The sequence below is a fragment of the Krasilnikovia sp. MM14-A1259 genome, from assembly GCF_047159535.1.
Classification (GTDB): domain Bacteria; phylum Actinomycetota; class Actinomycetes; order Mycobacteriales; family Micromonosporaceae; genus Actinoplanes.
Genome location: NZ_BAAGAJ010000002.1, coordinates 3,821,459 through 3,875,726, shown reverse-complemented (window position 1 = coordinate 3,875,726; position 54,268 = coordinate 3,821,459). Strand labels below are relative to the sequence as shown.

At 71.6% G+C, this 54,268-nt stretch carries 60 protein-coding genes (2 of these 60 cut by a window edge); 26 read left to right on the top strand and 34 right to left on the bottom strand.

The genetic code is table 11. The features are described from left to right. On the bottom strand, positions 1-540 hold the start of the coding sequence (locus tag ACMCNK_RS17360) for a DNA recombination protein RmuC (protein ID WP_412737451.1). 609 nt of this gene lie to the left of the window's left edge; the window shows 540 of its 1,149 coding nt (coding positions 1-540); its start codon is at positions 538-540; its stop codon lies off the left edge, out of view. Between the two features lie 54 nt (positions 541-594). On the opposite strand from ACMCNK_RS17360, the gene ACMCNK_RS17355 reads away from it, so the two are divergent. Then, positions 595-1,338, top strand: coding sequence for a hypothetical protein (locus tag ACMCNK_RS17355; protein ID WP_412737450.1), 744 nt, complete (start codon positions 595-597; stop codon positions 1,336-1,338). Between the two features lie 54 nt (positions 1,339-1,392). Here the strand turns inward: ACMCNK_RS17355 and ACMCNK_RS17350 are convergent, their stop codons facing one another. The 4 genes from ACMCNK_RS17350 to ACMCNK_RS17335 form a co-directional block, all read right to left on the bottom strand. Next, on the bottom strand, positions 1,393-1,938 hold the full coding sequence (locus tag ACMCNK_RS17350; RefSeq protein ID WP_412737449.1) for a hypothetical protein: 546 nt from the start codon (positions 1,936-1,938) through the stop codon (positions 1,393-1,395). Between the two features lie 79 nt (positions 1,939-2,017). Further along, a complete protein-coding gene (gene valS, locus ACMCNK_RS17345; RefSeq protein ID WP_412737448.1) occupies positions 2,018-4,561 on the bottom strand; it encodes a valine--tRNA ligase in 2,544 nt (847 codons plus the stop codon). Between the two features lie 39 nt (positions 4,562-4,600). Further along, positions 4,601-5,095: a methylated-DNA--[protein]-cysteine S-methyltransferase gene (locus ACMCNK_RS17340; protein ID WP_412737447.1), complete on the bottom strand. Its 495-nt coding sequence runs from the start codon at positions 5,093-5,095 to the stop codon at positions 4,601-4,603. Next, complete coding sequence (locus ACMCNK_RS17335) at positions 5,092-6,633, bottom strand: DNA-3-methyladenine glycosylase 2 family protein (RefSeq protein ID WP_412737446.1); 1,542 nt, start codon at positions 6,631-6,633, stop codon at positions 5,092-5,094. The genes ACMCNK_RS17340 and ACMCNK_RS17335 overlap by 4 nt, the downstream gene beginning before the upstream one ends. Positions 6,634-6,913: 280 nt before the next feature. Here ACMCNK_RS17335 and ychF point away from each other — a divergent pair, with 280 nt between their 5' ends. Continuing rightward, entirely contained in the window at positions 6,914-7,999 is a 1,086-nt protein-coding gene (gene ychF, locus ACMCNK_RS17330) for a redox-regulated ATPase YchF (RefSeq protein WP_412737445.1), read from the top strand. A gap of 36 nt (positions 8,000-8,035) precedes the next feature. Continuing rightward, positions 8,036-8,203: an HAD hydrolase-like protein gene (locus ACMCNK_RS17325; protein WP_412737444.1), complete on the top strand. Its 168-nt coding sequence runs from the start codon at positions 8,036-8,038 to the stop codon at positions 8,201-8,203. 5 nt (positions 8,204-8,208) lie between these two features. Here the strand turns inward: ACMCNK_RS17325 and ACMCNK_RS17320 are convergent, their stop codons facing one another. Next, positions 8,209-8,748, bottom strand: a complete 540-nt coding sequence (locus tag ACMCNK_RS17320; RefSeq protein ID WP_412737443.1) for a hypothetical protein — start codon at positions 8,746-8,748, stop codon at positions 8,209-8,211. A gap of 162 nt (positions 8,749-8,910) precedes the next feature. Between ACMCNK_RS17320 and ACMCNK_RS17315 the strand changes: the two genes are divergently transcribed. Beyond that, complete coding sequence (locus ACMCNK_RS17315; RefSeq protein WP_412737442.1) at positions 8,911-9,441, top strand: DUF1697 domain-containing protein; 531 nt, start codon at positions 8,911-8,913, stop codon at positions 9,439-9,441. A gap of 139 nt (positions 9,442-9,580) precedes the next feature. Then, positions 9,581-10,540, top strand: coding sequence for a DUF4240 domain-containing protein (locus tag ACMCNK_RS17310; protein ID WP_412737441.1), 960 nt, complete (start codon positions 9,581-9,583; stop codon positions 10,538-10,540). Positions 10,541-10,656: 116 nt separating this feature from the next. Here the strand turns inward: ACMCNK_RS17310 and ACMCNK_RS17305 are convergent, their stop codons facing one another. Both ACMCNK_RS17305 and ACMCNK_RS17300 read right to left on the bottom strand, forming a co-directional pair. Beyond that, complete coding sequence (locus ACMCNK_RS17305; RefSeq protein ID WP_412737440.1) at positions 10,657-11,151, bottom strand: SRPBCC family protein; 495 nt, start codon at positions 11,149-11,151, stop codon at positions 10,657-10,659. Beyond that, on the bottom strand, positions 11,135-11,539 hold the full coding sequence (locus tag ACMCNK_RS17300) for an ArsR/SmtB family transcription factor (protein ID WP_412737439.1): 405 nt from the start codon (positions 11,537-11,539) through the stop codon (positions 11,135-11,137). Before ACMCNK_RS17300 ends, ACMCNK_RS17305 begins: the two co-directional genes overlap by 17 nt. A gap of 332 nt (positions 11,540-11,871) precedes the next feature. Between ACMCNK_RS17300 and ACMCNK_RS17295 the strand changes: the two genes are divergently transcribed. From ACMCNK_RS17295 to ACMCNK_RS17285, 3 genes are all read left to right on the top strand, one after another. After that, entirely contained in the window at positions 11,872-12,891 is a 1,020-nt protein-coding gene (locus ACMCNK_RS17295; protein WP_412737438.1) for a G5 domain-containing protein, read from the top strand. 73 nt (positions 12,892-12,964) lie between these two features. Continuing rightward, positions 12,965-13,792, top strand: a complete 828-nt coding sequence (locus ACMCNK_RS17290) for a nucleotidyltransferase domain-containing protein (RefSeq protein ID WP_412737437.1) — start codon at positions 12,965-12,967, stop codon at positions 13,790-13,792. Next, entirely contained in the window at positions 13,789-14,535 is a 747-nt protein-coding gene (locus ACMCNK_RS17285) for a Type 1 glutamine amidotransferase-like domain-containing protein (RefSeq protein WP_412737436.1), read from the top strand. The genes ACMCNK_RS17290 and ACMCNK_RS17285 overlap by 4 nt, the downstream gene beginning before the upstream one ends. Here the strand turns inward: ACMCNK_RS17285 and ACMCNK_RS17280 are convergent. Together ACMCNK_RS17280 and ACMCNK_RS17275 are read right to left on the bottom strand one after the other, a co-directional pair. Beyond that, positions 14,520-14,885 carry a PH domain-containing protein gene (locus ACMCNK_RS17280; protein WP_412737435.1) on the bottom strand — a complete coding sequence of 122 codons (366 nt, stop codon included), beginning with the start codon at positions 14,883-14,885 and terminating at the stop codon, positions 14,520-14,522. The two genes, ACMCNK_RS17285 and ACMCNK_RS17280, sit on opposite strands and share 16 nt — an antisense overlap. 38 nt (positions 14,886-14,923) lie before the next feature. After that, positions 14,924-15,235: a pterin dehydratase gene (locus ACMCNK_RS17275; RefSeq protein ID WP_412740891.1), complete on the bottom strand. Its 312-nt coding sequence runs from the start codon at positions 15,233-15,235 to the stop codon at positions 14,924-14,926. A gap of 184 nt (positions 15,236-15,419) precedes the next feature. Here ACMCNK_RS17275 and ACMCNK_RS17270 point away from each other — a divergent pair, with 184 nt between their 5' ends. Beyond that, positions 15,420-15,863, top strand: a complete 444-nt coding sequence (locus tag ACMCNK_RS17270; protein ID WP_412737434.1) for a (deoxy)nucleoside triphosphate pyrophosphohydrolase — start codon at positions 15,420-15,422, stop codon at positions 15,861-15,863. Here ACMCNK_RS17270 and ACMCNK_RS17265 read toward each other — a convergent pair. Together ACMCNK_RS17265 and ACMCNK_RS17260 are read right to left on the bottom strand one after the other, a co-directional pair. Further along, a complete protein-coding gene (locus ACMCNK_RS17265; protein ID WP_412737433.1) occupies positions 15,822-17,372 on the bottom strand; it encodes a long-chain-fatty-acid--CoA ligase in 1,551 nt (516 codons plus the stop codon). The two genes, ACMCNK_RS17270 and ACMCNK_RS17265, sit on opposite strands and share 42 nt — an antisense overlap. A gap of 47 nt (positions 17,373-17,419) precedes the next feature. After that, positions 17,420-18,586, bottom strand: coding sequence for an acyl-CoA dehydrogenase family protein (locus ACMCNK_RS17260; protein WP_412737432.1), 1,167 nt, complete (start codon positions 18,584-18,586; stop codon positions 17,420-17,422). A 68-nt stretch (positions 18,587-18,654) separates the two neighbouring features. On the opposite strand from ACMCNK_RS17260, the gene ACMCNK_RS17255 reads away from it, so the two are divergent. The 4 genes from ACMCNK_RS17255 to ACMCNK_RS17240 all read left to right on the top strand — a co-directional run bounded on the left by ACMCNK_RS17255 (position 18,655) and on the right by ACMCNK_RS17240 (position 22,580). Beyond that, positions 18,655-19,320 carry a TetR/AcrR family transcriptional regulator gene (locus ACMCNK_RS17255; protein WP_412737431.1) on the top strand — a complete coding sequence of 222 codons (666 nt, stop codon included), beginning with the start codon at positions 18,655-18,657 and terminating at the stop codon, positions 19,318-19,320. Then, positions 19,317-20,753 (top strand): aldehyde dehydrogenase family protein, encoded by a 1,437-nt coding sequence (locus ACMCNK_RS17250; RefSeq protein WP_412737430.1) that lies wholly within the window; start codon positions 19,317-19,319, stop codon positions 20,751-20,753. The genes ACMCNK_RS17255 and ACMCNK_RS17250 overlap by 4 nt, the downstream gene beginning before the upstream one ends. Further along, entirely contained in the window at positions 20,750-21,835 is a 1,086-nt protein-coding gene (locus tag ACMCNK_RS17245; protein WP_412737429.1) for an alcohol dehydrogenase catalytic domain-containing protein, read from the top strand. Before ACMCNK_RS17250 ends, ACMCNK_RS17245 begins: the two co-directional genes overlap by 4 nt. A gap of 151 nt (positions 21,836-21,986) precedes the next feature. Continuing rightward, positions 21,987-22,580, top strand: a complete 594-nt coding sequence (locus ACMCNK_RS17240; RefSeq protein WP_412737428.1) for a DoxX family membrane protein — start codon at positions 21,987-21,989, stop codon at positions 22,578-22,580. A 62-nt stretch (positions 22,581-22,642) separates the two neighbouring features. On the opposite strand, the gene ACMCNK_RS17235 is transcribed toward ACMCNK_RS17240, so the two are convergent. The 14 genes from ACMCNK_RS17235 to ACMCNK_RS17170 all read right to left on the bottom strand — a co-directional run bounded on the left by ACMCNK_RS17235 (position 22,643) and on the right by ACMCNK_RS17170 (position 38,497). Continuing rightward, the gene (locus ACMCNK_RS17235) at positions 22,643-23,227 is read right to left on the bottom strand and encodes a TetR/AcrR family transcriptional regulator (RefSeq protein WP_412737427.1); all 585 of its coding nucleotides are present in this window, start codon (positions 23,225-23,227) and stop codon (positions 22,643-22,645) included. Then, a complete protein-coding gene (locus ACMCNK_RS17230; protein ID WP_412737426.1) occupies positions 23,224-24,432 on the bottom strand; it encodes an acyl-CoA dehydrogenase family protein in 1,209 nt (402 codons plus the stop codon). Before ACMCNK_RS17230 ends, ACMCNK_RS17235 begins: the two co-directional genes overlap by 4 nt. After that, entirely contained in the window at positions 24,432-25,436 is a 1,005-nt protein-coding gene (locus tag ACMCNK_RS17225; protein ID WP_412737425.1) for a phosphotransferase family protein, read from the bottom strand. The genes ACMCNK_RS17230 and ACMCNK_RS17225 overlap by 1 nt, the downstream gene beginning before the upstream one ends. A gap of 37 nt (positions 25,437-25,473) precedes the next feature. Continuing rightward, a complete protein-coding gene (locus ACMCNK_RS17220) occupies positions 25,474-26,250 on the bottom strand; it encodes an SDR family oxidoreductase (RefSeq protein WP_412737424.1) in 777 nt (258 codons plus the stop codon). Further along, on the bottom strand, positions 26,247-27,002 hold the full coding sequence (locus tag ACMCNK_RS17215) for an SDR family oxidoreductase (protein ID WP_412737423.1): 756 nt from the start codon (positions 27,000-27,002) through the stop codon (positions 26,247-26,249). Before ACMCNK_RS17215 ends, ACMCNK_RS17220 begins: the two co-directional genes overlap by 4 nt. Before the next feature lie 216 nt (positions 27,003-27,218). Next, the gene (locus tag ACMCNK_RS17210; protein WP_412737422.1) at positions 27,219-27,863 is read right to left on the bottom strand and encodes an alpha-ketoglutarate-dependent dioxygenase AlkB; all 645 of its coding nucleotides are present in this window, start codon (positions 27,861-27,863) and stop codon (positions 27,219-27,221) included. 44 nt (positions 27,864-27,907) lie between these two features. After that, on the bottom strand, positions 27,908-29,134 hold the full coding sequence (locus ACMCNK_RS17205; RefSeq protein WP_412737421.1) for a cytochrome P450: 1,227 nt from the start codon (positions 29,132-29,134) through the stop codon (positions 27,908-27,910). Positions 29,135-29,255: 121 nt separating this feature from the next. Then, positions 29,256-30,266 (bottom strand): succinate dehydrogenase/fumarate reductase iron-sulfur subunit, encoded by a 1,011-nt coding sequence (locus ACMCNK_RS17200; RefSeq protein WP_412737420.1) that lies wholly within the window; start codon positions 30,264-30,266, stop codon positions 29,256-29,258. Next, entirely contained in the window at positions 30,266-32,173 is a 1,908-nt protein-coding gene (locus ACMCNK_RS17195) for a fumarate reductase/succinate dehydrogenase flavoprotein subunit (RefSeq protein ID WP_412737419.1), read from the bottom strand. Before ACMCNK_RS17195 ends, ACMCNK_RS17200 begins: the two co-directional genes overlap by 1 nt. 13 nt (positions 32,174-32,186) lie before the next feature. Continuing rightward, the gene (locus ACMCNK_RS17190; RefSeq protein ID WP_412737418.1) at positions 32,187-32,990 is read right to left on the bottom strand and encodes a hypothetical protein; all 804 of its coding nucleotides are present in this window, start codon (positions 32,988-32,990) and stop codon (positions 32,187-32,189) included. A gap of 260 nt (positions 32,991-33,250) precedes the next feature. Continuing rightward, complete coding sequence (locus ACMCNK_RS17185) at positions 33,251-34,669, bottom strand: TldD/PmbA family protein (RefSeq protein ID WP_412737417.1); 1,419 nt, start codon at positions 34,667-34,669, stop codon at positions 33,251-33,253. Then, entirely contained in the window at positions 34,666-36,102 is a 1,437-nt protein-coding gene (locus tag ACMCNK_RS17180) for a TldD/PmbA family protein (RefSeq protein ID WP_412737416.1), read from the bottom strand. The genes ACMCNK_RS17185 and ACMCNK_RS17180 overlap by 4 nt, the downstream gene beginning before the upstream one ends. Before the next feature lie 71 nt (positions 36,103-36,173). Next, positions 36,174-36,698 carry a Uma2 family endonuclease gene (locus tag ACMCNK_RS17175; protein ID WP_412737415.1) on the bottom strand — a complete coding sequence of 175 codons (525 nt, stop codon included), beginning with the start codon at positions 36,696-36,698 and terminating at the stop codon, positions 36,174-36,176. Beyond that, positions 36,698-38,497: a prolyl oligopeptidase family serine peptidase gene (locus tag ACMCNK_RS17170; protein ID WP_412737414.1), complete on the bottom strand. Its 1,800-nt coding sequence runs from the start codon at positions 38,495-38,497 to the stop codon at positions 36,698-36,700. Before ACMCNK_RS17170 ends, ACMCNK_RS17175 begins: the two co-directional genes overlap by 1 nt. Before the next feature lie 111 nt (positions 38,498-38,608). On the opposite strand from ACMCNK_RS17170, the gene mshB reads away from it, so the two are divergent. The 3 genes from mshB to ACMCNK_RS17155 all read left to right on the top strand — a co-directional run bounded on the left by mshB (position 38,609) and on the right by ACMCNK_RS17155 (position 40,495). Then, on the top strand, positions 38,609-39,496 hold the full coding sequence (gene mshB, locus ACMCNK_RS17165) for an N-acetyl-1-D-myo-inositol-2-amino-2-deoxy-alpha-D-glucopyranoside deacetylase (RefSeq protein WP_412737413.1): 888 nt from the start codon (positions 38,609-38,611) through the stop codon (positions 39,494-39,496). Then, entirely contained in the window at positions 39,493-39,930 is a 438-nt protein-coding gene (locus ACMCNK_RS17160; protein ID WP_412737412.1) for a hypothetical protein, read from the top strand. Before mshB ends, ACMCNK_RS17160 begins: the two co-directional genes overlap by 4 nt. A 97-nt stretch (positions 39,931-40,027) precedes the next feature. Further along, on the top strand, positions 40,028-40,495 hold the full coding sequence (locus ACMCNK_RS17155) for a hypothetical protein (protein ID WP_412737411.1): 468 nt from the start codon (positions 40,028-40,030) through the stop codon (positions 40,493-40,495). Between the two features lie 7 nt (positions 40,496-40,502). Here the strand turns inward: ACMCNK_RS17155 and ACMCNK_RS17150 are convergent, their stop codons facing one another. Beyond that, on the bottom strand, positions 40,503-41,465 hold the full coding sequence (locus ACMCNK_RS17150) for a GNAT family N-acetyltransferase (protein WP_412737410.1): 963 nt from the start codon (positions 41,463-41,465) through the stop codon (positions 40,503-40,505). Between the two features lie 78 nt (positions 41,466-41,543). Between ACMCNK_RS17150 and fdxA the strand changes: the two genes are divergently transcribed. From fdxA to ACMCNK_RS17135, 3 genes are all read left to right on the top strand, one after another. Next, entirely contained in the window at positions 41,544-41,864 is a 321-nt protein-coding gene (fdxA, locus tag ACMCNK_RS17145) for a ferredoxin (protein ID WP_412737409.1), read from the top strand. Further along, positions 41,861-42,955, top strand: a complete 1,095-nt coding sequence (gene dapC, locus ACMCNK_RS17140) for a succinyldiaminopimelate transaminase (RefSeq protein WP_412737408.1) — start codon at positions 41,861-41,863, stop codon at positions 42,953-42,955. The genes fdxA and dapC overlap by 4 nt, the downstream gene beginning before the upstream one ends. A 258-nt stretch (positions 42,956-43,213) precedes the next feature. Further along, positions 43,214-43,672 (top strand): DUF6232 family protein, encoded by a 459-nt coding sequence (locus ACMCNK_RS17135; RefSeq protein WP_412737407.1) that lies wholly within the window; start codon positions 43,214-43,216, stop codon positions 43,670-43,672. Between the two features lie 8 nt (positions 43,673-43,680). On the opposite strand, the gene ACMCNK_RS17130 is transcribed toward ACMCNK_RS17135, so the two are convergent. Next, positions 43,681-44,553: a helix-turn-helix domain-containing protein gene (locus tag ACMCNK_RS17130; RefSeq protein ID WP_412737406.1), complete on the bottom strand. Its 873-nt coding sequence runs from the start codon at positions 44,551-44,553 to the stop codon at positions 43,681-43,683. A gap of 375 nt (positions 44,554-44,928) precedes the next feature. Here ACMCNK_RS17130 and ACMCNK_RS17125 point away from each other — a divergent pair, with 375 nt between their 5' ends. From ACMCNK_RS17125 to ACMCNK_RS17100, 6 genes are all read left to right on the top strand, one after another. Next, complete coding sequence (locus ACMCNK_RS17125; RefSeq protein ID WP_412737405.1) at positions 44,929-45,129, top strand: DUF397 domain-containing protein; 201 nt, start codon at positions 44,929-44,931, stop codon at positions 45,127-45,129. Positions 45,130-45,162: 33 nt separating this feature from the next. Beyond that, positions 45,163-45,810, top strand: coding sequence for an SIMPL domain-containing protein (locus tag ACMCNK_RS17120; RefSeq protein ID WP_412737404.1), 648 nt, complete (start codon positions 45,163-45,165; stop codon positions 45,808-45,810). 371 nt (positions 45,811-46,181) lie between these two features. Next, complete coding sequence (locus ACMCNK_RS17115; protein WP_412737403.1) at positions 46,182-46,511, top strand: hypothetical protein; 330 nt, start codon at positions 46,182-46,184, stop codon at positions 46,509-46,511. Positions 46,512-46,526: 15 nt separating this feature from the next. Continuing rightward, entirely contained in the window at positions 46,527-46,790 is a 264-nt protein-coding gene (locus ACMCNK_RS17110) for a hypothetical protein (RefSeq protein WP_412737402.1), read from the top strand. Positions 46,791-46,914: 124 nt separating this feature from the next. After that, positions 46,915-47,220 (top strand): hypothetical protein, encoded by a 306-nt coding sequence (locus tag ACMCNK_RS17105; protein WP_412737401.1) that lies wholly within the window; start codon positions 46,915-46,917, stop codon positions 47,218-47,220. A gap of 101 nt (positions 47,221-47,321) precedes the next feature. Then, entirely contained in the window at positions 47,322-47,672 is a 351-nt protein-coding gene (locus tag ACMCNK_RS17100; protein ID WP_412737400.1) for a hypothetical protein, read from the top strand. Between the two features lie 171 nt (positions 47,673-47,843). On the opposite strand, the gene ACMCNK_RS17095 is transcribed toward ACMCNK_RS17100, so the two are convergent. The 6 genes from ACMCNK_RS17095 to ACMCNK_RS17070 form a co-directional block, all read right to left on the bottom strand. Continuing rightward, positions 47,844-48,662, bottom strand: a complete 819-nt coding sequence (locus tag ACMCNK_RS17095) for a hypothetical protein (RefSeq protein ID WP_412737399.1) — start codon at positions 48,660-48,662, stop codon at positions 47,844-47,846. Continuing rightward, positions 48,659-49,138 carry a hypothetical protein gene (locus ACMCNK_RS17090; RefSeq protein WP_412737398.1) on the bottom strand — a complete coding sequence of 160 codons (480 nt, stop codon included), beginning with the start codon at positions 49,136-49,138 and terminating at the stop codon, positions 48,659-48,661. The genes ACMCNK_RS17095 and ACMCNK_RS17090 overlap by 4 nt, the downstream gene beginning before the upstream one ends. Before the next feature lie 27 nt (positions 49,139-49,165). Then, entirely contained in the window at positions 49,166-49,666 is a 501-nt protein-coding gene (locus tag ACMCNK_RS17085; protein ID WP_412737397.1) for a hypothetical protein, read from the bottom strand. An 83-nt stretch (positions 49,667-49,749) separates the two neighbouring features. After that, the gene (locus tag ACMCNK_RS17080; protein WP_412737396.1) at positions 49,750-50,250 is read right to left on the bottom strand and encodes a hypothetical protein; all 501 of its coding nucleotides are present in this window, start codon (positions 50,248-50,250) and stop codon (positions 49,750-49,752) included. Positions 50,251-50,783: 533 nt separating this feature from the next. Further along, on the bottom strand, positions 50,784-51,422 hold the full coding sequence (locus ACMCNK_RS17075) for a hypothetical protein (protein WP_412737395.1): 639 nt from the start codon (positions 51,420-51,422) through the stop codon (positions 50,784-50,786). A 71-nt stretch (positions 51,423-51,493) separates the two neighbouring features. Then, the gene (locus tag ACMCNK_RS17070) at positions 51,494-53,425 is read right to left on the bottom strand and encodes a DUF4012 domain-containing protein (RefSeq protein ID WP_412737394.1); all 1,932 of its coding nucleotides are present in this window, start codon (positions 53,423-53,425) and stop codon (positions 51,494-51,496) included. Positions 53,426-53,732: 307 nt separating this feature from the next. Here ACMCNK_RS17070 and ACMCNK_RS17065 point away from each other — a divergent pair, with 307 nt between their 5' ends. Beyond that, a protein-coding gene (locus ACMCNK_RS17065) for a polysaccharide biosynthesis protein (protein WP_412737393.1) crosses the window boundary here: on the top strand, positions 53,733-54,268 show its 5' portion. 511 nt of this gene lie beyond the right edge of the window; 536 of the gene's 1,047 nt are visible here — the first part of the coding sequence; the start codon lies at positions 53,733-53,735; its stop codon lies beyond the right edge, outside the window.

Here is a 54,268-nt window from a genome sequence, read left to right as displayed (position 1 = left end):
GCTGCGCCCGCCGTGCAACCGCACAACCATGTCGGGACGGACGCCCTGCTGGTCGGTGGCGGCCGTGACCTGCTCGGCGAAGTCGCAGTGCTCGAGCAACCCGGCCGCCTCCACGATGCGGCGCAGCTGATGCTCGCCCCACCGGCCGCGCACCTGAGGCGCCCGCAGCGCGGCGACGAGCTGTTTCGTCTCGGTGCGCAGCTCGCCGGAGACCGCACCCATCGCCCGGACCTGCTCACGGAGCTGCGCATACGCATCGACCCGGTCGCGCTCCAGCTCGCCGATGCGCTGCTCGTAGCGCTGCAATGCGTCGTGCAGCGGCGCGACGGCGCGGGCGACCGCCTCCTGCGACTGCGCGGTGGCCTCGTAGGACAGCGCCCGCATGGACTGCTCCAGTCGCTGCTCACCGGCACGACTCGCCTGCACGGTGGCCTCCAGCCGGGCGATGTCGGCGGCGGCGCGCACGCGGGCGGCCAGCCACCCCAGCGCGGCCCCCACCCCCAGGCAGACGACCACCACGGCCACGGTCGAGAAGCTCACGCCTGCGAGCTTGCCAGAGGGGTACGACGCGACACGCGAGGGTAGCGTGGACGCATGAAGGTGTTTCTGCTGGTGATCGTGGCTCTGCTGCTGGTCGCCCTGATAGTTGCGTGGCGGCACGGCTCCGTGGCCCGCGAGCAGCAGCGCCTCGACGACGCCCGGGCCGATGCCCAGCGGTGGTACGAGCGGCTCGGCGGCCAGGTCATGAACCTGCACGGCGACGACCCTGCCGCACGCCAGGCGCTGGCCGACGCGGGGGAGCGGTACAACGCCGCGGGTGGCCAGCTCCAGCAGGCCAAGTCCGTGCGGCAGTTCGAGCTGGCCCGGGAGAGCGCGCTGGAGGGCCTGGCGTACGTGCGGGCCGCGCGCCTCGCCATGGGCCTCGACGCCGGACCCGAATTGCCGCCGCTCGCCGCGGCGGCGGGTGCGGGGCGGCTGACCAGCGAGCGTGAAGTGACCGTGGAGGGTCAGCACTACAAGGCCGGGCCGCAGCCGGCGCCGGACATGCCGTACTACTACCCGGGCGGGCAGGTGCAGGGCCGCCCGGTGCCGGCCGGGTGGTATTCGACCCCGCTGTGGAAGACCGCGCTCGGGGCGGGTGCCGGGGTGCTCGGCGGAATGCTGATCTTCGATGCCCTGTTCGAGCCCGGTTTCGGTGACATGGGCTACCAGGAGGGCTTCGCGGACGGGTTCGCCGCGGGCGACCTCGGCGGCAACGACCTCAGCGACGCCGGTGATTTCGGCGGCGGCGACTGGGGCGGAGATTTCGGTGGTGGCGATTTCGGCGGCGACTTCTGACCTCGTATCACCGGTCGGGGCCACCCCGGCAGCATCGCCGGCCCCGGTCGCCGGTCAGGCGTGGACGGCCAGGCGCTTGTCGAGCTCGCGGCGCAGCGCCCGCGGTCCGGGCCACACCTGGGTCAGGTCGGCGGTGAACGCGGCGCCCGCCGGGGTGTCGCGCATGGTGGGCCAGCCCGGTCCCTCGCCCGCGACCGGATGCACCCGGTCCAGGTCCACCGGGGTCACGTCGATCACGGTCCGCAGCCCGGTGCGGTGTACCGCGATGGCGGCAATGTCGTCCCAGGCCAGCAGCACGGGATCACTGCCCTGGGCGGCCAGTTCCAGCCCGCCCGCAGAGACCCGTACCCATGTTGTCAGGGCCGCCCGGGCGCAGGCCGTGTAGCCGCCCGCCACCAGCACCGCGATCACCGCGCCCTGGGTCAGGGTCGACCACCACGGGTCGCGCGGGCCGGCGCTGATCGCGTCGACGACGATCGCGGCCCCGACGTACGTGAGTGTCAGGACGACGAACAGGGCGAGGAACGTCCGCAGCGGCGACGACCGGAACAGCACCGCGTCCGCGGCGGGCGCCTCGACCTGCTTGGGCACGGTCGACATGCCTTCCATACTGCCGTGGCGGCCCCGGCCGCGGGACCTGGATGGCGAGCGGCATCCAGGTCCCGCGGCCGCGGTGTGTTCAGAACGCGCAGGCGATGACCAGCTCCGGAGTACGGTCGGCCAGCCGGTCCAGCTTGGTGATCTTCCCGGCGGCACGCAGGTCGCCCTCGATCAGCGCGAGCTGCTCCAGCATCCCCGCCGGCCCCAGCGCCTCCGCCAGCGGCACCTCCGCCTTCATCGACAGCTTCCGGTCGCTCTTGGCGCGCCGGACCTGACGCAGGGCCTCCCCGGCCAGATCCAGCAGGCCCGCGTCGCCGTCGGGCGCGACCCGGGTCAGCTCGTACGTGGTCGGCCAGGTCGCGCGGTGCACCGACCCGTAGCGCCACCACGACCACACCTCCTCGGTCACGTACGGCAGGAACGGCGCGAACAGCCGCAACTGCACGGACAACCCGGCGGCCAGGGCAGCCCGGGCCGAGTCCGCGGCAGCGCCCGTGCCGTACGCGCGGTCCTTGACCAGTTCGATGTAGTCGTCGCAGAACGTCCAGAAGAAGCTCTCGGCCGCCTGCAGTGCGTCCGTGTGCTGGTACGCGTCGAACGCCGCGGTGACCTCGCCGATCACCGCCGCGAGCCGGGCCAGTACGGCCCGGTCCAGTTCCGTGGTGACCGGCCTGCGCAGCGCGTCCGCGGCGCCCAGGCCGAGCGCGAACTTCGACGCGTTGAGCAGCTTGGTGGCCAGCCGCCGGCCCACCTTGATCTGGGCGGCGTCGAACGCGAGATCCGTGCCCGGCCGGCCGTTCGCCGCCCAGTACCGGACCGCGTCGGCGCCGCTCTGCTCCAGCAGGCCCATCGGCGTGACGACGTTGCCCTTGGACTTCGACATCTTCTTGCGGTCGGGGTCGAGGATCCAGCCGGACAGCACCGCCGTGTGCCACGGCAGGGTGCCACTGGCCAGGTGCGCACGCACGACCGACGAGAACAGCCAGGTGCGGATGATCTCCTGGCCCTGCGGGCGCAGGTCCATCGGGTACGTCCGCCGGTGCAGGTCCTCGTCGGTGCCCCAGCCGGTGACGATCTGCGGGGTCAGCGAGGACGTGGCCCACGTGTCCATGACGTCCGGGTCGGCGGTGAAGCCGCCCGGGAGGTCGCGCTGGGCCGGCTCGAACCCGGGCGGGCAGTCCGATGATGGGTCAACCGGCAACGCCGAAACGTCCGGTATGAGAAGCTGCTCGTAGTCCGGCTCGCCAGCGTCGTCGAGCCGGTACCAGGCCGGGACCGGCACGCCGAAGAACCGCTGCCGGCTGATCAGCCAGTCGCCGGTCAGCCCGTTCACCCAGTGCTCGTACCGGTGCAACATGTGCGGCGGGATCCAGCGCAGCGTGCGGCCCCGGGCCAGCAACTGCTCGCGCAACTGCGGGTCCCGCCCGCCGTTGCGGATGAACCACTGGCGGCTCGTGACGATCTCGAGCGGCGCGTCGCCGTTCTCGTAGAACTTGACGGGATGGGTGACCGGCCGCGGCTCGCCGAGGAGGTCCCCGGTTTCCTGCAGCAACCGGACGATCTCCCGGCGGGCCGCGGGCACTGTCAGACCCGCGAACCCGTCGTACGCGGCCGCCGGGACCCCGTGCGGCCGGTCCGGCACGAACCGCCCGTCCCGGCCGATCACGACGCGCGTGTCGAGCTGCAGGTCACGCCACCAGATGACGTCGGTCAGGTCGCCGAACGTGCAGACCATCGCGATGCCCGTCCCCTTGTCGGGAGCGGCCAGCGGGTGCGCGTGCACCGCCACCTCGACGTCGAAGAACGGCGTGCGAACGGTACGGCCGACCAGCGCGGCGTACCGCTCGTCGGCCGGGTGGCAGACCAGCGCGACGCACGCCGCCAGCAGCTCCGGCCGGGTCGTGTCGACCTCGACCGGCCCGTCCGGCCCGTGGAAGCGCAGCCGGTGGAAGGCGCCGGGACGCTCCCGGTCCTCCAACTCGGCCTGGGCGACCGCGGTCTGGAAACCGACGTCCCACAGCGTCGGCGCCTCCGCCGTGTACGCCTCCCCGCGCGCCAGATTCTCCAGGAACGCCCGCTGCGACACCGCCCGCGCGGTGTCCCCGATCGTCGTGTACGTCAGCGACCAGTCCACGGACAGCCCGAGCCGCCTCCACAGCGCCTCGAACGCCTTCTCGTCCTCGGCGGTCAGCCGCTCGCACAGCTCCACGAAGTTGCGCCGCGAGATCGGCAAGGGCCGTTTCGGTGCGGCGACCGGCGGCTGCCACCCGGGCTGGTACGGCAGCGCCGGGTCGCAGCGCACGCCGAACACGTTCTGCACCCGGCGTTCCGTCGGCAGCCCGTTGTCATCCCAGCCCATCGGGTAGAAGACGGTCTTGCCGCGCATCCGCTGGAACCGCGCGACCGTGTCGGTGTGGGTGTAGGAGAAGACGTGCCCCATGTGCAGCTCGCCCGATACGGTCGGCGGAGGGGTGTCGATCGCGTATACATCCGAGCGCTCCTTCGAGCGGTCGAACGCGTACGTGCCCTCCTCCTGCCAGCGGCGCGCCCACTTCTCCTCGAGACCGTCCAGCGACGGCCGCTCGGGAAGACCGGCGCGCGCGGTCCTGCCCGTATCAGTCATGGGCCGATGCTACGGCCGCGCGCGCCTGATGTGCCTTCATTAATGCCGTTCGTGATCGAGCAACCAGGTCTTCACATCGAGGCCCCAGCGATAGCCGCCGAGCGTGCCGTCGGTGCGCAGCACCCGGTGGCACGGCACGAACAGCGCGACCGGGTTGCGCGCGCACGCGGCGGCCGCGGCACGCACTGCCGCGGGGCGCCCGGCCAGGCGGGCGAACTCGGTGTACGTCACCGGCGTGCCGGGTTTGATGTCACGCATGACCCGCCACGCGTGGGCCATGAATTCGCCGCCGGTGCGCTGCTCGACCGGCACCTCGTCCAGCGCGGCCAGATCACCGTCGAGATAGGACCGGACCGCCGTGCTTACCGCGCCGAGTTCGGCGGCCGGCCGGGATTCCCCGGCCAGATCCGGGTGTACGAGGCTCAGCAGCGCCGTCACATCCGTGGTGAATCCGGCGGCGCGGACCGCGCCGTCGCCGCTGACCACGGCGGTGAATGCTCCGGCGGGGGTGTCCATCGTGCTGTGTCGCATCATGCGGACCTCCAGAGTCGCATCAGGGCGTACGAGCGCCACGGCCGCCAGCGTTCGGCGTGCGCGGCCAGGGCGGTGGGGGAGTCGGGAAGGCCGAGCGCGCGGGCGCCGCGCCGGGCCGCCAGGTCGGTGGGGAGCAGGACGTCCGGGTCGCCGATCGCCCGCATCGTCACGTAGCCCGCGGTCCAGGATCCGACACCGGGCAATGCGGCGAGCCGGGCCGCGGCCTGGTCCCGATCGGCGCCGGGGTCGAGGTCCAGCTCGCCGTCGGCGACGGCTCGGGCGAGCGCCCGGATGCTCTCGCGTCGCGCGACCGGCATCCGGAACGCGGAGTCGGGCAGCCCGGCAACCACCGCGGCGTCGGGAAAGGCGGCCAATCCGCGCTGCGTCTCGGTCGGCCGCGCCGCGTCGTCGGGCTGTGGCCCGGCGGGCTGCGCCTTGGCGCCCGGCAGCGGGGCGCTGCTGGTCGGCGTAGAAGGCGTGTCGGGCTGCGCTGTGGCGGCGGTTGGGGCCGGGGCGTGGGAGAGCAGGTGGGCCAGGGTGGTGCGGGCGGAGCGGACGCTGACCTGCTGGCCCACGATCGCGCGGACGGCGAGCTCGAAGCCGTCCACCGCGCGGGGGACCCGGATGCCCGGCTCCGCCTCGACCGCAGCGTGCAGCGCTGGGTCGGCGGCGAGCGTGGCGTCCACCGCCGCCGGGTCGGCGTCCAGATCCAGCAGGCGGCGACAGCGGGACACCGCGGGCGCGAGGTCGCGGACGTCGGCAAGGCTGAGGGTGGCCGAGACCCATCGATCGGCCGGGATCAGGGTGGCGGTGGCCGCCCCGTGCGGCAGGCTCAACCCCCGCCGGTACGTCGTGCCGTCGCACTCCTCCACCCCGGGCAGCGCGCGCGCCGCGAGGAAGCCGAGCAGGGCTGCCGCGTGCAACGGCGGCCGGTACGCCAGCCGCACCGTGATCGTGCCGGCCCCGGTGTACGCGGCCGGGCGCCGGGAGCGCAGCTCGCTGGGGGGCTGCGCGTACACCTCGAGGATCGTGTCGTTGAACTGGCGCACGCTGCCGAAGCCCGCGGCGAACGCGATGTCGGCGAGGCCCAGCTCGGTCGTCTCGATGAGGATGCGGGCGGTCTGCGCGCGCTGCGCGCGGGCCAGTGCAAGGGGCCCGGCGCCCAGTTCCGCGGTGAGCATCCGGTGCAGGTGACGCTCGGTGTATCCGAGGCGGCCGGCCAGCCCGGGCACCCCCTCGCGGTCGACGACGCCATCCGAGATCAGCCGCATCGCGCGGCCCACCACATCGGCGCGCACGTCCCACTCCGGTGAGCCGGGTGCGGCGTCGGGGCGGCACCGCCGGCAGGCGCGGAAGCCGTTGCGCTGTGCGGCCGCAGCGCTGGGGTAGAACGCGACGTTGGCCCGTTTCGGGGTGAGAGCGGGGCAGGACGGGCGGCAGTAGATCCCGGTTGTCTTGACGGCGGTGTAGAACCAGCCGTCGAACCGCTGATCGCGGCTGTCGACGGCCCGGTAACACCGCTCGAAGTCCAGCTCCATGCGGTCGAGTCTGCCCGCGTCCCGCCCGCGGGGCTGGCGGCTTTCGGACATCGCCATCACGGCCGCTCAGCCCTGCCAGGCCGGGACGGGCAGCGCGCGCCTGGCGGGAGGGAAGCGGCATGCGGTGCGTTCGTCATGCCGCCGATGATGCCGTGCGCCGCCGGCCGGGTCGGTGCCGAATTTCGTGCCTGTGGATGGCGTCAACCTGTGTTGACATTCGGATGGCGGTGGGTGCAACTCGCCGCATCCGGCGGTCGACGGGTCAGTAGACTGGCGCGTCGTGAGCCTCACCATCGGTATCGTCGGCCTGCCCAACGTCGGCAAGAGCACCCTGTTCAACGCCCTGACCAAGAACGACGTGCTCGCCGCGAACTACCCGTTCGCCACGATCGAGCCGAACGTCGGCGTGGTGGGACTGCCCGACGACCGGCTCCAGCAGCTCGCCGGCCTGTTCGGCAGCGAGAAGATCCTGCCGGCGCCGGTGAGCTTCGTCGACATCGCGGGCCTGGTCCGCGGCGCGTCCAAAGGCCAGGGGCGAGGTAACGCGTTCCTTGCCAACATCCGCGACGCGTCCGCGATCTGCCAGGTGGTGCGGGCCTTCTCCGACCCGAACGTGCTGCACGTCGACGGCAAGGTGTCACCCGGCGACGACATCGAGACGATCAACACCGAGCTGATGCTGGCCGACCTGCAGACCCTGGAGAAGGCGCTGCCGCGGCTGCAGAAGGAAGCCAAGCTCAAGAAGGACCGCGCACCGATGGTCACGGCCGCCGAGGCGGCGATCAAGCTGCTCAACGACGGCGTGACCCTCTACCACGGCGCCGCGGCCGCCGGCATCGACGTCGAACTGCTCGCCGAGCTGCACCTGCTCACCACCAAGCCGTTCCTGTATGTCTTCAACGTCGACGAGGCGGAGCTGGGCAACGCCGCGTTCCTCGACGAGCTGCGCGCACTCGTCGCCCCGGCAGAAGCGGTCTTCATGGACGCGAAGATCGAGTCGGAGCTGATCGACCTGCCGGAGGACGAGGCGCTGGAGCTGCTGCAGTCCACCGGCCAGACCGAGCCGGGGCTGCACCAGCTCATCCGCGTGGGGTTCGGGACGCTGGGCCTGCAGACGTACCTGACGGCGGGGCCGAAGGAGGCGCGGGCCTGGGTGATCCCGGTCGGTGCCACCGCGCCGGAGGCCGCGGGCGTCATCCACAGCGACTTCCAGCGCGGGTTCATCAAGGCCGAGATCGTCAGCTTCGACGACCTGATGACGGCGGGATCGATGGCGGCGGCCAAGTCCGCGGGGAAGGTCCGGATGGAAGGCAAGGACTACGTCATGCGCGACGGCGACGTGGTCGAATTCCGCTTCAACGTCTGATTCCGGTCCAAGCGCCTCACCTGGTAACACCACGGTATGGTCGCTGAATGGCCCAGAACCCTGATGGTCGGGAACTCGCTTCGCGAGGACGTCCTTGGAGCCCAAGCTGCGGGCTTGGAAGTTCTTCTGGATCGAGGAGACCACCACCGTGACGCCGACGTGCGACGGGTGCGATCACTCCACGATCTCGTGTTTGCCGCCTGACGTGCTCACGCAGGCTGGAACGGGCTGATCCAGGTCGAGAACCGCTCACCGAACTCCGCCTGCGCCGCGGCGACGATCGCCGCCGGGTCATCCGCCGGGGCGAGTCCGAACTGTTCGCGCAGCCAACTCACGTAGTCGTCGTGGCCGTCGCTGGGTTCGTAGTCCTCCTCGTCGCGTACGAAGAAGACCTCGTCCCAGTCGACCATGGGCTCGCTGTCGTGGCCGAGGAGCTGCAGCAGCTCCCGGAAGTTGCGCGCGATGACGTGACAGCCGCCCTCGCCTCCGAAGACCACGACCGGCACGGTGGCAGGGTCTGCACCGTCGTCGACGAGCCACAACGCATAGCTCGATCCGTCCTGGCCGGCTTGTGCGAAGGCGATGAGCCGGCGGAGGAACTCCGGGTCCGCCGAGAACCCGGCTGCCAGATCTGCCGTGTCGGCGTACTCGGTCAGTTCGAAGCCCTCGGCGAAGTACTTGCCTCCCATCCGGTCCTCGAACTTCTGGAGGAGATCGAGCTCGGGGAAGGGGGTGCGCTCGGTGCCCACGAAACCTCCGTGCGGGACAGTTGGGTCGGCCTGATCAAGAAGATATGGGATCCCGTCACGCGCGGCGGGTCGTTTCGCTGACGAAGGGGGCCGCCCCGATCATCGCGGACGCCCGGTCCCGGGTTGGGCACCTGGGCTGGGCCGCGGATCTAGGGTGGTGACATGACCCAGGCGGCAGTGGCGTTCCTTCGTGGGGTCAATCTCGGTGCCCGTAACAAGGTGCCGCAGCGTCCGCTCGCCGAACGCCTCACGGAGGCCACCGGCGCACCGGTGCGACACCACCTTCAGTCCGGCAATCTCGTGGTCGCCTCGCCGACCCCGCGGCTCGCGGAACTGATCCGGAAGTTGATCGGCGACGACACCGGGCTCGACATCCCGGTCATCGTGCGTACGGCCACCGAGCTCGCTGACGTGCTCGACGCGTGCCCCTGGCCGGACGACGATCCGCGCCGGGTGCACCTGTCGATGTGGGACGACAAGCACGATGCGGGTGACGCCCGCGCGATGGCGGCCGCCGACTGGTCCGGCGACGAGATCGTCCTTCACGGGCGTAACGCGTGGATGCGGTATGCCACGGCGTTTCACCAGGCGAAGCTCGGCAATCACGTCATCGAACGCCGGCTCGGGGTCGTCGCGACGGCGCGCAACGCGGACACGATCCGTACGGTCGCCCGCATGGCGGCCGAAGTTTGATGCGGGCCTGAGGCCAGACCGACAGCGAGTATCTCGGGCCGCCGACGCGGTATGTGCAGTTCAGCACGGGCGCCGACGAGTGGAGTGGTCAAGCGGGTAACGGCTGACTCCGGCGCTTCCGTTCTGGGACGCTCTCTTCATGGACCTGGACGAGTTCTGGGCTCTCCTGACGGTGGTGGGACCTCGCCCGAGCGATGAAGACTTCGAACGGTTGACCGATCGGCTGGCGACGCGCGGACCGGACGACATCTGCGCCTTCGAGGACCGGCTCGCGGCGGCGCTGTCCGCGCTGGACACCCCGGCCCACGCGGCCGCCGCCAAGGCGAACGGCGATTGGTTTCTGTACGTGCGGTGCGCGGCGGTCGCCGCGGGTCGCGACGCCTATGCCGAGGTTCTTGCCGAACCGGCACGGCTGCGACGGTTCGCGCATCGCGAAGCCGAGCTTCTGCTGGGCGTCGCCCAGCAGGCGTTCGAGCGCCGGACCGGGATGCTCTGGGAGCACGAGTCACCGGTCAGTTACGAGTCGGGCAGCAACGCCGCCGCGTGGGGCGAGCCCGAACCGTCGCTCCCCGAAAGGGTGCCGGAACCGCGGTCCTGGCTCCGGGTGCACGCAACGGTGTTCCGACGCGACGGCTGGCCGGCGGCCTACGTGCCGCTCGTTCGCCACGTCGGGCAGGTGATCGGCGCGGATCCGGCATGGGAAGCGTGGTGGTCGGCCGCCGGGATACCCGAATGCCAACTGTCGCTGCTGGAACACGAGACCGACGATTTCGGGCCTGTCGGCGTCACCGTCGCGGTCGGCCGTACCCGGATCGAGGCGACGGCCGTTGCGGTGTCCGCACCGTTTGCGAGTACGGAACCCGAGCAGTTGCTGCCGCGCGCCGTGAGTGCGGTGACCGGGCTGTTCGAGGCGGTCCGGGCCCGGTTGGACCTTGCCCCACCTCCGCCGGCACGCGTCACGGAGCTGCCTGTGGATCTGCCTGAGGGCCTCGAACATCCCATGGACCTGTCCGCGGTCGGGCCGGGCCGATTGCTCAGGGCGCTCGCGGGTGGTCTCGTGGCTCGTTTCCGTCGCCGGGGGCCGGGCGCGCGGTCCTGAAGGGGCGGGGCCGGCCCAGGCGCGACGATCCGCGCCGAAGCACCGGAAACGGCTCGTGCGGACACCGGGTCGAGGAACGGACCGCCCGTTGGCGGTCCGTTCCGGGTGAACGAGGGTCAGGCGAGCGACGCCGCGAGCTGTTCGAGGGCGTCCATCGATTCCTGCATGCCGCCCTCCATGCCGGAATCGATGACGGCGTCGCGGTCGGTGCGGCTGGGGTACTCGCAGAGCATCTCCATCCACGTACGGCCGTCGGTCTCGGTGAACGTCAGCGTGTTGAGGCTGGAGTGCTCCTCGGGGTGGGGAATGCCCTCGTACGTCTCCGTGCTGACCAGGCGCGCGGGCTCGTCAATCTCCCGGTACTCGCCGTGGAACGCAACCTCGAAGCCGCCGTTCGCGGTCATCACGAACCGCCACCGGCCGCCGACCCGCAGGTCGATCTCGGCACTGTCCACCGTGCCGCGCTTCCCGCCCCACCAGCGCTTGACGAGCTCCGGAGTGGTGTACGCCCGCCAGACGAGGTGTCGCGGCGCCTGGAACTCGCGAGTGATGAGGATCTGGTTGTCGGCCGGGAGCGCCACCTGCGCGGTGCCGCTAGTCGTCTGTGCCATCTGGGTGCTCCGCTTCCGTGAGGTAGTCCGTGTCGCTGTGGTGGTCGGATCGTGGGTCGTCGGATTCCTTGAGGTCCTCCAGGACGGCGTCCATCAGGTCGAACCGCTCGGACCACGCCCGTTCGTACCGGCGCAGCCAGTCGTGGAGGGGCTTGAGCGGGGCGGCGTTGAGCCGGTAGACCCGCTGCCTGCCCTCGTCGCGAACGCGGACGAGGTCGACCTCGCGCAGCACGCGCAGGTGCTTGGAGACCTGCGGCTGGGCGAGACCGAGCTGCGCGACCAGGTCGTTGACGGGGCGCTCGCCCGTGGCGAGCAGGTCCAGTATCTCCCGCCGGCGTGGCTCGGCGACCGCATTGAAGGCGTCCGTCGTGGTTGCTGCTCGTGCCATGCGGCCAATCATATACCCATAACGGAATGCGTCAAGCATGTCGCGGCGGGCCCGTGAGCGGCCGTGAATCCGCCGTATTATTCTCTTTTCCGGACAAAACGTCACCACCGCACACGCGGTGTGTCGGCTCGAACGGAAGCGACCGTTGGCGGTGTCAGATGTCCGTCCGTGACCCCGGCATCAGTCTTTCGGGTGTAGCCATTGATGGTGTCGTTCACCTTTTGAACAAGCACAATGTTTCTGTGCTTAACCAGACATCTAGTGATTACTGGCAGCATTACTTCGAAATGCCACCAAAGTCGTGGTGGGCACGGCTCCCGTTCGGCGTCCGCATGACCGCGGGCACGTGTGCCCTACTCGCCGCCATCGGGGGCAGCATCTACGGCATCGCCGCAGCATCCGACGACGAACCCTCATCCGCGCGCGCCGAGCCCGTGTCCCCGGCGGCCTCGGGTGCCGGCCGGCCTGCACCGTCCGGCTCCGCCGCGGCGCCCGGCAGCGCGGTGCCGCCGGGTGCGGCAGCCGCCCCCGGCACCCGGGCGGTCACGCCGGTCGGTGGCGGCGTCGGGGCCACCGCGGCACTCGGTGGGGAGCAGACCGGGGAAAACGCCGCCGGCGCGCCGATCGCCCGGGTGCCCAATCGCACGGTGACCACCGGCCCGCCCCGCAACACCGCGCCGCACCCGCAGGGCGGCGGCGGTCAGGCGGTCTTCACGCAGACGGTCAGGATGCGTACGGTCACCGAGCGCCGGATCATCCCGTTCCGGACGAGGTTCGTGCGGGACCGCTCGTTGCCGCGGGGACACGTGCGCGAGCGTCGCGCCGGGATGGCCGGGCTCCGCAGTCTGCGATTCCTGGTCACGTTCGTCGCCGGGCGGGAGACCCACCGGCGGCTGCTGGAGGCCGCGGTCACCCGCCAGCCTCGGGATCGGATCATCGCGGTCGGCAGCCGTGGGCACGGCGGGCACAAGCAGTGCCGCCGCGTCGAGTCGGTCATCTGCATTCCGGCTCCGCGCCAGACACCGTGCTCGGGCGACGACAACGGTCAAGGCGACCACCCGGACGACAACGGCCCCGGCCAGAACCACGGCGTCCCCGTGGGCACCACACCTCCGCCCCCGGCGCCCGCACCGACGCCCTCCCCGGCGCCCGGCGTGGTCGTGCCGCTGCCGAGCGGGATCGTGCTGCCGGTCCCGAGTGGTGGCGTTCAGGTCCCGGCCGGGGGAGTCCCCACGATCCCGGTGCCGGGCAATGGCGCCACCGACCAGCCGACGACAGGGAATCCGGCTCCCGTCCCGACCGTCTCGGCGGACCCCGTACCACCGAATCCGAGCCCGAACTCCTGCATGTGACGAACCGTCGCCCACCCGTGGGATTGGTGGTGCGTACGCCCGGGCGGCGCGAGAGGATGCCCGGGTGGCGGGGGTGAGCGACGCGCGGCTGGCGGAGGTGGCGGCACGCCTCGTACGAGTGGACGGTGTCGTCGGCGTCGTGCTCGGCGGCAGCCGTGCGCGCGGCACCCACTCCGCGGACTCGGACACGGACCTGGGGCTGTACTACCGGCCGCCGTTGGACGTCGCCGGGCTCGGCGTGCTCGCCCGCGAGCTGGCAGGGCCCGGGGCCCGGGTCACCGCCCCGGGGGAGTGGGGCCCGTGGGTCGACGGCGGCGCATGGCTCACCGTGGACGGTGCCGCGCTCGACTGGATCTACCGGGACCTCGGCCGGGTCGAACGTACCTGGGACGACGCCGAGCGCGGCCGGTACACGTTCCACGTCCAGGCCGGACATCCGCTGGGCGTCGCGGATTTCGCGTACGCGGGTGAACTGGCCCTGGGTGTCGTCCTGGCCGATCCGGGCGGTGAGCTGGCCGCGCTGCAGGCTCGCACCCGGCAGTATCCGCCCGCGCTCGGTGATGCGCTCGTGGCGGGTTTGTGGGAGGCGGACTTCCTCGTCGGGGTGGCGCGCAAGGCGGTGCCGCGCGGGGACGCCGCGTACGTCGCGGGCTGCCTGTTCCGGCTCGTCGGCGTGTGCACGCACGCCCTGCACGGGGCGGCCCGGCGGTGGCTGATCAACGAGAAGGGCGCGGTGTCGTCGGCGGCTGGTCTGCCGGGGGCGCCGCCGCGGTTCCGCGAGGAGGTGGACGGGCTGTTCGCGGTGGTCGATGGGGACCCGCTCCGGCTGTCCGCCGCGGTGGATGCGGCGCAGGACCTCGTGCTGGCCACCGCCGACGCGTGCGCCATGATGACGCGATGAGCGCCGACGAACCCACGATCCTCGCCACCAGCACCGGTTTCCTGCCGGGCCGCTTCGGTGCGCTGGACATGCAGCCGGGCCCGATCTTCGAGCTCGCCGCGGAGCTGGCCCACGCGGGCGCGCAGCCGCGGATCTGCCTGCTCGGCCAGGCGGCCGGGGATCAGGAGGCGCGCATCGGCGCGGCGTACGCGGCGTTCGCCAAGACCCGGTTCCGGATGTCGCACCTGACGCTGTTCCCGATGCCGAACGTGGACGACGTCCGCGCCCATCTGCTCAGCCAGGACATCATCTGGGTCGGCGGCGGCAGCGTGGCGAACCTCGTGGCGGTCTGGCGGGTGCACGGCCTGCCCGAGATCCTGCACGAGGCGTGGCAGTCCGGTGTGGTGCTGGGCGGGGTGTCGGCCGGCTCGATCTGCTGGCACATCGGCGGCAGCACGGACAGCTACGGGTTGACGCTGCGCCCGTTCACCGAGGGGCTGGGCTGGCTGCCGTACAGCAACGGGGTGCACTACGACGCCGAGGAGCAGCGCCGGCCGATGATGCACAAGCTGATCGCCGACGGCACCCTGCCGGACGGGTTCGCGACCGACGACGGCGCCGGGCTCGTCTACCGCGGCAGGCGGATGGCCGAGGTGGTGGCCGACCGCGACGGCGCCCGTGGGTACGAGCTGAAGCGCGCCGCGGACGGCTCGGTCACCGAAACCGCGCTGCCGACGAGGGTGCTCGACTACCCCGCGGCGTAGTGCAGGATCACGTTGTGCACGTGCTGGGTCTTCTCCGTGCCGCGGAACTCGACCTCGTACACGTGCGTGCCGACCGTGATCGCGATGGTGCCGGTCGAGAAGAACTGGCCGGCCCAGCTCTTGTTGCTGACCACGCTGACGCTGCTGACCTTCGAGTACGGGATGCTCGTGATCGCCACGCGCTTACCCACGAACGACTTGTCCTGGATGATGACGCGCCGGTTGGTCAGTCCGAGGAACCCGGTGCCCGCGCCGACCGCGTCGTAGACCGCGATGACCTGCTCGCCCTCCAGCAGCCCGCTCTCGATCTGCTCCAGCTGACCCTTGTTGTCGAAGACGACCTCTGCCATGGGGCTGAGCGTAGTGCGGCCCGGCCACCGTCGCGGCACTACGGACGGCCGACCACCGTACGGTAGGCATCCTCGATACGGGCCGCGAGCGTTACCTCACCGGCTGTGATTGCGGCGCCGTTCTGCGCGGCGAGGCAGATCTGCGTGTGACCGTCCAGGCGACGGATGTGCGGGCGGATGCGTAGGGTGTCGGCAGCGACCTTGATCCGCTCCGTCAGTGCAGCATGCTGGCTGTCGTCGCACACGAGGACACGCTTGAGCTGCACGCCGTCCTGGGTCCAGCCGCCCAGCAGGGTCAGCGCGTCGCTCAGGTAATCCGCGCACGCTGCCCGTGGTTTCCTGGCCCGCATCAGCCGCACCTCCTCGGCGTCGTTGCCGGCTTGTGGCCAAATCGTCGCCGTGTCGTCATGGTCGGTGCCCACAGTCTTGCCTTCCGCGTCAAGCGTGTCCACGCCCACATATCCGTGTTCTCCAGACGTTCAGGGCGGTCTCGGGCAACCTGAACGGTCAAGATTTGTGGCACGCTGTTTGCCCATGCCCCAGGAACGCCACGTCAGCAGCGCTTCATCACCCAGGGTGATCGTGGCCGCCGTTATTGTCATCGATGGCCGGGTGCTGGCGTGCGAGCGTTCCGCGCCGCCCGAGGCGGCCGGGCGCTGGGAGTTCCCGGGGGGCAAGGTCGAGCCGGGGGAGACCGACGCGCAGGCGCTCGCCCGTGAGTGCCGCGAGGAGCTCGGCGTACGGGTGCGGGTCGGCGCGCGGGTCGGGCCGGACGTGCCGCTGGCGCGGGGGCGGGCCGTACTGCGGGTGTTCGAGGCCGAGGTGCTCGACGGCGGGGTGCCGCGCGCGCTGGAACACAGCGCGATGCGCTGGCTCGCGGCCGACGAGCTGGACAGCGTCCCGTGGCTGCCGGCCGACGAGCCGATCGTCGCGGAACTACCGGCCCTGCTGGGCGGGACCGCCGAACGTCCGGCGTAGCTCGCGCTTGAGTACCTTGTGGCTCGGTCCCAACGGCAGGGACTCGACGAACCGCACCTGACGCGGGTACTTGTGCTTGCCGAGGCGTTCGCGCGCCCAGCCGGTCAGGTCCTCCTCGCTCACCCCGCCCGGATCCGCGACCACCACGGCGCAGATCTCCTCACCGAGCACCGCATCGGGTACGCCGATGACCGCCACCTGCACGATTGCGGGATGCCGGGCGAGCACCTCCTCGACCTCGCGCGGGTACACGTTGAAGCCGCCCCGGATGATCATGTCCTTCTTGCGGTCCACGATGGTGAGGAAGCCGTCGGCGTCCTTCGTGCCCAGGTCGCCGCTGCGGAACCAGCCCTCCACCAGCGCCGCCGCGGTCTCCTCCGGCCGGTTCAGATAACCCGCGAACACGTTGTGCCCGCGGATCACGATCTCGCCCAGCTCGCCCGGCGGCAGGAACTCGATGCGGTCCTCGACCTCGGGCCGGGCGACCTCCACCTCCACGCCCCAGATCGGGTGCCCGACCGAGCCCGCCCGGGCGCCGAACGCGGGCTGGTTCGCGCTGGCCGTCGGGGACGTCTCGGACAGCCCGTACCCCTCGTAGATGGGCGCGTCGAACGTCTCCCCGAACCGTTCCAGCACGGCAACCGGAAGCGAGGCGCCACCCGAGGCGCACAGCCGCAGCCGCGGCAGCTCCGGCGCCTTGGCGGCCGCCTCCAACAGCGCGATGTACATCGTCGGCACGCCGTGGAACATGGTGACGCCCTCGCGCACCATCAGGTCGATCGCCGCCTCGCCGGTGAAGCGGGCCAGCAGGACCAGCGTGCCGCCCAGGCGGAACGTGCCGTTCATGCTGACCTGGCCGAAACTGTGGAACAGCGGCAGGCAACCCAGCACCACGTCCGAGGTGTGCACCTCGTTGACGTCGAACACGCTGACGGTCGCGTTGAGCACCAGGTTCAGGTGGGTGAGCTGCGCGCCCTTGGGTTTCCCGGTGGTGCCACTGGTGTAGAAGACGACCGCGACGTCCTCGGCCTCGCGGGTCACGTATGTGGGCAGCGGCGTGACCGCGGCGGCCGCCTCCTCCAGCCGGGGCGGAGAGCCCGGCAGCCCGGCTGGCAACGGTCCCACGACGAGCAGCCGGGTGCCCGCGGTCGCGGCGGCCGCGGTGGCGTTGGCGAGCTGACTGGAATGCGCCACAAGCACGTCGGCGCCGCTGTCGCCCAGCACGAACGCGATCTCGTCCGGGGTGAGCAGCAGGTGCACCGGGACCACGACCGCGCCGGCGGCCAGGGCGCCGTAGTAGACGCGGGGGAAGTCCAGCACGTTCGGGATCTGCACCGCGACCGTGTCGCCGGGGCGGACCCCGAGCTCGCGCAGGCCCGCGGCGTACGCCCGGGCCTGCGCCCACAGCTCGCGGTACGTCACCCGGACGTCGCCGTCCACGACCGCGACCTTGTCGGGGTGGCGCCGGGCCGCCTCGGCCAGCACGGTCGCCAGGGAAAGTGTCGTCACGCGGGTCCTCCTCAGCTCTCGAACGAACCGGTCCCCCGTGAAGAAACTCAGATGAGTCCGACCTTGGTGTAGCCGCGGAGCAGGTCGCGGGCGATGATGAGGCGCTGCATCTCGTCCGTGCCCTCGTAGATGCGCATCAGCCGGACCTGCCGGTACCAGCGCTCGATGGGCAGCTCCCGGGTGTAGCCCATGCCGCCGTGGATCTGCAGGACCCGGTCGACCACGCGGTTCACCATCCCCGCGCCGTACAGTTTGGCCATCGACGAGGAATGCCGCGGGTCCTCGCCCTGGTCCACGATCCACGCGGCGCGCAGGCACAGCCAGCGGGCCGCCTCCAGTTCCACCTCCGAGTCGGCGAGCATCCACTGGATCGCCTGGTTCTCCCCGATGCGGCGGCCGAACGTCTCGCGGGTGTTCGCGTACTCGAGCGCCATGCCCAGGGCCCGCTCCGCGATGCCCAGCGCGTGCGAGGGGATCAGGTAGCGGCCCTTGCCGATCCAGGTCATGCCCAGCTCGAAGCCCTGACCCACCTCGCCCAGGATGTTGCGCTGCGGCACCCGGACGTCGTCGAAGACCAGCGACGCGGGGCCGCCCTCACCCATGGTCTGGATGAACTCCGACCGCCAGCCCATCGCCCGGTCCACCAGAAACGCGGTCGCGCCGCCGCGGCGGGCCCCCTTCTCCGGGTCGGTCACCGCCACGACGATCGCGAAGTCGGCGTCGTTGCCGTTGGTGATGAACGTCTTCTCGCCGTTGAGGACCCAGTCGTCGCCGTCGCGGCGCGCGCTGAGCTTGATGTTCGCGGCGTCGGAGCCGGCGCCCGGCTCGGTGATCGCGAAGCAGGAGATCCGGTCGCCCTCGATCGTGGGGATCAAGTACTCGCGCTTCTGCTCGTCGTTGCAGTGATACAGGATGTTGTCCGCCTCGCCACCGAAGTGGAACTGCACGAACGTCCGGCCCGTCTCGGTCACGATCAGCGACTGGAGCACCGCGGACAGGTCCATCCCGCCGTACTCCGCCGGGGTGCTCAGGCCCCAGAAGCCGAACTTCTTCGCCTTGAGCTGCAGCTCGCGCAGCTCGCCGGGCTCCAGCCCGGGCCGGTGGGCGCGCTCGCGGCGCAGCGCCTCCAGCTCCAGCGGCACGACTTCACGGGTGATGAATTGACGGGCGGTGTCGCGGATCGCGCGTTCCTCGTCGCTGAGCGAGAAGTCCATGTGCATAAACTAGCGGTGCAAGTTTTTCCGCGTCCAGACCGAGATCCGCACAGATTCAGGAGCACCGCATGGCCCGGCCCCGGCAGTCCCTGCTCACCCGGGAACGCATCGTCGAGGCCGCCGCCACCCTGGTCGACGCGGAAGGGCTCGAAGCGCTCTCCACCCGCCGGCTCGCCACCGAGCTGGGCGTACGCGGGCCCTCGCTCTACCACCACTTCCCGACCAAGAACGAGATCCTGGACGCGGTGGCCGACGCGGTCGTGGCGCGGGTGGACGTGTCGGCGTTCGTCACCCACGACTGGCATGACGCGCTGCGGCTGTGGGCCCGCTCGTACCATGCGGTGCTCTGCGCCCACCCGCACATCGTGCCGGTCCTCGCGCACGGGCCCGGCCGCCGCCCCGCCACGCTCGCCATGGCCGACACGGTCTACGGGGCCCTGATCGACGCGGGCTGGCCACCCGCCCGCGCCACCCACATCGGTGCGCTCATGCGCTATCTGGTGCACGGCTCGGCGCTCGGGTCGTTCGCCCGCGGCTTCGACGAGGACCCGGCAGTCTACGCGGAGCGCTACCCGCACCTGCGCCACGCCCACCTGCTCGCCGAGCACCAGCACAGCGTCGACGAAGGGGCGTTCGCGCTCGGCCTCGACACCGTCCTGACCGGTCTCGACCGGCTGTACCGATCCCTGCCCGGCCGCAAGGCCGCATCCCTTCCGAAAGGCACGCGACCGTGACGCTCAGCCCCGATGTCCTCCTCAGCCGCGACCGGATCCACGTCGGCGGGGCATGGGTCCCGCCCGCCTCAGGTGCGCGCATCGCGGTCGGGAACCCGGCCACCGGCGACCTGCTCGGCCACGTGCCCGCCGGGTCGGCCGCGGACGTGGACGCCGCGGTCGCGGCGGCCCGCGCGGCCTTCGACCGGTGGGCCGGCACCGGCGCCGCGGAGCGCGGCGCGGTGCTCACCCGGCTGCATGCGGCCTTGTCCGCCCGCTCCGCCGACATCGCCCGTACGGTCGGGCTGGAGCTCGGCGCGCCTCTGAAGATCGCGGCCGGAACGCACACCCGGCTGCCCCTGACCGTCCTGCAGGGGTACGCGGAACTGGCCGCCCGCCCCGCGCCCGCCGAGACGGTCGGGCACTCGCTGGTCGAACATGAGCCGGTCGGCGTGGTCGGCGCGATCACCCCGTGGAACTATCCGCTGCACCAGATCGTCGTCAAGATCGGCGCGGCGCTCGCCGCCGGCTGCACCGTGGTGCTCAAGCCCAGCGAGCTGACCCCGCTGGTGGCGTACCTGCTGATGGACGCGGCCGAGGAGGCCGGGGTGCCCGCCGGGGTGCTCAATCTCGTCCCGGGCACCGGCCCGGAGGTGGGCGCCGCGCTGGCCGCCCACCCGGACGTCGACATGGTCTCGTTCACCGGCTCCACCGCGACCGGGCGGGCGATCTCCCACGCCGCCGCGGACCGGATCGCCCGGGTCGCGCTCGAACTGGGCGGCAAGAGCGCCAACGTGATCCTCGACGACGCCGACCTGACCCGGGCGGTCAAGGTGGGCGTCGGCAACGCGTTCCTCAACTCCGGACAGACGTGTACGGCGTGGACCCGCATGCTCGTGCACCGCAGCCGGTACGACGAGGCCGTGTCGATCGCGGCCGCGGCCGCCGCGAAGTACCACACCGGGGACCCGTTCGACGAGTCCACGCGGCTCGGCCCGCTGGTCTCCGCCGCCCAGCGCGACCGGGTCCGCGGGCACATCGAGCGCGGCCTGGCCGACGGGGCCCGGCTCGTCGCGGGCGGGCTGCACGCGCCGGTGCCCGACCGCGGGCACTTCGTCCCCGCCACGGTCTTCGCCGACGTCGACCCGGACAGCGCCCTGGCCCAGGAGGAGATCTTCGGACCCGTGTTGTCGATCATTCCGTTCACCGACGACGATGAAGCGGTGACCATCGCGAACAACTCCCGTTACGGCCTGGCCGGCGGCGTCTGGTCGGCATCCGGGGACCGGGCGCTGGCCGTGGCCCGCCGGATGCGCACCGGCGCGGTCGACATCAACGGTGCCGCGTTCAACCCGGCCGCCCCGTTCGGCGGGTACAAGCAGTCCGGCATCGGCCGTGAGCTCGGCACGTACGGCGTGGCGGAATTCCAGCAGATCAAGGCGATCCAGCGGTGACGGCGTACGTCCAGGGCCTGGTCGTCCGGGAGCGCGGGGTGCCGCCGGCCGTCGCCCAGTTGCACCTGCCGGAGGTCGGCCCCGGCCAGGTCCGGGTCCGGGTCCGGGCGGCCGGGGTGTGCCATTCGGACCTGGCCATGCTCGACGGCACGCTCGCCCCGCCGCACCCGCTCGTGCTGGGCCACGAGGCCGCCGGTGAAGTGGTCGAGGTGGGTTCCGGGGTGACCCGGGTCAGTGTGGGCGCGCACGTGGCGCTCAACTGGTCGCCGGTCTGCCGTACATGCTGGTTCTGCACCCACGGCGAGCCGTGGCTGTGCGCCACCGCGAACGTGGCCGCGCTGGAGAACGGCATCACGCTCGACGGCGCGCCGGTGCACGTGACGCTGGGGCTGGGCGCGTTCGCCGAGCAGGTCGTGGTGCCGGAGAACGCGGTCATCGCCGTACCCGATGAACTGCCGTGGGAAAGCGCGGCGCTGCTGGGCTGCGCGGTGCTCACCGGGACGGGCGCGGTGCGCAACACCGCGCGGGTCGCCGCGGGCGACGCCGTGCTCGTGCTTGGCCTGGGCGGGGTCGGCCTGTCCGTGGTGGCGGCGGCCCGCGCCGCCGGAGCTGCCCAGGTCATCGCGGTCGACGTCGCCGAGAGCAAGAAGGCGCTGGCGGAGGCCGCGGGCGCGACCGAGTTCCTGGTCGCCGCGGACACGCTGTCCAAGGACGTGCGGGTGCGCACCCAGGGCCGCGGTGTCGACCATGCGTTCGAATGCGTCGGCAAGGCGGCGACCATCCGCGCGGCGTGGCGCGCCACCCGCCGCGGCGGCCAGGTCACGGTCGTCGGCATGGGCCGCGCCGACGACATGCTGCAGCTCAGCGCGCTGGACATCTTCACCTCGGCGCGCACCCTGCGGGCGTCGGTGTACGGCTCGGCCGACCCGGATGTGCAGATCCCGGAACTGGCCCGCGAAGTCGTGTCCGGGCGCCTGAGCGTGGACCATCTCGTCACCGACCGGATCGGTCTCGCGGACGTGCCCGCGGCGTTCGAGCGGATGGCCCGCGGGGAGGGGGCCCGGTCGGTCGTGGTGCTGTGAACCCGGTGTTCACCAGGGCTTCATGGGGCCGCAGTGGGCGCCTGTGACGGCGGGACCAAGGTCCCGCCGGGTAGGTGACTTCGGCCCGGGTGATCCGCCCCGGCGGGGCGGATGGTGGATCTGTCATACGGTGTATGAGTCGGAGGCAGCGATGACCGTCCACGCAACCACCAAGCGCACTCTGGACCGCCCCCTGGAGCAAGCCGAGATCCCCGGCTCGATGATGACGAAGTTCGCCGCGAAGGCCATCGCGGTCATGCGGATGGCCACCGGTTTCGTCTTCCTCTGGGCGTTCCTCGACAAGATGTTCGGCCTGAACTACTCGACCCCGTCCGCACGTGCCGTGATCAACGGCGGATCCCCGACCAAGGGCTTCCTGTCCTCGGTCGATGTCGGCCCGTTCCAGTCAATGTTCCACTCGATGGCCGGGACCTGGTGGTGCGACTTCCTGTTCATGGCAGGCCTGCTCGGTCTCGGGCTGGGCCTGATCCTGGGCGTCGGCCTGCGGATCGCCGCGGTCGGCGGCACCATCATGATGGCCATGATGTGGCTCGCCGAGTGGCCACTTGCGCAGCACACCGCCGGCGGTGACCCCAGCGGCTCGTCCAACCCGATCGTCGACTACCACGTGATCTACGCGCTCGCGATGATCGTCGCCGCGGCGACGTACGCCGGGCACACGTGGGGCCTCGGGAAGATCTGGGGGCACATCGCCTACGTCCGCAAGCACCACTGGCTGCTCTGATCCGACACCGTCCGAACGCGAGGCCGGCGACCCCCGGGTCGCCGGTCCCGCGCGTACGCGGTTCAGGCGGTGAGCAGCGCGGCAACCGTACGGGAAAGGGCGGCGCGGGACTGCTCGGGGTCCAGCCCCATGGCGTCGCGCCACGTGCCCCAGGTCGGCCACATGCTGACCGCGATCAGAGCGGCCAGCACGTCGGGGCCGCCGTCGCCCGCTGCTTCCAGCTCGGGCGCGAACAGCGTACGCAGCTCGTCGCGGACCCGGTCCACATGCGCGCGACGGTTGCGCTGCAGGGCCGGGGAGAACGGCTCCTTGAGCGACGCGGCCTTTGCCGCGGGCGCGACCTGTTCCAGCAGCCGCGCCCGCTGCCGGCAGTAGGCGTCGATCCGCGCGCGTAGCGGCAGGTCCGCCGGCACCGGCTCGTACGCGGTGTCGCGCTGCTCCAGGACGCGCTGGGCGCTCGCCGCGAACAACGCCTCCATGTCCGCGAAGTGGCTCCACAGCGCCCGCAGCGACACGCCGGCCAGCTTGGCGATGCGGTCCGCGGTGGGGCGTAACTCGCCGCCGAGGATCAATTCGACGTGTGCGTCGACGATCGCGTTGCGGGTGCGTTCGGCGCGGGCCGTGCGCCCGTCGATCCGCTGGGTCATCGCGTGCTCCGGTAGCGGTTCAGCTCCCGGCGGGCCAGGGACCGCTTGTGCACTTCGTCCGGGCCGTCGGCCAGGCGCAGCGTGCGGGCCTGGCTCCACAGCCGCGCCAGCGGGGTGTCCTGGCCGACGCCGGCCGCACCGTACGTCTGGATGGCCTTGTCGATGATCCACTCAGCGGCGACCGGGGCAATAATCTTGATGGCCTGGATCTCGGTGTGCGCACCCTTGTTGCCGACCGTGTCCATCAGCCACGCAGCCTTGAGCACCAGCAGCCGGGCCTGCTCGATCCGGACGCGGGACTCGGCGATCCACTCGCGCACCACGCCCTGGTCGGCCAGCGGCTTGCCGAACGCGGTCCGCTCCAGGGAACGCCGGCACATCAGCTCCAGCGCGCGCTCGGCCATGCCGATCAACCGCATGCAGTGGTGGATGCGGCCCGGGCCCAGCCGCGCCTGGGAGATGGCGAAGCCCGAACCCTCCTCGCCGATCAGGTTGGCGACCGGCACCCGGACCTCGTCGAATTCCACCTCGGCGTGCCCACCGTGGTCGCCGTCGTCGTAGCCGAACACCGTCATGCCGCGCCGCACGGTCACGCCGGGTGTGTCCCGGGGGACCAGCACCATGCTCTGCTGCAGGTGGCGGGCCGCGTCCGGGTCGGTCTTGCCCATCACGATGAAGATCGCGCAGTTCGGGTTCATCGCGCCGGAGATGTAGAACTTGCGGCCCGTGATGACGTACTCGTCGCCGTCGCGGACGATCCGGGTGCCGATGTTCGTCGCGTCCGACGAGGCGACCTGCGGCTCGGTCATCGCGAACGCCGATCGGATCGCACCGTCCAGCAGCGGTCGCAGCCAGCGCTCCTGCTGCGCGGGGCTGCCGAACTCGGCCAGCACCTCCATGTTGCCGGTGTCCGGCGCGGCACAGTTCAGCGCGGCCGGGGCCAGGGCCGGGCTGCGGCCGGTGATCTCGGCGAGTGGTGCGTACTGCAGGTTGGTCAGGCCCGCGCCGTGCGAGCCCGGCAGGAACAGGTTCCACAGGCCGAGACGCTTGGCCTCCGCCTTCAGCGGTTCCAGTACGGCCGGGGGTGCCCAGTCACCGCGGTAGCCCGCCTCGAACTCCGCCTCGGCCGGGTAGACGTGCTCGTCCATGAACGCGAGCAGCCGCTTGCGGTAGTCCTCGGTGGTCTCGTCGTACGCGAAGTCCATCAGTCTCCCTCCAGCGCCTCATGTCCCTGGCGCACCAGCGGCGCGACGAGCGCCCCGACCGTGTCGAAGCCCTCCCCAACGGTCTGCCCCTGCACGTAGCGGTAATGCACCCCCTCCAGGATCACGGCCAGCTTGAACGCCGCGAACGCCACGTACCAGTGCAGGTCGCCGACGTCGCGGCCGGAACGCTTCACGTAGTGCTCGGCCAGCTCGGGAAGACCGGGATGCCCGGGGACGGAGATCGGCGCGCGTGCGCCGTCCGGGCTGGTGAGCAGCGGGCGGCCCGCGTACACCAGCAGCAGGGCCAGGTCGCTCAGCGGGTCGCCCAGCGTGGACATCTCCCAGTCGAGCACCGCGTTGACCTTCAACTCGGGGCCGATCAGGACGTTGTCGAGGCGGTAGTCGCCGTGCACCACCGCGCCGCCGGGCGGCCCCTGCGGCACGTCGACCGCGAGCCGCGCGTGCAGCTCGTCGATGCCCGGCACCTCCCGGCTGCGCGACGCGTCGAGCTGCTTCTTCCAGCGGCGCACCTGACGGTCGTTGAAGCCGTCGGGGCGGCCGAAGTCCGCCAGCCCGATCGCGGCCGGGTCCAGCGCGTGCAGGTCGGCGAGCGTGTCGACCAGGTTCAGGATGAGCCGGCGTACCGCGTCGGGGCCCAGCGCCGCCAGTGCGGCGGCGTCGCGGTGGATCGTGCCGTCGACGTGCTCCATGAGATAGAACGGGGCGCCGATCGGCCCGGGGTCGTCGCACAGCACGACCGGGGCCGGAGCGGGGAAACCGGCCTGGGACAGCGCGGCCAGCACCCGGTGCTCGCGGGCCATGTCGTGCGCGGTGGGCAGGACGTGACCGAGCGGCGGGCGGCGCAGCACCCAGCGGTGCGTACCGTCGGTCACCGCGTACGTGAGGTTGGACCGGCCTCCCGCGAACATCGAGGCCCGCAGCGCCGGGCCGTCCCCCAGGTACGCCCGCAGCCGGTCCAGGTCGAGCCCGGGCGGCCCGCTCATGCTGTGCCCCTTCCGCCCATGCGCTCGTGGCCCTCGCTCATGCGGTGGCCGCCTGGTCGAAGCTGCGCTGGATCTTGTTCATGCCGGCGAGCCAGCGGTCCGGCTCGTCGGCGCGGTGCCGGTAGTAGTCGGCCACCTCGGGGTGGGGCAGCACCAGGAAGCTGTCGCCGCGGACCGCCTCGGCGACCACCGCGGCCACCTCCCCGGGGTCCAGCGCGGTCGCCGTGAGCTGCGCTTTGCTGGCGCTGTCGCCGCCGTCGGTGAGCATGGCGGTGCGCACCCCCTGCGGGCACAGAGCCTGCACCACGATGCCGCGGTGGGCGTACGTCGCGCGCAGCCACTCCGCGAACCCGAGCGCCGCGTGCTTCGTCGCCGAGTACGGGGCGCTGCCCAGCAGGGTGAGCAGCCCGGCCGCGGAGACCGTGACGAGCAGGCGCCCGCCGCCGTTGTCGAGCCAGCGGGGCAGAAGCGCGCGGGACGCGTACACATGGGACATGACGTTGACCTGCCACGCGGTCTGCCAGAGCGCGTCGTCGGCGTCGTGCGAGCCCGTGGGCAGCACCCCGGCGTTGGCGCAGAACAGGTCGCAGCCGCCCAGCTCGGCCCAGGTGGTGTCGACGAGCTGCTGCACGAACGTCTCGTCCGCCGCGTTGCCCGCCACGGCGAGTCCGCCGATCTCGGCGGCGACCGCCTCGGCGGCGGCCTTGTCGAGGTCGTTGACGATGACCCGGGCGCCGTCGGCGGCGAACCGGCGGGCCAACGCCGCCCCGATGCCGCCACCTGCGCCGGTGACGACGACCCGCGCGGCGGTCACTGGACCGCCCCGGTCAGCGTCACGCCGCCGTCGATGACCAGCGTCTGGCCGGTGATCCAGCCCGCGTCGGCGGAGCAGAGGAACGACACCGCTCCCGCGATGTCCTCGGGTACGCCGAGCCGGCGCAGCGGATACGTGGCCGCGACCTGGTCCTCGCGTCCCTCGTAGAGCGCGGTGGCGAACTTGGTCTTCACCACCGCGGGAGCCACCGCGTTGACCCGGACCTTCGGGGCCAGCTCGACCGCGAGCTCCTCGGTGAGGTGGATGAGGGCGGCCTTGGTGACGCCGTAGAAGGCGATGCCGGGGGCGGGTCGCACCCCGGAGACCGAGGAGATGTTGACGATCGAACCCCCGGCGTCGGCGAGGCCGCCGCGCAGGGCCTCCTGCACCCAGCCGAGCGTGCCGAGCACGTTCACGTCGAACATCTTGCGGGCGGCGGCCAGGTCCAAAGTGCCCAGCGGACCGTACGCCGGGTTGATGCCGATGTTGTTGACCAGCTGGGTGATCGGGCCGAACGCGCCGACCGTGGTGTCGACGACCTCCGCCCGGTGGTCGGGGTCGTCGCCGCGGCCCGCGACCGCGATGGCGTGTTCGGGGCCACCCAGGTCCTTGGCGGCCGTCTTCAGTGCGGTCGCGTCGCGACCGGTGATGCACACCCGGGCGCCCTCCGCGACGAAGCGCTGGGCGATGGCGAAGCCGATCCCCCGGCTGGCCCCCGTCACGATGGCGACCTCGCCTGCCAACTGCGTCATGCGCGCTCCTTCGGACATATCTGCACTGTGAGTGCGAACATTACCGGCCAGTACGCCCGCCGCCTACCCTCTCCCGAGCGGCGGTGCCGCCGCAACAGGTGGGACGTGCGCCGCACGACACATGGCCGCACCAGGACCTCGGATCAGTCACCGTGCGCGGCCGCAGCGCCAGCTCGGCCCGGCTCGCCGTTGCCGCCCGGGCCGGCATACCCGAGATCAGGCGACGCCGATGGGCCGGAACTGCACACTCACCCGCGGGCCGACGGCCCGGGCCGTCTTGGGGATCGCATGCTCCCAGGTGCGCTGGCACGAACCGCCCATGACGATGAGATCCCCGTGACCCAGCGGGAAGCGCAGGCTCGGGCCGCCGCCCGCACGGGGACGCAGCATCAGATTGCGCGGCGAGCCGAGCGACACGATGGCCACCATCGTGTCGGCGTGGGCCGACCGGCCAAGCGTGTCACCGTGCCACGCGACGCTGTCGCGCCCGTCGCGGTACAGGCACATGCCGGCGGTCACGAACTCCTCGCCCAGCTCGCCGCGGTAGTGCGCCGACAGTCTGTCGCGGGCCCGGGCGAGCGCCGGGTGCGGCAGTGGCTCGCCGGGCCCGTACCAGCGCAGCAGGCGGGGCACGTCGACCACGCCGTCGTACATCCGGCGGCGCTCGGCCCGCCAGTCCACGTCGGCCAGCAGCGACTCGAAGACGGCGTCCGACCGGTGCACCCACCCCGGCAGCACGTCCACCCACGCCCCGCCGCTCAGCGGGTGCCGGGTGAGCCGGCCCGGCAGCGGCTCCAACGTGACCGCGGCCGGCTCACCCGCGACGAGATCGAGCATCGAAGGCTGATATGCGCTGCTCACCGGCCCACTCTAGGCCCGATTAGTACGCGTGTGCCAACCGCCGGTCACCATCGCACCGGCAGGGCACGCAGACTGTGCAGGAGCATCCCCTCCTTGAACGGCAGCTCCTCGATCGGCACCGCGATCCGCATCCCGGGCAGCCGGGTGAGCAGTCCGTGCAACGCCTCCTGCAGCTCCAGGCGGGCGAGCTGGGCGCCGAGGCAGTGATGGGCACCCGCCCCGAAGCCCAGATGCGCGGTCTGCGGACGGGCCACGTCCAGCCGGTCCGGGTCCGTCATGACCGCCGGGTCCCGGTTGGCCACGCCGCCCGCCGGGAACACCGCCGCTCCGGCCGGGATGCGTACGCCGCTGAGCTCCACCTCCTCGGTCGTGACCCGGGGCAGACCCGCCCCGGCGGCGCCGAGCTGGACGAAGCGCATCAGTTCCTCGACCGCCTGCGGGATCGTCTCGGGCCGGCCACGGATCCGCTCCCGCTGCTCCGGGTACTCGTGCAGGGTCAGCAGGAACATGTTGATCTGGTTCGCGGTCGTCTCGTGGCCCGCGACCAGCAGGGTGTAGCAGAGCCGGACCAGCTCCTGCTCGCTGAGCCGATCCTGCTCGTCGCGGGCCGCGATCAGCGCGGTCATCAGGTCGTCCTGCGGCTTCGCCCGCTTGCTCGCGATCAGCCGGCCGAAGTACTCGCCGAGCTGGTCCAGCGCCGCGTCGATCTCGCCGGGGTCGCGGCTGGTGTCGCTCATGACCGTGTCGGACCAGGCCCGGAACAGGTGCCGGTCGGCCGGCGGCACGCCGAGCAGCTCGCAGATCACCTGGATCGGCAACGGCAGGGAGAAGTTCTCCACCAGGTCGGCGGGCTGCGGCAGGGTGAGCAGGCGGTCGATCAGCTCGTCGACCAGCTTCGTGACCCGCGGGCGCAGCGCCTCCACCCGGCGGGCCGTGAAGGCGCCCGCGACCAGGCGGCGCAGCCGGGTGTGGTCGGGCGGGTCCATGCCCAGGATGGAGTCGGCGGCGGCCTGGCCCAGGCCGATGTCGGGGACGTCCGGGCCGATCGCCGCGGCCCGGCTGAACCGCGGGTCGATGAGGACCTGTCGTACGTCGTCGTAGCGGGTCACCAGCCACCCGGTCTTGCCGTCGGGGAGCTGGATCTGCGCGACCGGGCGGTCCTGCTGCAACTTCGCCAGCTCCGGCGGCGGGTGGAAGATCGAGGGCGGCGGCGGGAACGGGTAGGGGATCGGTGCCTCGGGCGCGTCGGACGGTCCGGCCAACGGGCTCACCTCCGTAGCGTGACGTCAGGTCAACGTATCGAAGTCGAGCGATCGATGGCACCCTCGTGACGGGCCCCGGACATGACGGGAGGCCCGCCGGATACACCGGCGGGCCTCCCGGGTGTCGTGCTCAGTGCGCCTTGTCCGTGGTGGAGCCCGGATCGGCGGCGGGGTGCCGGTACGTGATGTCGGTGCCGCCGAGCGGGAACGTCTGGTCGTCGCCGAACGGGGACGGGCCGCCTGCGTTCGAGGCGATCAGCTCGGAGACGTCGAGGCGGCCGTCCGCCCGCAGCGGCGGGGCCGCGCCGGGCCGAGCGCCCGACCGGGCCAGACCCGCGTCTCCCATGGCGCGGTCGAGTCCGGTGGTGGTCGTACGGCCCGACTCCAACTCGTCCCGGCGGAAGATCTTGCGGCCGAGCCAGACCAGCGGGTCGTAGCGGCGGTCGACGACCCGTTCCTTCATGGGGATGATGCCGTTGTCGGTGATCTTGATGTGCTCGGGACAGACCTCGGTGCAGCACTTGGTGATGTTGCAGTAGCCCAGACCCATGCTGGCCTGCGCGTACTCCTTGCGGTCGGTCTTGGCGTCCAGCGGATGCATGTCCAGCTCGGCGGCGCGGATGAAGAACCGCGGGCCGGAGAACTCGGGCTTGTTCTCCTCGTGGTCGCGCACCACGTGACAGGTGTTCTGGCAGAGGTAGCACTCGATGCACTTGCGGAACTCCTGCGAGCGCTCCACATCGACCTGCTGCATCCGGTAGTCGCCCGGCTTCACCCCGGCCGGCGGGGCGAACGCCGGAGTCTCGCGCGCCTTCTCATAGTTGAACGAGACGTCCGTGACCAGATCCCGGATCACCGGGAACGTACGCAGCGGCGTGATCGTGACGGTCTCGCTCTCCTCGAACGTGTTCATCCGGGTCATGCAGCCGAGTTTCGGCATGCCGTTGATCTCCATTGAGCAGGAGCCGCACTTGCCGGCCTTGCAGTTCCACCGGCAGGCCAGATCCGGGGTCTGGGTGGCCTGCAGACGGTGGATGACGTCGAGGACGACCTCGCCCTCGTTGACCTCGACGTCGTAGTCCTGCATCTCGCCGCCCGAGGCGTCACCGCGCCAGACGCGGAAGTGGCGCTGGGTGCCCATTATTTCGCCTCCTTGGTCAGCGCATCGAAGTCCGCGAGTTCTCCCTCGGTGACGTACTTGGACAGTTCGGCCCGGTCGAAGAGCTGCATCAGCTCGCCGCGCATCGTCGGCAGCGGCTTGCGCTCCAGCGTCACGTCGTTTCCGTCCAGCGCGCAGACCAGGTTCACCTGGCGCCACTTCGGGTCCATCTTCGGGAAGTCCTCGCGGGTGTGCCCGCCGCGCGACTCCTCCCGTTCCAGCGCCGCCTTCGCGGTGCACTCGCTGACCACCAGCATGTTGCGCAGATCCAGCGCCAGGTGCCAGCCAGGGTTGTACCGGCGGCCGCCGCCCGCCCCGACGTTGGCCACCCGCACCTTCAGCTCCTGCAGTCGCTTGAGCGCATCGCTCAGCTCGCCCTCGCGGCGGATGATGCCGACCAGGTCGCCCATCACCACCTGCAGGTCCTGCTGCAACGTGTACGGGTTCTCCCCGCCCTCGCGTTGCAACGGGGCCAGCGCCGCGTCGACCGCCCGCTCCACGTCGGCGGTGGCCACCTTGGGCCGCTTCGCCAGTGAGTCCGCGTACGCCGCGGCGTGCTCGCCCGCCCGCTTGCCGAAAACCAGCAGGTCGGACAGCGAGTTGCCGCCCAGCCGGTTGGAACCGTGCATGCCGCCGGACACCTCACCGGCCGCGAACAGCCCCTCCACGTGGCCGTGCGCCGCCGCCGAGTCCGGGTCGACCTCCACCCCGCCCATCACGTAGTGGCAGGTCGGACCGACCTCCATCGGCTCCTTGGTGATGTCGACGTCGGCCAGTTCCTTGAACTGGTGGTGCATCGAGGGCAGGCGCTTGATGATGGTCTCGGCCGGCATCCGGGTGGACACGTCCAGATAGACGCCGCCGGCCTTGGTGCCGCGGCCCGCCTTCACCTCGCTGTTGATGGCCCGGGCCACCTCGTCGCGGGGCAGCAGCTCCGGCGGGCGGCGGTTGTTGTCCGGGTCGGTGTACCAGCGGTCCGCCTCCTCCTCGGTCTCCGCGTACTGCTTGCGGAAGACGTCGGGGACGTAGTCGAACATGAAGCGCTTGCCGTCGGAGTTGCGCAGGACCCCGCCGTCGCCGCGGACCGACTCGGTGACCAGGATGCCCTTGACCGAGGGCGGCCACACCATGCCGGTCGGGTGGAATTGCAGGAACTCCATATTGATCAACGTCGCGCCGGCGCGCAGTGCCAGCGCGTGGCCGTCCCCGGTGTACTCCCACGAGTTCGACGTGACCTTGTAGCTGCGCCCCACCCCGCCCGTGGCCAGCACCACCGCGGGCGCCTCCAGCAGGATGAACTCGCCGGACTCGCGGTAGTAGCCGAACGCCCCCGCGACATTGCTGCCGTCCAGCATCAGGTCGGTGATCGTGGTCTCGGCGAACACCCGGATGCGGGACTCGTAGCTGCCGGTCTCCCGGTAGTCCTCCTGCTGCAGCGAGACGATCTTCTGCTGCAGCGTGCGGATCAGCTCCAGACCGGTACGGTCGCCGACGTGCGCCAGCCGGGGGTACTCGTGGCCACCGAAGTTGCGCTGCGAGATCTTGCCGTCCTTCGTACGGTCGAACAACGCGCCGTACGTCTCCAGCTCCCAGATCCGCTCCGGGGCCTCCTTGGCGTGCAACTCGGCCATGCGGAAGTTGTTGAGGAACTTGCCGCCGCGCATCGTGTCGCGGAAATGCACCATCCAGTTGTCGTTGCTGTTCACGTTGCCCATGGCTGCCGCCGCGCCGCCCTCGGCCATGACCGTGTGGGCCTTGCCGAACAGTGACTTCGAGATGATTGCGGTCTTCTTGCCGGCCAGCCGGGCCTCGATCGCCGCCCGCAGGCCCGCGCCGCCGGCGCCGATCACGACCACGTCGTAGTGGTGTCGTTCGATTCGGGTTGTCATCTATGGGGGCCCTCTAGTTGATGAACCGCAGGTCGGTGATCCACTCGGCGGCGACCGCCATGACATAGAAGTCGGTCAGCGCGAGTGTGCCCAGCGTGATCCAGGCCAGCCCCATGTGGCGGGTGTTCAGCTTGGACACGAACGTCCAGAAGCCGTACCGCATCGGGTGCTGGGAGAAGTGCTTGAGGCGCCCGCCCACGATGTGCCGGCACGAGTGGCAGGACAACGTGTACGCCCACAGCATCACGACGTTGACGACCAGGATCACGTTGCCCAGCCCGAACCCGAAACCGGAGGGGCTGTGGAACGCCCGGATCGCGTCCCAGGTGTTGATGAGCGAGATGATCCCGGCGGCGTAGAACGCGTACCGGTGGATGTTCTGGAAGATCAGCGGGAACCGGGTCTCACCGGTGTGCCTCTGGTGACCGTCGGGCACCGCGCAGGCCGGGGGCGACATCCAGAAGGCGCGGTAGTACGCCTTGCGGTAGTAGTAGCAGGTGAGCCGGAACAGCAGCAGGAACGGCAGGGTGAACGCCGCATCCGGAATCAGCCAGAAGCTCGGCAGTGGAGTGCCGAACTCCGCCGCATCCCCGCACCGGTCCGTGACGCACGGTGAATAGAACGGGGTCAGATAGTGGTACTGCTCGACGAAGAACCATTTGTGCATGAACACGCGGACGGTCGCGTAGGTGACCCACGCGGTCAGGCCCACGAAGGTGATCAGCGGCGCGAACCACCATCGATCCGTACGCAACGTCTTCGCCGCGATCGCAGCGCGCGCACGCCCCGCATCCGGCCTCGTTGCCGTCGTCGTCATTCAAGGTCTCCCTGAGAGTGCCCTGCATCGCGCGGCCCGCGCCCGATTTGCGGGCGTGTGCGGTTCCTGTGTGTGGCACACGTTACGCCGCGGCTCCGGCGCTTCGTGCGCAAGGGAGTCTTGCGTGTAAACGCGGCGTGAAGCCAGAGCGTGAGCTCGAACACAGGCGCAGTGTGTACAACATCACGTTCAATCCCTCCGGCCCCGCCGGTCCCACTTTCCCCATAGGGGATTATCTCCCTCTTTATCAAATAAAACGGTCAACCTGAGGCATTGCCGGTCAGGTTCCAGGAAGCGAGGTGCAGGGCGGGCGCGCGGTGCCGCACGCCGGACCAACGATCCGGCAGGGGCACGGACTCGGCGCCGATCCCGCGCACCGCCCCCGGGGCGAGCGCCTGCGGGTACGACTGGGTGAACCGCATGTTGCCGACCGCGGCGGTCACCTCGCCGTCCTCCACGAGCCACACGCCGTTACGGGTCAGGCCGGTCACGACCAGGCTCTTCTGGTCCAGCACGCGGGTGTACCAGAGATCCGTGATCAACAGCCCGCGAGCCACCGCCGCGACCAGCGGCCGCGCCGACGGTGCCACGTGGCCGGTCCCCGCGTCGGCCCCGCCCGTGGTGCCCCCCGGCCCGGCCGCGAGACGCAGGTGATGCGCGACCGGCCCCCAGGAACGGGACAACGGCGAGCCGTGGCCGGTCGAGGCCGCGCCCCGGTCCGCACCGGAGCGGCGGTCGTGCGTGACCGCCTCGGTCACCCCGTCGCGGACCAGCACCAGCGCGGCCCGCGGCGTACCCTCCACGTCGAACGGCAGCCCCGGCGCCGGTTCGCCCGCCACTCCCAGCGGCTCGTCCACCAGCGTGATGGCCGGATCGAACTGGCCGGCGCCCAGCTCCGCGAAGGACTCCCGCTGCGCCCACGCCTTGCCGTTGAACCCGAACGTGGCCAGGTTCGTCAGCAGGTCCGCGACCGCCTCCGGCTCCAGCACCACCGCGTACTGGCCCGGCGGCAGCTCGACCGGAGCCGCCGCGGCGCGGGCCTTCGCCGCCGCGCGGGCCCCCAGCGCCGCACCGTCCAGCCCGTCCAGCCGCCCGCTCGCCAGGCGGGCCACCCCGTCCGCGCCGGACAGCCGGGCGATCCCGTCCATGCCGGCGTCCGCGGCCTGCCCCTGCACTGCCTGACCGGCGCTGTTCGCGAACGCGGCCCGGGTGTGGCCGGTCCGGCAGAACCCGGCCGTCTCCAGGCCACCCGCGGCGGCCACGAACTCACGGATCCGCGACGCCCGATCGTCCGGCGTGGCCCGCGCGGTTGCCTCGTCGAACGGGGCCGGCCCGGCGATCGGCGACGGTGCCGCCAGACCCGGCCAGCGCTCGTCCGGCGGGCTGAGCCGGGCCGCCGTGATCGTCCGTTCGACCAGGGCGGCCAGCCCCGCCGCGTCCGTCACCGTCGTGGTACCCAGCGCCGTCCGCCCGTCCAGGTGCAGGCGCAACCGCACCGACGTGGTCGCCTCGGCGACGTTCTGATGGATGGCCGAGTTGGCGAACCGGGTCAGCGCCTGCACGGCGTGCTCCGCCACCACCTCGACGTCGGCGCCCGCACCGGCGGCCCGGCTCGCCAGCTCCACCACGCGGCCCGCCAGCTCCAGCTCCGCGCCGCTGCGTACCGTCTCGGTCGTCATCCGCGCACCCCCACCCGGACGCCGGTGAAGCGGGCCGGGGCGGCCGGATGACCGGTGTGGCCGATCTGGCCCGGCTGGCCCTTGCCGCAGTTGGGCGTGCCCCAGGCCACGATCTCCGACGAGAGCATGTCCATCGACTGCCAGAACCTCGGGCCGATCCCGGTGTACGTGGGGTTGCGCAGCATCCGCCCCCGCTTGCCGTTCTTGATCTCATACCCGATCTCGCAGCCGAACTGGAAGTTCAGCCGCCGGTCGTCGATGGACCAGGACCGGTTGACGTCCATGAACACCCCGTCGTCGGTGGCCGCGATGATCTCGTCCAGTGTGTGAGGGCCCGGCTCCAGCCCCACGTTCGTCATCCGGACCATCGGCAGCCGCGCCCAGCCGTCCGCGCGCACGCTGCCCGCGTAGTCCAGACCCGCGGCGGCCGCCGAATCCCGCCCGGCCAGCACCCCCACCCAGCGCCCCTCCCGGACCGCGTCGCGGGCGACCGCCGGGGTGCCCTCGTCGTCGTAGCCGAAGCTGCCCAGTGCCCCGGGGATCGTCGGGTCGATCGTGATGTTCATCAGCTCGGAGCCGTACCGCAGCGTGCCCAGGTGCTCAAGCTCCAGCCAGGACGTACCCGCGAACGCGGCCTCCCAGCCGAGGATGCGGTCCAGCTCGATGGCGTGCCCCACCGACTCGTGGATCTGCAGGGCCAGCTGCTCGCTGCCCAGCACCAGGGTCGTCTCCTCGGACGGGCACAGCGGCGCGCTCAGCAGCGCCCGCGCCTCCTCGGCCATCCGCGGGGCATGCTCCACCAGCGACAGCTCGTCGACCAGCTCCCAGCCGCGGGTGCCGTACTGGCCGCGGTAGGACGGCCAGGAGCGGCGCTGGATCTCACCGTCGCCGAACGCGCTCGCGCTGACCCCCGCGCCGCACTCGCGCAGATGCTGGTCGATGCGGTGCCCCTCGCTGGAGACGAACCACTTGCGGGTGTCCCACACCTGGCAGATCCCCTCGGCCAGGTCGGCGCCCGCATCCCGGGCCGCGGCCGTGGCGGCCACCAGCAGGTCACCCTTCACCGACAACGGCACCCCCAGCGGGTCCACCTCGCACGGACTGGCCCAGCTCGCGGTGGTCGCGGCGGCCGGGACCAGCTCGCCCGCGGCGCCGGGCACCGAGGCGGCCGCCTGGGCGAGCTGCGCCGCCTGCCGCCCGGCCGCCCGCGCCGCGGCGGCGGACAACTCCGGCACCGCGTAGAAACCCCAGCCGGAGCTGGTCAGCGCGCGCACCCCCAGACCCGCGCTCTCGTCCGAACTCAGCTCCTCGATGTCACCGTCGCGGGCGGACACCGACTCGGTGCGGCGCAGCATCACCCGCGCGTCGGCGTAGCGGGCCCCGGCGTCGAGCGCGGCCTGCACCGCCGCCGACGCCTCGTCAAAGTGGCTCATGACGCGACCCTAGGCGACCGGTCCGACACTCCGCGCGTCAACCGCGCGGTCATGCAGGCGGCAGCAGATCCTTAGCGGCCGAACTCGACGCCGGTCACTCCGCCGAGGTGCATCACGTTGTCCTGGACGTACACGCCCTCCTTGAGCACGTAGCTGTACAGGCCGTTGAACTCCTGCTCGGCCAGCAGATACCACGGGATGCCCGCGGCCGCGTAGCAGTACATCTTCATGGCCCGGTCCACGGCCGCGCTGCCCGGCGACACCACCTCGCACACCAGCCGTACCGCGGCCGCCTCGATGAACGGCGCGTCCAGGTTGATCGGGCCGGTGACCACCAGGTCCGGCACGGCGATCCGGCCGGGATCCAGGCGTACGGCGACACTGGACAGGATGTTCATGTCGGCCCGCCCGGCGCGCAGCGCCACCGCCAGGGCGCCCACGATGAGCTGGTGCCGCGGCGTCTCCCGGGGGCAGGAGTGCAGGCTGCCGTCCCACAGCTCGACCCGTGCGCCGGTCGGCCCGAGCGCGAAGTAGTCCCCCTCGCTGAGGGGCAGGCCGGTCGTGGGCAGGACGCTGTCCGAAAGCAGGATCGTCATCAGCGCTCCAGGCGGTCGGTGTAGTGGCGTATGAAGTCGAGTTCCCGCGCCAGGTCGGCGGCGCGGTCGAGCACCAGCAGCGCCTCCGTGCCCGGGTCGGCGGGCAGGCTGTGGTGGGCGTACACGTCGGGGGAGTCGGCCTGGCGGCCCAGGTACCGCTCGGCCAGGGCGGTGGGCAGGCGGGCGAAGTCCGTGACCGGGTCGCGGGCCACGGCACACCGAAACAGGTCGTGGCGGCGGGTCACCGCGAGCGCGGCCAGCCAGCCGCCGAGCCCGGTCCCGCGTACGGCGACCCGGGTCAGCTCCAGGTCGGGGTGCTTGCCGGTGAGCGCGTGCAACGCGTCCGCCTGGTCGGCGAGCGCCACGTCGGCGAGCCGCCGGTGCACCACCTTCTCGAAGCTGGGCGCCACTCCGGGCGTACCCCGGGAGTCGACGCTGACCACCGCGAAGCCGGCGGCGGCCCACCACCGGCGCTGCTGCCAGGCGTCGTCGTCCATGACGATCTGCTGGTGCCCCGGGCCGAGCCCGAGCTCGACGAGCACCGCGAGCCGGTTGCCGCTGACGTGGCCGGGCGGGTAGAGCACCGCGCTGGGCAGCCGGCGGTCGGTGACCCGGGCCAGTGCCGGTTGCGGCAGGTGCGGCCGTGCCGGCGCCGCGGACGCGAGGGTGCCCACGACCGCGTCGGCGCGCCGGATCGTCCACGTCGGCGGCCCGGTGAGCGACGACGACGCCAGCACGACCACGTCGCCGCCGACCTCGGCGCGGTGCCAGCCGGGCTCGGTGGTCAGCCGCCGGGCGTCCGCGCCGCCGCCGACCATCGCGGTACGGATCGCGAAGACGTGCTGTTCGGCGGGCTCGTCGTCGGTGCCCTCCACGATCAGGTCCGGTCCCGCCGCGGGAGCGCCGGTGCGCGGCAGCACCCCCACCACCCGGCGGACATACAGCCCGGGCGGGGTGAGCAGGCTGCCGTCGGCGAACAGGCACCGCGCGTCGAATCCGTCGTGGGCGAGTTCCCCGCCGACCAGCACCCGCCCGTCGGGCAGGTGCCGCGGGGTGCCCGCCACCGGCTCGACCCACCGGGCGTCGGCCAGCTCCGCGTGCACCTGGGTCTCCCCGGTACGCGGGTCGATGGACAGCACGAGCCCGTGCTGCTGGGTCCGGCGCAGCACCGTGATGAGCGGGCCGCCGCCGTCGCCCCAGTGCACGTCGACCAGGTAGGGGTACGTCTCCCGGTCCCAGTGCACGTCGACCCAGCCGCCGTACAGGTCGAGCAGGTGCAGGCTGACCGCCCCGGCCGTGCGTACCGCGAGGATCTGGCCGCCGCCGGGCGCCCACCACCACCCCCGGGTACGGCCGAACTGGGCGCCCGCGTCGTCCACCCGTCCCCAGCGCACCCCGGGCTCGCCCGCGAGCAGCTCGTCGGTGCCGCCCGGTGCGGCCACCCGGAGTGTGTCCCCGTCGAGGTAGCCGATGTGGGTGCCGAGCGGGTCCGGGTGCGGGTCGTCGGCCCGTGCGGGGGTGTCGATGACGGTCAGCTCGCCGGTGACCAGGTCCGCGCGGTGCAGCCGGCCGTCGGCCGTGAACGCGGCCGTGCGGGCGAGCGCGTCCACCCCGTACGCGTGGACCTCGCCGGCGGCGATGCGCCGGTCCGCTCCGGTCGAGACGGTGTGCACCCACAGCGCACCGGAGCGCAGGAACACCACGCGGGCGCCGTCCGCGCCGACCGTCACGACGTACGGCGCGTCGGCCGGCCGGCCGGCCCGGTCCGTGAGCGTGGGAACCTCCACGACCACCAGCATCGCTGATCCGGCACCCCTCGTGCGCCCCAAACCGCATGACCCGCGCCGAACCGGGGCGCCGCGCGCACGCGTGACCCGGGCCGACGCGGCGCCGCGCGTAAAGTTGCCGCCGTGACCGAGCCACTACCGTCCCGCCGCCTGCTGCTGGTGCACGCCCACCCCGACGACGAGGTCATCGGGACCGGCGCCACGATGGCCCACTACGCCGCCGAGGGGGCCCGGGTCACGCTGGTGACGTGCACGCTGGGCGAGGAGGGCGAGATCCACGTGCCGGAGCTGACGGGGCTGGCGGCGGGCCAGGCCGATCAGCTCGGCGGCTACCGCATCGGGGAGCTGCGCAGGGCGTGCTCGGCGCTGGGGGTGACCGACCACCGGTTTCTCGGCGGCGCGGGGCGCTACCGGGACTCGGGGATGATGGGGCTGGCCACCAACGAGCATCCCCGGGCGTTCTGGCAGGCCGATCTCGACGAGGCCGCGGGCCTGCTGGTGGAGGTCATGCGGGAGGTCCGCCCGCAGGTGCTGATCACGTACGACCCGAACGGCTTCTACGGGCACCCGGACCACATCCAGGCGCACCGGGTGGCGATGCGCGCGGCCGAGCTGGCCGACGCCGAGGGCTGCGGGCCGCAGAAGATCTACTGGACCGCGATGCCGGTGAGCGTGCTGACCGAGGGGATGGCGGCGTTCCGCGAGGCGGCGAACAACCCGTTCGCGGACATCGAGCGGGTCGAGGACCTGCCGTTCGGTACGCCGGACGACGAGATCGCGGCCCGGGTGGACGGCACGGACCGGTACGAGCAGAAGATGGCCGCGATGCGCGCCCACGCCACCCAGATCCCGGACCACTCGTGGCTCTACAACATCGCGGGTGACTTCGGCGGCGAGTTCATGGGCGTCGAGTACTTCACGCTGGCCAAGGGCGAGCGGGGGCTCGTCGGTGGCCCGCACAAGTGGGAGAGCGACCTGTTCAGCAACGTTCCGGGCGCCGAGTCCCGATGACGGTCCAGGAGGCCGCGGTGGCCGAGCCGGTCCCGCCCCAGCAGCCGCCTCAGCGGCGCGTGCTGGAGACCGTGCTGCGTACCGCCGGTGTGCTGATCTCGGTGGTCGCGGCGCTGCTCACCGGCTTGCTGGAGTTGTTCCTGACCCCGCTGCGGGTCGGTGGCGTACCGGTGGGGGCGGCGGTGCCGGTCGCGGTCGCCGCGAACCTGGTGCTGGCCTGGTTCGCGGTCACGACCGTGGGGCGGCGCTGGGCGCTGGCGCCGCCGTGGGTGGTCTGGACGCTGCTGATGCTGTTCGCCACGGGCTACCGCCGCGCCGAGGGCGACCACCTGGTGGATCCCCAGAACTGGGTGGCCCTGGTGACGGTGCTGGCGGGCAGCCTGGCGTTCGCGGTGTACGCGTACCGGATGATCCTGCGCCGACTGCCCCGGTGAGGGCGGTATCCACAGCGTCCCCGGGGCGCTACGATGCGCAGCCACGGCCGGTGTGTGCGGCGCCGGTGCGGTGGCACGTCCCCCGGGGAGGGCAACGATGAGGCAGCAGCGATGGTTTCCGATCGCGGTCCTGGCGCTGAGCCTGTTCGCGGTCAACGTGGTGGCCCGCCTGGTGATCCGGATCGGCTTCCACGGCAACGAAACCGCCGAGAGCCGGGTCTCGGTCGTCATGTTCGCGGTCATCGGCGTGGTGCTGGCCACGCTCGCGTTCGTGTGGTGCCAGCGGGTGCCGGTCGGCCGGTGGCTGCCCGACCTCGCGGGCGGCGCGGTGGGCGGCATGCTGCTGACGATCCTGGTCGGACCGTTCGTGAGCGGCGACAACCCGTTCTCCGAGGGTGCCGGGAACTTCTTCTCCCAGGTGTGGCTGTACGGCGGCTTCGCGATCGGCGGCACGGTGCTCGGGTACTGGATCGCGACCGCGCTCGGCCGGGACTACCGCTCGAAGGCGCTGCGCGCGTACGCCGAGAAGCGCAACACCCGGCCGCGCCGCGTCGTCGGCCGCTGACCCGGACTCAGTCCGGGGCTTCCCGGGTCAGATACGTGTGGTGGGTGTCGAAGCCGAGCCGGTGGTACAACGCGACCGCGTTCGTGTTGCGCTCCTCCACCTGCAGGTAGGCGCGGGCGGCGCCGCGCTGTGCCGCCCACCCGGCCATGGCCCGCACGACGTGCTGGGCCAGGCCCTGCCGCCGCGCCTGCGGCGCGACCTGCAGCAGCCCGATGCCGTGCCACGGCTGGGGTCCGGTCACCGTCCCCCGGGCCACCGCGAGCAGGTCGCCGTCCGCGTCGCGGACGTGCGCGTAGACCGTCTCGGGTACGCCCGTGAGCACCCGCACCGCAGCATCGGGCAGGGTGCCCTTGTGCTCGGCCACCATGGCGAACCACTCGTCGGTCGGGCTGTCGGCCAGCTCGACGGGCGGCAGGTCGGGCCGCTCGGAGGCGGTGGCGAACACTCGGGCGAGCGGGGCGGTCTGCACGAGGGTGAGCGGGCGGGAGGTCCAGCCGCGGGCGTCGAGGGCGGCGTTGACCGGCGCGGCGAGCGGCATCGGGGCGTTGATCAGGGCCTGCTGGCCGTGCCGGGCGTACCAGTCGACGACCGCGTCGATCGCGGCGTCGAGCGGGCGGTCGGGGTCGCCCACGGTGAGGGCGGAGTTCGCGCGGCCGGTCCAGTTCTGCGCGGCGCGCAGCACCCACTGGCCGAGCCGGGCCTGGACGGGGGCGGGCCAGCCGTCGTTCGAGGCGAGTTCCAGGGCGATGACGTCGGTGGCGCGGGGGCGGCGGGTGGCCGGTACGCGCTTGGCGCGGTGGACCTCCTGCAGTGGCACCCGGAGCGGGCCGTTCGCGGTGGCGAGCGTGAGATCCGTCTCGGTGAGGTCCACGAGTTCCCCGAGCGCGTCCGTGAAAAGTGGGCGATCCTCAGAAATGCCCACAATTCGGCGGACCACGACTCGGTGTCCCACATCCTGCTGCCGGAGCACCTGCGACCACCTCCGGCGGAGATACTAGGCTCTGAACCGCCGTGGTCTGGTGCGGCGAGTCTTTGGAGGGAAAGGCCCGTGACCTACATCATCGCCGAGCCCTGCGTCGATGTGCTCGACAAGGCATGTATCGAGGAGTGCCCGGTCGACTGCATCTACGAGGGCAACCGGATGCTCTACATCCACCCCGATGAGTGTGTGGACTGCGGGGCCTGTGAGCCGGTCTGCCCGGTGGAGGCGATCTTCTACGAGGACGACGTCCCCGAGCAGTGGAAGGACTACACGAACGCGAACTACGAGTTCTTCGAGGAGCTGGGCTCGCCCGGCGGCGCCTCGAAGATCGGCAAGGTCGACAAGGACGCCACGTTCGTGGCCGCCCAGCCCCCGCGCGGGGAGTGACCACGCTCTCGTCGGCGCTGCCTGACTTCCCCTGGGATCTGCTGGAGCCTGCCAAGGCGCTGGCGGCGGCTCATCCGGGCGGGATCGTCGACCTGTCCGTCGGCACCCCGGTCGACCCGGTGCCGCCGCTGGTCCAGGCCGCGCTGACGGCCAACGCGGACCTGCCCGGCTACCCGCTGACGGCGGGCACCCCGGCGCTGCGCGCTGCCATCGCCGCCTGGACGGCGGCGGTGTGCGGCGCCTCCGGCGAGCTCGGGGTCCTGCCGACCATCGGCTCGAAGGAGCTGGTGGCCTGGCTGCCGACGCTGCTCGGCGTCCGCCCCGGCGACACGGTGGTGATTCCGTCGGTCTGCTACCCCACGTACGAGGTGGGCGTGCGGCTGGCGGGCGCCACCGCGGTGCGTACGGACTCGCTGACCGCGCTCGGCCCCGACCCCCGGGTGCGGCTGGTGTGGATCAACTCCCCGTCCAACCCGACCGGCCGCGTGTTGCCCGCCGCCCACCTGCGCAAAGTGGTGGCGTGGGCCCGCGAGCGCGGCGCGGTCGTGGTCAGCGACGAGTGCTACGTGTCGCTGGGGTGGGACGCCGTCCCGGTCTCGGTGCTGTCGGACGAGGTCTGCGGCGGCGACTACACCGGCGTGCTGTCGGTGCACTCCCTGTCCAAGCGGTCCAACCTGGCCGGATACCGCGCCGGGTTCGTTGCCGGTGACCCCGCCCTGGTCGCCGAGCTGCTGGCGGTGCGCAAGCACGCCGGCATGATCGTGCCCGGTCCGGTGCAGGCCGCGATGGTCGCCGCGCTCGGGGACGAGTCGCACGTGGCTGAGCAGCGCGCCCGGTACGGCGCCCGCCGCGAGCGGCTGCGCGCCGCCCTGACCGGCGCCGGGTTCGAGATCACTCATTCCGAGGCCGGGCTGTACCTGTGGGCCTCGCGGGGCGAGGACTGCTGGAAGACGGTCGACTGGCTCGCCCGCCGGGGCATCCTCGCCGCCCCGGGCGAGTTCTACGGCCCGGCCGCGGGCCAGCACGTCCGGGTCGCCTTGACCGCCACGGACGAGCGCGTCGCCGCCGCCGTGCAGCGCCTCGCCGACTGAGGTCCGTCGCCGACCGACTGACGTCCGCCGGCTGAGGCGCCTCGCCGGCTGAGCCGCACAGCGACCTGCCCGGCCGCTCGCCGGGAACCCTGCCCGTCCCTTCTTTGGACGAGCGCCCACATCGGACGGGCTTCCACACTGAGATCATCTGCAATCGGCAGATTGCATTTCGCACATGGTGCTTTGTATGCAGCCGTATGCGTCCTGCGTGTTGCAGGTGAATTATCGTTAAGGAGGCTTGGAGAAGGGGGGTCACCCATGTTGATCGGGCCGGAGGCAGGCCGCGGCGGCGGGCGCCGACCGCAGCGGGTGGTCTATCACGCGAGCGAGAAGATCGTCGTCACCAGCGAGTTCGTGCAGGCCGGCGGGTGCCGTGTCCCCGTCGCCGATCTCCAGGGCACGGTCCGCTGCCTCACGAGCCGATACCCGCTGTTCCGGATCGCCTGCCTCGGCGGCGGGGTCGAGGTCATGCTGGCCGTGCCGTTCGCCGTCGCGTACGGATCAGCCTGGATGTTGCTCGCCGGAGTGGTCTCCGGCCTGGTGATGGCGGCCGGGGCCGGCGTGGACGCGCACCGCAATCCACGGTGGATGACCATCGAGGCAGAGTGCCGCGGGCGGCGCATCCGGTTGCTGGGCACGACGGACAAGAAGGAGTTCACGCACGTCCGGCTGGCCCTGATCCGGGCGCTGGAGCAGCACCGTGACCGGGTCTGGTGACGGGCGGATCAGGTGCCCAGCGAGTCGCGGATCTCGTGGACGGCCCGGACCGCCGCGTCGCCGGTCAGACTGTCCATCTCCAGGATCTTCATGGTCTCCCGGTAGTGGGCGGTGACCTCCGGGGTCTGCACCAGCCAGTCGCTGGCGGCGGACTCCACGAACAGCACGTCCGGATCACCGGACCCGGCGAACTCCAGCAGCTCGAACGTGCCGCCCAGGCCCGGGTGACCGGCCAGGCTCAACGGCACCACGATGAGCGTGATCGCCGACATCCTGCCCATCTCCAGCAGGTGGTCGAGCTGGTGGCGCATCACGGTGGGGCCGCCGACCGGGCGGCGCAGCACCGCCTCGTCGAGCGCGGCGATGACCTCCGGTGCGTCCGGGCTCTGCATGCGTTGTTGCATGTTGCGTTGCCGCTCCATGCGGATCTCGATGCGCGCGAGCACGTCGGCGTCGTCGGGGCTGCGGTGGATGACCTTCGCCGTGCTGTTCTTGGCGTAGTCCTCCGTCTGCAGCAGACCGGGGATCAGCGTCGCGTGGTACATGCTGATCCGCGAGGCCTCGGCCTCGTACGCGACGAACTGCTGGTACTCCCTGGTGAGCTTGTGGCTGCTCCACCACTGTCGGGACCGGGAGGTCGCGGCGAGGCTCATGAGCGCGGTCACTTCCTTCTTGTCCCGGATGCCATAGTGCTCCAGGAGTGCTCGCACCTCGACGGGCGAGATGGTCACCGCGCCGGTCTCGATGCGGTTGAGCTTGGACAGCGACCAATACATCTCCCTGGCCACAGTATCGGCGGCCAGGCCGCGTTCCTCGCGAATGGCGCGCAGACGAACCCGCAGCCGTTGGCGGGCCACGGCCGGCCCCACCTGCCCTGTCATGAATGACCCCCGCAGCGTCGGCGCTGTGCACGGTCGTGAGGAGCCGGCGCCGACGCCCCCGACCTCCGCCACCTCCCGCGGGCAGACCGAAGAAGAGACGGGAGCACAAGCCTATCTGCAATCGGCTGTCTGCGCGTAGCCATCGCCGGAACCTACTACAAGATCGCATGTTCCCGCCCGCGGCGCACTCCACGCTGTGGTGACAAGCTCACGCTCGGGCACCTTTCGGCCGCAGCCGGCACCGCCACGCTCCGGTACATTGAGTCCCACATCGACACGGCTGATCCAGCATGGGCCGCATGCGGCTCGCATGACCTGCCGCAGCCGATCCGACAGCGCCGTCGACGACTGCTCAAACTCCACTCAGGGGGAACGATGGTCGATCGCGACGAACTGCCGACGTGGCGCAAGAGCAGACGCAGCTCCGCCGGTGCGTGCGTGGAGATCATGCGCGGCGCCGAGTTGATCCTCATGCGGCATTCCAAGGACCCCGACGGTACGGTGCTGGCGTTCGAGCGCGCCACGTGGGCCGCGTTCCTGCTCGCGGTCAAGGCGGGCGAGTTCGACCTGGCATAGTGCGTGACTCCCCGCGCCGGTAGCGTCGGCGGCATGGCCGAGCAACCCACGGTGGTGGTCCGCGGCGAGGCGAGCCGGGAGGTGCCGCCCGAGCAGGCGGTCTTCTCCGTGACGGTGTCCGCACGGGACAAGGATCAAGCGACCACGCTGGCCCGGCTCACCGAGCGGGCCGCCGGGCTGCGCCAGGCGCTGGACGGGTTCCCGGAGGCGATCGAGCAGCGGGTGACCAGCGGCCTCGTCGTCTATCCGGAGCTGCGCCGCTCGGGGGAGCGGGTGTCGGCGTACTCCGGAAGCGTCACGACGACCGTGACCGTCACCGACTTCACTGTGCTCGGTGAGCTGCTGATGCGGCTGGCCCGCCGGGAGCAGACCGCGGTCTCCGGCCCGTGGTGGCGGCTGCGCCCTGGCAGCACCGCGGGCGCGGAGGTACGCCGCCTGGCGGTGGCGGACGCTCTCGCCCGGGCCGCCGAGTACGCGGACGCGGTCGGCGCGCGGGTGGACCGGCTCGTCGAGCTCGCCGACGAGGGCGCCGGCAGCGCACAGCCGGCGATGCGTATGGTGGCGTTCAGTGCGCCCGGAGGCGGCGGCGCGGAGCACTTGGAGCTCGACCCGCAGCCGCAGACCGTGGCGGCGAGCGTGGTCGTCCGGGTGGCCATCACGGAGCCCGCGAAGCTCGGCTGACCAGCCCCGTAGGCCTGGTCGGCGGGCTATCATTCATTCCGGCGCACCACCTGCCCACGCTCTGTTACCGGCGGCCACGGCCGCCGACGGTGCGCCGCCAGCGCGACGGGTCTCTCTTCGAGGGGCCCGTTTTCGCGTCTCCGGAGGCGGGCGCATCGCACATTCGGGGCGGGATTGTCATCGGCGACACTCCGGACGACCAGGCGAAGTATGCGCCAATTCGGTCACTATGGTGCTTTTGCCGGGATAACTACGCTTGCCTGGTGGGCGGCCCCACGCCACCAACGATCGCGCGGCCTCGGCGACGCGCCTCGACGACCTCACGGGCGTCCGTTGATCCGCCAGCTTCGACCGGAGGGAATCGGCTCGGCATGACCGCGTCCGGCAACGACCTCGTCCAGATTGGGCTCGCGTTCGCCTTGATCCTCGCGAGTGGGTACCTCGTGGGCCGCATCCATCAGTGGTATCGGACCGGCCTGCAGCGCGATGGCGCGTACCGCGAGGGATACGACCACGCGTCTCGGTCCATGTTCGACATGGCGGTTCGCTCGCGCGTGCGGCAACCGGCCGGGACTCCGCCGGTGCGCGCCACCGCCTTCCCGGCGGTACGGCACTCCCGCCCGGTCGGCCTGGGCCGCCGCCGGATCGTGGCACACCGGCCCTCTGTCCCGGACCGGCGGCGGCGCCGCCCCGCGGTCTGAGGAAGGTTGGAGATCATGACCCCAGCAGGCAGCTCGGCACTCCAGGTGGCGCTTGCGGTCGCGTTCGTCATCTTGACCGCGTACGCCGCGGGACGCGTGCACCAGTGGCACCGGCAGGGCTTCGAGCGCGAAGTGGCGTACCGGCAGGGCTACGACCAGGCCTCGCACACGCTGTTCCACCTGGCCACCCGTGCCCTTCCGGCGGCTGCTTCCGAGTCGGCCGCCGCCGAGCCGGAGGGTGACCCGCTCGCGCGGTACGGCTGGGCACCGGCCTCCTGAAAGCGATCCGGGGCCGTTCGGCCGATCCTCGGATGATCAGCCATTGATCCGCCGACCGAGGGTTCTGCACAACGGCTGGTTAAGCCGATGGGTTGTCATTTCTGCAATCACTACGATCGTGAACATGACACCGATCGTGCTTCAGGTAGCGCTCTCCGTGGTTCTCGTCATCTTGACCGCGTACGCCGCGGGACGGGTCCACGAGTGGTACCGGCACAGTCGCGAGCGGGAAGCCGCCTATCGCGACGGGTACGACGAGGCGTCACATTCCCTGTTCCGCCTGGCCACCCGCACCGGATCCTCCGGTGGCGCCGCACAGAACCGCGCCCGGGAGGCGGACGTCGTCCCCCTCGACGCCGCCCGTCCGGCCCGCGGCGGCGACGAACGGGAGGCCACCACGTACCGGCTACGACCAATCGGCACGCTCTGAACTGCGGTTTCTCACCGCTCGCCGCTCCCGAGCGCGGCCGGGACCCGCCGGGGGAGCTGGACGGTCGCTCCACCGTCCCGACCCAGGAAAGAACGACCAGCATGACCGCACCCGGCAACAATGCCATTCTCATCGTGCTCGCCCTCGCATTTGTCATCGCCAGCGGATACGCTTCCGGGCGCATTCACCAGTGGTACAAGAATGGTCTCGAAAGGGATCAGGCATATCGCGAGGGATACGACCACGCATCGCATTCATTGTTCGATATGGCAATGCGGAACCGATCGGGCAGGCAACGCCCGGCCCAGTCGGCGACGAAAGCGTCAGGAAAGGCCGTCGTGCAGCTCGCGGAAACGGGCCGCACGCGCGCGGTCGGCTCCGGTCGTCGGCGCATTCCGTCGTCCGGGCCGAACCACCCGGCCGAACATCGGGGGCGTCATTCGGCCGCCTGAGCGGACGGTTCCGCAACACGGCGCAGAGCACCGGGTTTCCCACCCGGTGCTCAGCCGCTGCCGGGAAGCCACCGGGGGCTGCCGCCGGGACGACCGGGCCTGCCGGGAAGCCGCCGAGGCGTGCCGATGCCGGAAATGCCCGAGGGCGTTCCACGGCCGGGGAAGGGGCGATCAGTCGGCGGCGGGTACGGAGGCGCCGGCTACCGGAGGTGCGACGCTCGGCGGGGCCGTCGATACCGGAGCGGTCGCCGTACCGGGATCGGGGCCTGGGCCCCCGCCCGACGAGTCCCCGGTGGACCGGGGGGCCGGGGACGCGGACGGCTTGAGTACCACCGGCCGTCGCGACACGACCACACCGGACGGGACCGCGATCCGCGCGGCCGGGGCGGGACTCGCCGCGGTGCGCGCGACCAGGCTCGGGTACGCGCTCGGCACGGCACCGTTCACCGGCACCGCCGTGCCGTCCGGGCCGGGCCGTAACGCGATCCCGTCCACCCAGATCGGCGCGGCCACGCCCGGCATGACGACCGGCCCGCTCGGACCGCTGTCCACACCGACCCAGTGCGACCCGTACGCCGCGGCGACCGTGTACGTCGCCCGGTAGCCCGGGGGCGCCTGCCGGTCCGTGCACCGCGGGCGGGCGGTCGCCGGGACCTCGCACGCGACCTGGGCGGCGGGACCGAGGTGGCGGGTCACGACGTACCGGTCGACCGGCACCGTGCGGCCGGGCGGCTCCCACGCGATCCGGGGCAGCTCCTGCACCCGTACGCGCGGTGGGGCGGGCTGCGGGAGCCGCGCCGCGTACACCGTGAACGTGGCCGGTTGCACCGTGACACTCCACCCGGCGAACGCGGCCACGCCGCCCGTGGCGGCCACCCCGAGAGCGGCGCCGACCACGATCAGCGGCTGGCGTACCAGGCCGCGCCGCGACCCGGCAGGCCCGGCCGGCCCGTCCGCATTTCGGCCCGGTCGGGCGCGCCGGCGCCTCACGGAGTGGCCCGGGTGGCGGAGGCGTCCAGCGCGATCGTGAACGTGGCCCGCTGACACGCGTCGACCACGGTGTTGGGCATGTGCAGCGGCACCGAGCCTGCCTCGCGGCTGTCCCCGGCGTCGACCCGGACGGGCAGCTCACCGGTGTAGCGCCGTACCTCCAGGTTCGCGGGCACGGGCGCGCAGCCGACCCGGGAGGTCGCCACCAGATCGGCGCGCAGGTCCGTCACGAGCAGGTCGAAGTCGTACGGATTGTCGAGCGTCAGCACGAGCCGCCGGTCCGTCCCGGGCACGAGGCCGTCGACCGGCGCCGCCCGTACGGTGAAGGTGTAATGCCCGGCGTCCTGAGCCGGGCCCTGCACGGCCGTGAGTGTCATCGCCTGCACGCCCGCGTCGTCGTCGCGCAGCGCGACGCCCAGGGCCGCCGCGCCCACGACGGCCGCCGCCGCGGCCAGGATGCGCTGCCACCGGTGCACGAGGAACTCCGCTGTTCAGGGAAGCGTTCAGGAAGCGTTGCTGACGCCGGTCGCCCGCACCGGGATGGTGAACGTGGCACCCTGGCATGCGCTGTCGGAGGCGTTGGTCATCTTGACGCCGTCCGGGACGGTGAACACACCGATGGTGTTCTTCGGGACTTCCCAGGACACCTTCAGCACGTCCTGCGCAACGACGACACCGGTGGTGCGGCAACCACCGTTGCGGTGGTCGCGGTCCGCGGTGACGTCCGCGTCGCCGGGGGACAGCGAGGTGATCCGTACCGGGAAGTTGTTCTGGTTGGTGACCGTGACGGTGAGGTTGCTCGTGCCGCCCGGGTACAGCGGCCGGCTGTCGTCGGATCTGCCGTCGAGCTTGAGCTCGATGGCGTTGCCCGCGACGGCCACCGCGTTGCCGGTACCGCTCAGATTCCAGTACGCCCAGGCGGCGCCCGCGTTCACCAGGACCGCGGCCGCCGCGGCGACGCTGAGGATCACCTTGCCGCGGCCGTCGAGCTTGCCCTTCACCATCCTTCTCGCCTTCGGTTGACCGGGCCCGGGGGCGGGCGGCGCGGGTGCACCGCCCGGGGGGCCGCTGCGTCCCGCGACCCTCATCAGGAGGCCGCGCTGACCGCGTCGAGGTTGACCGTGAACGTGAACGCAGCACCCTGGCAGGCGTTCGCGGGATCGGCGACCATCCGCAGCGGACCGTCCCAGGTGATCTTCGCGCTCGCGGGTGCGTCCTCGGATCCCGCGGGCACGGTCACCTGCGCCGGGTCGGCGGGCAGCGGCGCCGAGTTCACGATGTCCACGTTGGCGCCGGCGTCGCAGCCGTCGGCCGGGGAGTCGATGTCGCTGAGCCGGATGCCGGTGATCCGGACCGGGAACCGGTTCCGGTTCTGCACCGTGAGCAGGATGGCCGTGGCGTTGCCCGGGGTCAGGCCGGTGGGTGGAAGCCCCGCGCTGGTCACCTTCAGCTCCACCACCGAGCCGGCCTTCGCCTCGGCGTTGCCGGAGCCGGTGAGACTCCAGGCTGCCCACGCCGCTCCGGCGGCACACAGGCCGACCAGGGTGGTCACGGTGATGGCGGTGGTCCGTCTGCTGAGCTGGCGCATGCGCGCGGTCCTCCTGCGAAACCTAGGTGCGCCCCGGGGTCGTCGGGACCACGACCCGGGGCGCGGGAAACTGATGAGGCGCCATCCGGTGGAGGCGGATTCGGTGCCACACCACATTCCCCGACTGGGGGCAGACCTGCGATCGGGCGTAGGTGCGCCGTTGCCTGCGCATGATGCCCAATGCGGGGCCTGTCCGGGCTAACCCGCAGGAGGGACGCGACGGACGTGTGCCGTCGGCGTCTTCGGCGTACGGCGTGGTGTGCCGGGCAGGTCCCGTCAGACACCCCATGCCGTCACCCTCTTCCGCGCGTTGCTGTCGAACCTTGCCTGCGGCGCCGCCCCGCCGAGGGGGCGAGCACGGCGCCTCGCTAGGAAAACGCAGCTTGCGGTAGTGCGGAGATCGGGCGTACGTGTTCCGGTGGGTCCCGATGCGCTCCGTGATGGGTGCCGTTCCGGCTTAGCCCCAACGGATGACCCGCCGATGAAGAACCGCCCCACCGCCGGCTCGGCGATGGGGCGGTACCCCGACCAGATCAGACGGACGCGGCCGCCCGACGACGCCGGATCGTCCGGCGCGTGATGACCACACTGCCGGCCAGCGCCATGGCGCCCAGACCTGCGATGGCCAGGCCCGTGATGTCCGACGTGTCAGACGCCGGCGTCACGGCGGGGGTGCCGCCGTTCGAGACGCCGGAGGAGAACGCGGCGGGTGTGATGATGATGCCGCCCGAACCCTTTTTCTTGCTGACCACGAAGACGGACGTCTGCGCCTTCTTCTTGGACGTCTTGCCCACGGCCGAGATCACGATCGTCCCGGGCTTCGAGGACCGGATGTTGAACGCGAACTTGCCGTTCTTGTCGGCCCTGATGGTCGTCACCTTCACGACCCGGAAGTGGTGCGAGCCCTTCGGCAGGAATCGGATGACGATTGCCACCTTTTCCTTCTTGACGAACTTCTTGCCGGAGACCCGCACGTTCGCGTGGATCCTCACGACGCCCTTGTTCACCGTGAGCACCGGTGGCGGCGGCGGGTAGTAACCGCCGGGTGGCACCCGGGTGGGGCCGTTCGGGGTCGCCCACGCCGCCTCGCCGGCGAACAACGTGATACCCAGGGCCATCGCCAGCGACGCGACGAGCGCCGCCAGCCGTGCTGACGCTCGGAAACGTCTCATGTTTCCTCCTTTCGGTTTCCCTATGAAGGGGGTCAAACGCTGAACGATCGCTGCACGTCAACGTTGCGGTTTCACGTTCCGGCGCATGGCGTGCCCGCGGTCACGGTCGTCTTCCACGGCCGTACTCCGGGGGTGGTCCACAGCCGGGGCGTGAACGCCGCGTTCGCACGTGTCTGGTCGCCTGCCTGAATGGTGATGTCGAACGTCTGGCTGGAGCCGGGCCGCAGGTCCACGGTGAACACGGCGACCCCGCGTTCGCGTTCGACGCCCGAGCCGAATTCCACCTCCTTGCCGTCGAGGGTCACGCCGACGATTCCGCCACCGACAGGACTGAAGACCATGGCATTGGTCCGCACGGTGTAGGGATCGCCGGAGAGCGCGAGGCCGGTGACGTAGGCGGGCAGGCCCGCGGCGGGCGCGGTGGAACCCAGCGTCAGCTTCAGGTGCAGCTGGTGGTCGCCGTCCTCGGTGCAGCTGCCGTCCCCGAGGTCGGCGGCCTGGGTGAGGTAGTAGCTGAGCTTGCCGCCGCTGCCGTCGTTGAGGAACACCCCGACAGTCGGTGCGGCGCTGTCGTCGTCGGGCAGCCGGCCCTGGACGACCGTCCCGGCGAGGGCGGCTTCCTCGGTGGCGTCGGCGCTCCACATCAGCAGGCGGCGTTCGCCCGCGGCGCGGGCCAGTTCGGTGATGATGCCTTTCGGGTTGCCCTGGCCGCGGATGAGCGCGTTGAAGGTGTCCCGGGCGGCGCCGGCGAAGAAGGCGTCCTGCACGGACGGGTCGGGGTATTTCGCGTACGCCTCGGACAGCAGCGTCCGCACGGCGTTGTCCGCGGTGAGCGATCCGCCCTTGGGCAGGCGTACCGGCCCGGTGACCCGCAGCAGGTAGGACAGTGCGATCGGATCGGTGGCCACCACCCCGTCGACCGTGACGCCGGTGTGCTTCGCGTACATGGAGCGGGCGAGCACCGCGGCCGTGGGGAAGTCCGGGGTGAGGTTCACGTCGGCGGGGTAGACCGCGGGCCGGGTCGTGTAGAGCGCCTCCATGTCGACGCTCAGGTTCTGCACCGGGACAGGGAACGAGTGAAGGTCTCCGGCGGTGCCCTGGTCGGCGATCGTCACGGCACCCGCGTCGGCGTGGATGACCAGGTAGGCGCCGGGCATGCCGCCGGTCGCGCGGACCTCGGCGTTGTTCTGGAACAGCACGAGATACGTACGGGGGCCGTTCGCGCCCAGCATGGGTGGCAGCAGGCGGGCGGCCCGGTCGGCGGTGGCGACGATGCGTTCCGCGTGGTCCAGCCCGGACCGCAGCTCGGTGATCGCCGAGGCGAGCGGAGCGGCCAGGTGGGCGGTGTCGATGCCGGCGACCCCGGTCTGGGCGCGGCGGATGACCATCAGGCCGCGTGCGATGCGCGGGGCGGCGGCGTTGAGGGCGGTCAGGTCGATGCGGCCGTTGCGCGGTGCGAGGCGCTGCGGGTCGAGTCCGGCGGCGACGTCGAGCAGCGCGGGCAGGCCGTTTCCGGCCAGGTCGTCCAGCACGTACGCGACCGTGCGTACGGCGCTGAGGTCGTCGCCGACGGCGGGGAGTTTGCCGATGAGGGTCCAGCCGAACCCGCCGGTGTTCTCGCGTGCCGCTCGGGTCTCGCTCTGCAGGGCGGACAGGGTGCCCCGGGCCGCCACCAGGTCACCGCGCTGGACCTGCTGTTGCAGCTGGCTGAAGAGCCCGGCGGCGTTCTCCAGGTGGCCCTTGGCGCGCCAGCCGTCGACCCCGACCCAGCCCAGCGACAGGATCAGCGCGAGGACCAGGCCCGCGGCGGTCAGCAGATGCCAGCGCCGGAGACGGGGTTCGCCGGGTCCGCGCCGGGCCGGTTTCTGCGGTGCTTTTCCGGGTTCCCGCCGGACCCGCTTGAACTCGATCTTTGGGGGGACCTCCGGTGGGGTGAAGGCGTATCGGGCGGGGCCGGCCGGCGGTGTCTGAGGCTCGCGGCCTTGCTGACCTTCGTGCTCCACGGCAAATGAATCCCTACGGACGACAGCGCGCGCATGACGCGTCATGTGTTGGATACGACATATGAATGAGTGGCGCAATACCGTGCATAACGGACTAACCGAAACACTGACCCGAATTGGCTAACGGGCGCGCGACCACGGGGATGTTCGGACTACCCCGACGTGGTGAATTCCCCGTACGGGGCGTGGCGCGTCGACTCCTTCGAGGACTGTCCGACACCGCCGAGGCCAGGCGTCGTTGGTCGTCGGTGTATCGATCGTTTCCCAGCGATGCCTGCTGAACGGCGGGTGAACGGGAGGAACCTTGTTGCCCACCCTGAAGGACCAACGCTTCCTCATCACCGGTGGCACCGGATCGTTCGGTCAGACCATGGTCGCCCGACTGCTCAGCGCCGGTGCCGCGGAGGTGCGGGTCCTCAGCCGCGACGAGGCCAAGCAGGACGACATGCGGCGCCGCCTGCGCGACGAGCGCGTCCGGTTCCATGTCGGTGACGTCCGCGACCTGGCCTCGGTGACCAATGCGGCGCGCGGGGTCGGATACGTCTTCCACGCGGCCGCGCTCAAGCAGGTGCCCTCGTGCGAGTTCTTTCCGCTCGAGGCGATCCGCACCAACGTGCTCGGCAGCGCCAACGTCATCGAGGCGTGCGAGCGCACCGGGGTCCGTTCCGCCGTGCTGCTCAGCACGGACAAGGCCGTGCAGCCCATCAACGCGATGGGAATGAGCAAGGCGCTGATGGAGAAGGTCGCGCAGGCGCACGCCCGCACCAACCCCGACGCCGCCACGAACGTCTCCTGCGTCCGCTACGGCAACGTGATGTATTCGCGCGGCTCGGTGATCCCGCT

Bases quoted from the DNA above. Each gene is read 5' to 3' on its own strand.
- ACMCNK_RS17105 (WP_412737401.1), top strand. From the start codon at position 46,915: ATGACACCGATCGTGCTTCAGGTAGCGCTCTCCGTGGTTCTCGTCATC.
- ACMCNK_RS17110 (WP_412737402.1), top strand. From the start codon at position 46,527: ATGACCCCAGCAGGCAGCTCGGCACTCCAGGTGGCGCTTGCGGTCGCG.
- ACMCNK_RS17295 (WP_412737438.1), top strand. From the start codon at position 11,872: ATGACCGCGGGCACGTGTGCCCTACTCGCCGCCATCGGGGGCAGCATC.
- ACMCNK_RS17315 (WP_412737442.1), top strand. From the start codon at position 8,911: ATGACCCAGGCGGCAGTGGCGTTCCTTCGTGGGGTCAATCTCGGTGCC.
- ACMCNK_RS17225 (WP_412737425.1), bottom strand. From the start codon at position 25,436: ATGAGCGGGCCGCCCGGGCTCGACCTGGACCGGCTGCGGGCGTACCTG.
- ACMCNK_RS17235 (WP_412737427.1), bottom strand. From the start codon at position 23,227: ATGACCCAGCGGATCGACGGGCGCACGGCCCGCGCCGAACGCACCCGC.
- ACMCNK_RS17325 (WP_412737444.1), top strand. From the start codon at position 8,036: ATGGTCGCTGAATGGCCCAGAACCCTGATGGTCGGGAACTCGCTTCGC.
- ACMCNK_RS17285 (WP_412737436.1), top strand. From the start codon at position 13,789: ATGAGCGCCGACGAACCCACGATCCTCGCCACCAGCACCGGTTTCCTG.
- ACMCNK_RS17125 (WP_412737405.1), top strand. From the start codon at position 44,929: ATGGTCGATCGCGACGAACTGCCGACGTGGCGCAAGAGCAGACGCAGC.
- ACMCNK_RS17120 (WP_412737404.1), top strand. From the start codon at position 45,163: ATGGCCGAGCAACCCACGGTGGTGGTCCGCGGCGAGGCGAGCCGGGAG.
- ACMCNK_RS17185 (WP_412737417.1), bottom strand. From the start codon at position 34,669: ATGACGACCGAGACGGTACGCAGCGGCGCGGAGCTGGAGCTGGCGGGC.
- ACMCNK_RS17255 (WP_412737431.1), top strand. From the start codon at position 18,655: ATGGCCCGGCCCCGGCAGTCCCTGCTCACCCGGGAACGCATCGTCGAG.
- ACMCNK_RS17240 (WP_412737428.1), top strand. From the start codon at position 21,987: ATGACCGTCCACGCAACCACCAAGCGCACTCTGGACCGCCCCCTGGAG.
- ACMCNK_RS17155 (WP_412737411.1), top strand. From the start codon at position 40,028: ATGAGGCAGCAGCGATGGTTTCCGATCGCGGTCCTGGCGCTGAGCCTG.
- ACMCNK_RS17350 (WP_412737449.1), bottom strand. From the start codon at position 1,938: ATGTCGACCGTGCCCAAGCAGGTCGAGGCGCCCGCCGCGGACGCGGTG.
- ACMCNK_RS17260 (WP_412737432.1), bottom strand. From the start codon at position 18,586: ATGGACTTCTCGCTCAGCGACGAGGAACGCGCGATCCGCGACACCGCC.
- ACMCNK_RS17340 (WP_412737447.1), bottom strand. From the start codon at position 5,095: ATGATGCGACACAGCACGATGGACACCCCCGCCGGAGCATTCACCGCC.
- ACMCNK_RS17075 (WP_412737395.1), bottom strand. From the start codon at position 51,422: ATGAGACGTTTCCGAGCGTCAGCACGGCTGGCGGCGCTCGTCGCGTCG.
- ACMCNK_RS17085 (WP_412737397.1), bottom strand. From the start codon at position 49,666: ATGGTGAAGGGCAAGCTCGACGGCCGCGGCAAGGTGATCCTCAGCGTC.
- ACMCNK_RS17190 (WP_412737418.1), bottom strand. From the start codon at position 32,990: ATGACGACGACGGCAACGAGGCCGGATGCGGGGCGTGCGCGCGCTGCG.
- ACMCNK_RS17275 (WP_412740891.1), bottom strand. From the start codon at position 15,235: ATGCGGGCCAGGAAACCACGGGCAGCGTGCGCGGATTACCTGAGCGAC.
- ACMCNK_RS17160 (WP_412737412.1), top strand. From the start codon at position 39,493: ATGACGGTCCAGGAGGCCGCGGTGGCCGAGCCGGTCCCGCCCCAGCAG.
- ACMCNK_RS17200 (WP_412737420.1), bottom strand. From the start codon at position 30,266: ATGGGCACCCAGCGCCACTTCCGCGTCTGGCGCGGTGACGCCTCGGGC.
- ACMCNK_RS17335 (WP_412737446.1), bottom strand. From the start codon at position 6,633: ATGGAGCTGGACTTCGAGCGGTGTTACCGGGCCGTCGACAGCCGCGAT.
- ACMCNK_RS17300 (WP_412737439.1), bottom strand. From the start codon at position 11,539: ATGGCACGAGCAGCAACCACGACGGACGCCTTCAATGCGGTCGCCGAG.
- ACMCNK_RS17230 (WP_412737426.1), bottom strand. From the start codon at position 24,432: ATGGACTTCGCGTACGACGAGACCACCGAGGACTACCGCAAGCGGCTG.
- ACMCNK_RS17180 (WP_412737416.1), bottom strand. From the start codon at position 36,102: ATGAGCCACTTTGACGAGGCGTCGGCGGCGGTGCAGGCCGCGCTCGAC.
- ACMCNK_RS17310 (WP_412737441.1), top strand. From the start codon at position 9,581: ATGGACCTGGACGAGTTCTGGGCTCTCCTGACGGTGGTGGGACCTCGC.
- ACMCNK_RS17080 (WP_412737396.1), bottom strand. From the start codon at position 50,250: ATGCGCCAGCTCAGCAGACGGACCACCGCCATCACCGTGACCACCCTG.
- ACMCNK_RS17130 (WP_412737406.1), bottom strand. From the start codon at position 44,553: ATGACAGGGCAGGTGGGGCCGGCCGTGGCCCGCCAACGGCTGCGGGTT.
- ACMCNK_RS17135 (WP_412737407.1), top strand. From the start codon at position 43,214: ATGTTGATCGGGCCGGAGGCAGGCCGCGGCGGCGGGCGCCGACCGCAG.
- ACMCNK_RS17215 (WP_412737423.1), bottom strand. From the start codon at position 27,002: ATGACGCAGTTGGCAGGCGAGGTCGCCATCGTGACGGGGGCCAGCCGG.
- ACMCNK_RS17270 (WP_412737434.1), top strand. From the start codon at position 15,420: ATGCCCCAGGAACGCCACGTCAGCAGCGCTTCATCACCCAGGGTGATC.
- ACMCNK_RS17355 (WP_412737450.1), top strand. From the start codon at position 595: ATGAAGGTGTTTCTGCTGGTGATCGTGGCTCTGCTGCTGGTCGCCCTG.
- valS (WP_412737448.1), bottom strand. From the start codon at position 4,561: ATGACTGATACGGGCAGGACCGCGCGCGCCGGTCTTCCCGAGCGGCCG.
- ACMCNK_RS17280 (WP_412737435.1), bottom strand. From the start codon at position 14,885: ATGGCAGAGGTCGTCTTCGACAACAAGGGTCAGCTGGAGCAGATCGAG.
- ACMCNK_RS17100 (WP_412737400.1), top strand. From the start codon at position 47,322: ATGACCGCACCCGGCAACAATGCCATTCTCATCGTGCTCGCCCTCGCA.
- ACMCNK_RS17175 (WP_412737415.1), bottom strand. From the start codon at position 36,698: ATGACGATCCTGCTTTCGGACAGCGTCCTGCCCACGACCGGCCTGCCC.
- ACMCNK_RS17305 (WP_412737440.1), bottom strand. From the start codon at position 11,151: ATGGCACAGACGACTAGCGGCACCGCGCAGGTGGCGCTCCCGGCCGAC.
- ACMCNK_RS17170 (WP_412737414.1), bottom strand. From the start codon at position 38,497: ATGCTGGTGGTCGTGGAGGTTCCCACGCTCACGGACCGGGCCGGCCGG.
- ACMCNK_RS17115 (WP_412737403.1), top strand. From the start codon at position 46,182: ATGACCGCGTCCGGCAACGACCTCGTCCAGATTGGGCTCGCGTTCGCC.
- ACMCNK_RS17195 (WP_412737419.1), bottom strand. From the start codon at position 32,173: ATGACAACCCGAATCGAACGACACCACTACGACGTGGTCGTGATCGGC.